Here is a 57671-nt window from a genome sequence, read left to right on the forward strand (position 1 = left end):
CCTCGTTGAAGCGGAGTTTCAGGGGTCGAGCGACATGGATGTCGCGAGAGCTGCGATGGGCCAGGGATGGCCCTTCGCAGCGGGCCCCTGAAACTCCGCTTCAACGAGGGAATTTTTCGCCTAAGCGAAAAACCGGATGTCCGGGGCAAGACCTTTGCCCACTTTGGGGCGTTTGCCAAAGTGGGTCGCCCGAGGGGGCGAAACACTATGCCTACGCGCACACCAAAGCGGCGCAGAAATACCGAACCCCAAGCAAGAGCATCGCGGAGTAGCTCCGCTCCTACGATGAAATTCCGTCGTTTGGGCGTGCCCTAACCCTAACCCTGGCTGCGCGCCCCGCCCCAGCCATCTCAGCCACCGCTGCTCTCCATCACCGCCCCCTTGAACACATCATCCAGCGGCACCTGGTAGCCGATGGCCAACCGATTGGTCTCATTGGCCATGGCCACCACCGCCATCAGCTCGCCAAGCATGGCATCGTCCATCCCCGCCTTGCGCGCCGCCGCGCCGTGAGAACCGATACAGTAATTGCAGTTGTTGGTCACGCTCACCGCGACGTAGATCAACTCCTTCACCAGCGGGTCGAGTTGCCCCGGCCCCATGACTTCCTTGAGGCTTTCCCATGTGCGCTTGAGGGTCTGCGGATGGTTGGCGAGGGCCTTCCAGAAGTTGTTGACCCAGTCGATCTTGCGGGTCGCCATGATGTCGTCGTAGACGGCACGGACCTCGGGGCTGGCTTCGGCGTACTCGATGAGCTGGAAGGACATGGGGTCTCCTAACGGAAAGGAATAAGAAAAGCAGAATTCAGAATTGGTAGGCGGGGCAAGCGATGGAGAAAGATAAGGCGCTTTCTCCCATCCCCGTCAAGGAATCAGACCCATGCAACGCCTCCCCGCCCTGCTCTTCGCCGCCGCCCTGTTGCCCGCTGCGAGCCAGGCTGCCCAGCCCGGCCTGTGGGATACCTACGCCAGCCTCAAGCAACACACTTTCGTCGACCTGACCCACTCGTTCGACAGCAACACGCCGCACTGGAAAGGCTTCGAACCCATGGGCCGCAAGACGCTCTACACCGTGGACAAGGACGGCTTCCAGGTGGAGCTGTACAGCCACGTCGGCCAGTGGGGCACCCACGTCGACCCGCCGGTGCACTTCCACAAGGGCTTGCGCAGCGTCGACCAGTTGGACGTGAAGGAGCAGTTCCTGCCGCTGGTGGTGTTCGACATCCATGAGCAGGTGACGAAGAACCCCGACTACGTGCTCACCCTGGCCGATGTGAAGGCCTGGGAGGCGAAGCACGGCAAAGTGCCGGAAGGCTCCTTCGCGGCGCTGCGCACTGACTGGTCCAAGCGCTGGCCGGACCAGGCGAAGATGCAGAACCAGGACGCCAAGGGCGTGGCGCACTATCCGGGCTGGAGCAAGGAGGCGCTGGTGTATCTCTACGAGACGCGCAAGATCACTGCATCGGGCCACGAGACCACCGACACCGATCCGGGTATCGCCACCAGCAAGGACGACTATTCGCTGGAGTCTTACATCCTGGGCACCAACCACTATCAGATCGAACTGCTCGCCAACCTCGACAAGGTGCCCGAAGCCGGCGCGCTGGCGGTGGTGAGTTTCCCGAAGATTGCCCAGGGTACGGGCTTCCCGGCGCGGGTGTTTGCCATCCTGCCCTGACTTGAACCTGTAGGAGCGAGCTTGATCGCGAACCAGCCCCTGCTGCGAAGCTGTTCGCGAGCAAGCTCGCTCCTACGAAGAGCATAAAAAAACGCGGCCCGAGGGCCGCGTTTTTTATGGCTGAAGCGCCGATCAGTGCACCAGGATCGAAGCCTTCTTCTGACGCACCTTCTCCGGGTTGATCAGGAAGCGCGCCAGCGCCGGCAGCAGCCACAGGGCGCCGAACATGTTCCAGAGGAGCATGAAGGTCAGCATCAGGCCCATGTCGGCCTGGAACTTGATCGCCGAGAAGATCCAGGTGGCGACGCCGATGGCCAGGCAGAGGCCGGTGAACAGCACCGCTTTACCGGTGGACTTCAGGGTCTCGTAGTAGGCCTCCTGCAGGGACAGGCCCTGGCGCAGGAAGGACTCCAGGCGGGTGTAGATGTAGATGCCGTAGTCCACGCCGATACCCACGCCCAGCGCGATCACCGGCAGGGTTGCCACCTTCACGCCGATGCCCAGGGTGGCCATCAACGCGTTGCCCAGCACCGAGGTGAGGATCAGCGGCAGCACGATGCACAGGGTCGCGGCGAAGGAGCGGAAGGTGATCAGGCACATCAGCGCCACGCAGATGTACACCAGGATCAGGATGGTCAGTTCCGAGTGCTTGATCACGTCGTTGGTGGCGGCCTCGATACCGGCGTTACCGGCGGCGAGCTTGAACTTCAGGTCATCCTTCTCGTTGGCCTTGGCGAAGTCCTGCACGACGGCCACGGCGCGGTCGAGGGTCTCGGCCTTGTGGTCGTTGAGGAACACCAACAGGGGCGCCAGCGAGCAGTTGCTGTTGAACAGGCCTTCGGCGCGGCTGATGGAGTTGTTCAGCACGTCCTGGTTGCGCGACAGCGACTCCCACTTCAGGTTGCCTTCGTTCATGCCCTTGATCATCTGCTTGGAGACGGTGACCAGGGAGATGGCCGACTGCACGCCCTGGGTGTTCTCCAGGCGCCAGGCCAGCTCGTCGATGGCGGACAGGGTCTTGTGAGTGGAGCAGCCTTCGGCCTCGGACGCCACCATCACCACCAGCACGTCGGAGCTGGTCGAGTAGTTGCGGATGATGAAGTCGTTGTCCAGGTTGTAGCGCGAGTCCGGACGCAGTTCCGGCGCTCCCTGGTCGAGGTCGCCGATCTTCAGGTGATGGCCCTGCCACATGCCGCCGGCGAACATCGCCAGGGCAATGACCACGGAGATCGGCGCCACCGACGGGCTGGCGAAGTTGGACAGCGCACGCCAGAAGGGATGGTCGCGCACGGCGTCTTCCTTGCTGCGCTGTACCGCCTTCTTGCTGATGCCGATGTAGGAAATGGCAACCGGCAGCAGGATCAGGTTGGTGAACACGATCACCGCCACGCCGATGGACGCGCCGATGGCCAGTTCGCGGATCACGCCGATGTCGATCACCAGCAGGGTGATGAAGCCCACGGCGTCCGCGAGGATCGCGATCATGCCCGGCAGGAACAGCTGGCGGAAGGTACGGCGGGCCGCCAGCAGCGGGGTTTCCGCGTCACTGGACTGCAGGGCGATACCGTTGATCTTCTGCACGCCGTGGGAAATACCGATGGCGAAGATCAGGAATGGCACCAGCATCGAGTACGGGTCCAGTCCGAAGCCGATCAGGTGCAGGATGCCCAGTTGCCAGATCACCGCCACCAGCGTGGTGGACAGTACGGCAATGGTGGAGCGCACGCACTTGGTGAACCACAGCAGCAGCACCAGGGTGATGACGAAGCAGATGCCGAAGAAGCCGACCACCATCAGCAGGCCATCGATCAGGTCACCGACCTTCTTGGCGAAGCCGGTGATGTGGATCTTCACGTTGGGGTTCTGCAGCTGGTACTTGTCGCGGATCTTCTCTTCCAGCTCATGGGAGAACTGGCGGTAGTCCAGCTTCATCAGCTTGCCCTGGTCCTTCGGGTCCGGGTAGACCTCCAGCAGCGGCACGTCGACGATGCTCGACTTGAAGTTGTTGGCCACCAGGCGGCCGATCTGGCCGGACTTGAGCACGTTGTTGCGCAGCAGGTCCAGGGCCTTGGCGGAACCGTCGTAGGTCTGCGGGATCACCTCGCCACCGGCGAAGCCTTCCTCGGTCACCTCGGTCCAGCGCACGCTGGGGCTCCACAGCGACTTCATGCCGGAGCGATCGACGCCGGGGATGTAGAAGACCTCGTCATGGATCTGCCGCAGCGTCTCCATGTATTCCTTGGTGAAGATGTCGCCATTCACCGCTTCCACCGAGATGCGCACGGTGTTGCCGAGGTTGGCCAGGTCGTTGCGGTGCTCCAGCATGTTCTGGATGAACGGGTGCTGCAGCGGAATCATCTTCTCGAAGCTGGTGGACGGGCGCACCTGCGTGGCCGACCAGGCGAGGAAGACTGTCACCAGCAGGCACGCGATGATCACGAACGGCCGGTGGGTGAAGATGATGCGTTCCAGGAAAGTCGCCTTGTCCTGTTGATGCTTGTTCAGAGCGTTCATTGCGGCTCCCCGGCTTATTGTTGTTCTGTCAGCTCGGCGCCGGTCGCCGAAGCCAGGTGGATACCGCCCTGGCCGACCAGGACCAGGTTGCCATTGCCGGCCGCGCTCACGCCCGCGAGGGACAGGCGGTCCGGACGGTTGACGACGCTGAAGCTCACGCCGTCGTCCTTGCTCTCCAGCACGCTGCCGCCATGGCCAACGACGACGATGGTGCCGTCATCCAGCAGGCTGCCTTCGGAGAGGCCGAACTCCAACTCGCCGCCATTGGCGGTGGGCAGGCTGACCTGCTGCCAGGTGTCGCCGAAATCGGTGGAGCGGAACAGGTGGCCGCGCAGGCCGTAGGCCAGGACGGTGCCGACCTGGGTAGTGCCGGTAGCGCCGAACAGCGAGCCTTCGTATGGGCCTTGGAGTTTCTCCCAGGTCTCGCCCCAGTCCTTGGAGCGGAACATGCTGCCCGCCTCCCCCACCACGAACAGGCCGGAATCCTTCACCGCCGTGATGGCGTTGAGGTGGAACTGGTCTTCGTTGTCCAGGCGGTCGCTGACATCTTCCCAGTGCTGGCCGCCGTCGGTGGTTTCCAGCAGCGCGCCATAGGCGCCCACAGCCATGCCGTGGTTCTCGTCCTGGAACCAGATGTCCAGCAGCGGCGCTTCGCGCTTGAGGTCCTCGAACTGGCGCACCCAGGTGGTTCCGCCATCGGTGGTGGCCAGGACCTGGGCGTCATGGCCAACGGCCCAGCCCTTCTTGTCGCTGATGAAGAACACCGAGGTCAGCAGCTGGCGGGTCGGCACGGTGGCCTGGGTCCAGCTCTTGCCTGCGTCATCGGAATAGAGGATGTGCCCGTGATCACCCACCGCGACCAGGCGCTTGCCGGCATGGGCAACGCTCAGCAGCAGGCTGCTGGAGGCCTTGGCGGAAATGATCGAGTTGGAATCACTGACGGCGTCCGTTGCGGCAACCGCATGCAGCGGAGCCAGGGACATCATCAGGAAGGAAAACGCGCCGAGCAGGGAAACCGTCTTGCGCGACATCGGGAAGGAGCTTCGCACTCCCGACACGGGCTGCTCGCTCGAAGTGCGCCGCAGGGGCTCACGCATATGCCTTTACCTCTTTTTCTTATGCAGGCGGTATGTAGTTTCGGGGTATATAGCCAGCCTTTTCCGGGGCTGACAATTAACGGCACGTTATCTTTTGTTAAGCCCTGGGCGCCTCACTCGAAAGGATGAGTGCTTTTTGCTATCTCAGCCGAAAGGTGCGCCGTCAGGGGCTCGCAGCGGGTGAAGTGGTAACACTTCTAGAGTCTGTCAGAGCGCGTCCGACAAGAGTTTCGATAACCCATGAAGCAGCTCGCCGAGACGCAGAACCTCTTTTGTAGGAGCGAGCTCGCTCGCGAACAACTCAACCGGTAGCTCCACCGTTGGGCGGGTTCGCGAGCAAGCTCGCTCCTACAGGCTTACCGGAAGCCCATAAAAAAGCCCCGCCGAGGCGGGGCTTCTTCGTTCAGGCAACCGACTCAGCGGGTGCCGCGGCGACGCAGGGCGGACGGGCTGAAGTAGGAGTCGTCCGGCACGGCCTGGCCGAAGTCGATGGTGCTCGGCTCTTCGTTGTCCAGGTTCTGTACGTGGTAGCGACGGGCCTGCAGGTCGTGGAAGGTATCCAGAGCGGTCCAGGTGGTGGGCAGCTCGTAGTAGTTCTTCAGGTAGGCCAGCGAAACACGCCACAGCTCGCCGCGACCGTCGTACTGGTCGACTTCTGCGGCGCCCCAGCTGTCTTCGTCCAGGAACAGCACGCGCTTGGAGTAGATGTGGCGCGAGCCCGGTTTCAGGGTGCCTTCGACGATCCACACGCGGTGCAGTTCGTAGCGGGTGTATTTGGGGTTCAGGTGGCTGGGGGTCAGCAGATCCTTGTACTTAACCTCAGGGCTGGAAACCTTGTAGTTGTTGTACGGGATGTACATTTCCTTCTTGCCGATCAGTTTCCAGTCGTAGCGATCGGGCGAGCCATTGAACATGTCGGTGTCGTCGGCGGTACGCAGGCCGTCAGCGGCAGCAATCGGAGTGTCGTAGGCCAGGTTCGGCGCACGGCGCACGCGGCGTTGGCCGGCGTTGTAGCCCCAGGCCTGACGCGGCTCCTTCACCTGGTCCAGGGTCTCATGGACCAGCGCGGCACCACCTGCCAGGCGAGCCGGGCTCTTGGTGAACGACAGGTAGTAGAACAGCAGGTTGTTCAGGTCCGAGAAGCTCTTGCCCTGGATGTAGTACTTGAACAGTGCTTCCTGCTGCGAGGTCACCAGCGAGTAGTCACCGTTGCGCTGCACCGCCACTTCCGAGGCGCGACGCACGACGTAGGTGCCGCGGTAGCGGGCAATGTGGTTCCACACCGCTTCCACGCCGTTCTGCGGGATCGGGAACGGGATGCCGCCGAAGGCATCGACGAAACCGTTGCCGCCCTCGGCCAGCTTGGCGCTGGTGGCGTTCTTGAAGGTGTTGTCATAGACCCACTGCGGCGCGGAACCACTGCGACGGCTCGGGTAAACCGGCATCTGGAAGGTGTCCGGGTAGGTGGCGAAAAGCGCCAGGGTGCCTGGGGTCAGGTTGGCCTTGTACTGGTCCAGGTTCGCCTTGGTGATGGTGTACAGCGGCTTGTCGGCGGCGAACGGGTCGATGTGGTGCTGGCCCGGCTTGTAGCCGGCCGGCGCCTGGGTGATGCCACCGGCCCATGCCGGGATGGTGCCGGCGGCGTTACCGGCCTTTTCCGCGCCCAGCGGGGTCAGGCTCGACTGCAGCTTGGCCGCGTCCTGCGGGGAAACCGCTGCCAGGGCGCTGCCGGCCGACAGGGCCAGGGCCACTGCGGCGCCAACCAGGGTACGCATGTTGCGCATGTTGCTTCTCCGTGAGGTGTGCGCGGCGGGTACTTCCGGACCCCGCCGCGCGGCTTTCGTAGGATCTGTTTGCGTTAGAACGAGTACTTGACGTTGAAGCCCACGTTGTCGCGGTCGCGTGCGGCGTTGTTCTGCCCGGCGCCGTAGAACTCGGTGTATTGCAGCTCGGCTTCCAGGGCGTTCAGGTAGGTCGCCTTGACGCCCAGCGTGTAGGCCTTGCGGCCTTCGATGAAGTTGCCGGTCTGGTAGGAGTTGCCTTCGAAGTCGTCCTTGTAGACGGCGTAGGGCGAGATGTTCACGCCGGCGAAGACGTCGTTCCAGGTACCCGACAGCAGCAGGGTGTAGCCGTAGGCGTTCTTGTTCACCTGATCGTCGCGGTCGTAGCCGGAGATGTAGGCGCCGTTGCTGCGGCCGGAGTAGTAGCGGGTGCTGCCGTCGTACGCGGTGTACTTCAGGTCGCTGCCGCGCAGGTGCTCGGAGGCCAGCTCCGCCACGCCCATCAGCGAGTCGAAGGACAGGGACGGGCCGAAGTTGTAGATGGTGCCCAGCGAGGTGTTGAAGGCTTCGACACGCTCGTAGTTGTGGATCTGGTCGCTCATCGAGACCTGGCCGCCACCGATGTTCACGGACTTGCCGCTGGCCAGCCCCGGAGCCTGGACCAGCAGGTCGCCGAGCAGGTCGTTGGTGGTGGCGATGCCAATCGGCAGATTCGGACGGTAGGCCAGTTCACCGAACACCGAGGCATCGCCCACGGTGGTGTTGAAGCTGAAGCCGTACATGCGGATGTTCTCGACGTACTCGCGACGGGCATTGACCTGGTTGGCCACGTCCACCGAGGTCGCGCCATTGACCAGGCTCAGTACCTGGCCGGCCAGGGCGTTGCCGCCGCCGGCCGCGCTCACCAGTTGGTCGTACGAGCTGAAGCCGCCGATGCCGGCCAACTGGTCGAGGTTCACGCCGGCGTAATCGCTGTTCAAGTCGGCGTAGATGGTCGGCTCTTTCGAGTGGTAGTTCACGAAGTAGAAGCCGAACTCGGTGGAGTTCAACTCTTCGGCCACGTAGTGGAAGGCCACGCCGAACTGACCATCGTTCTTGGCGTTGATGTCCTTGCCGACGTTGGCGACCTTGAACACGCCATTGGAGTCCAGGTAGCTGGTGCCCTGCAGGCCGCCCACATGGGCTGCGGAAAGCTGCGGGTAGAGGGTCTGGAACAGCGGATTGGAGAGCGCGCCCACGGTGGTATAGGCCGTGTTGCCGCCGTCGGCGAACAGGTCGGTCTCGGAGAAGAAGGTGCCGACCGGGTCGATGCGGGTCTCCTTCCAGTTCCACTGGTAGAAAGCGTCCATCGACAGGTTGTCGGTGAGGCCGATGTTGAAGCTCGCGGCTTCAACCGGCATCAGTACTTCCTTCAGCTCAGAGCCCGGCAGGCGGAACTTGGCGGCATCCACCGGATTGGTGGTGTTGACGCCACCACGGTAGAAGATGCCCTCGCCCCAGTTGAACACCTGGCGGCCCAGGCGCGCGGTCAGCGGGTGGTCGGCCACGTCCCAGTTGCCGTAGACGTAGGCATCGAGGATCTCGGCGCGGTTGCCGGCGGCGTCGCGGGTCTCGCTGGTGAAGCGGTCGCTGTTGGGGTAGGTCTGGCTCGGCTGCGCCGGATGGTTGTTGTCGTAGTAGTCATTGCGCTTGTCCATGATCTGGGTGTCATAGAAAGCCGAGCCACGTACGAACAGGCCGTAGTTCTTGTAGGTCGCTTCCAGATCGGAAGTGATCTTGTACACCTCGGAAACCAGGCCGGTGTCGAAGTTGCGGTTGCCGTCGTTGCCGTTGATGTCGTTGTTGGTCTTGTCCTGACCCTGTACGCGCCACAGCGAGCCGTAGGAAACGGTGCTGTCCAGCGAGCCGGTCACCTCGTTGTCGAGGAAGCTGAACTCGACGGCGGTCGCCGGGGCGGACATCAGCAAAGGCAGGATGCCTGCCAGGGCGAAGCCCGCACGAGCAGGCGCATAACGCAAGACAGGCTTGCGAACTGGGATTTCCATTAGGACTCACTCCATGGACTGATCATTCTTTGGCGGTGCCGCCACTGCGGGCGGTTCACCGTTTTCAGCCGTTATTCCACGGCCTTGTTGTCGTCGATCTGAAGGAAACTCCCCCAAGGTGCTCGACACGCCTCCCGCCCCATCGGACGGGCAAAGGCTAAGCGGGGTCCGGCGGTGCAACCCCAGTGCCAACAGCACCGATGTATCCGGTTCTGCTTACAAAAAATAAAGAATCTGCGCGCTACTTTTTGTGACTGGTCGTTCACTGATCAAATCAAGTGGCCGATTGCGCCATTTGCGATCCAGGATGGCGCAATCGGCCCCTGAAGGCGCGACGCAGACACATCGGCGTTTTTTGCCCAATATCACAAAGCGATAAGAATGATATCGATTAATTTCGATAGGTAACAAAAAGGTGTTACCAATCAAAGTTGGTAACACCTTTTCGTCAGTGCAATGCGCCCCTGGAACGGGGCGCGGCGGGTGTGTTAAGCGAGGCTCTTGCTGACCACTTCGTATACATCGCTGGACAGCTCGCCAGACGCGAGGATGCGTTCCAGCTCAGCTTTCATCTGCACCTGGCGCGCCGGCGAGTACTTGCGCCAGCGGGTCAGCGGAGTCAGCAGGCGCGAGGCGATCTGCGGGTTGAGCGCGTTGAGGGTGATGATCTGGTCGGCCAGGAAGCGGTAGCCGGCGCCGTCCGCGCGGTGGAAGTTCACCGCGTTCTGGTTGGCGAAGGCGCCGATCAGCGCGCGGATCTTGTTCGGGTTCTTCAGGGTGAAGGCCGAATGCTTCGTCAGCTCCTGCACGCGCTCCAGTCCGCCCGGCAGGGTGCAGCCGGCCTGGACGCTGAACCACTGGTCCATCACCAGCGGGTCATCCTTGAAGTAGTCGGCGAACATCGCCAGTGCGTCGGTCTTCTCTTTCTCGAAGGACGAATTGACCAGCACGGCCAGCGCGGTCAGGCGCTCGGTCATGTTGTCGCAATCCTTGTACTGCTCCTGGCAGGCGGTGAGCACTTCGGCCTTGCCGCTCTGCATGAGATAGGACAGGGAAATGTTCTGCAGGCTGCGGCGCGCGATGTGGCTCGCCTCGGCGACGTAGGCGGTGTCGCGGGACTGCTTGCGGTTGGCTTGGTAACGCTCCCACAGCTGCTCGTGCAGTGCCGCACCGATCTGCTGGCGGGCGAACTCGCGGGCGGTGTGGATGGCCTCGACGTCCGCCACTTCGCTGATCTCGGTGAGGTACGCCTCGCTGGGCAGCGAGAGCATCTCGGCGACCATGGCCTGGTCCAGACCGGTGTCCAGCAGCAAGGTGCGGAAGGCGGTGATCAGGCGATCATCCAGGACAAGCTTCTCGCCACGCTGGTGCTGGCCAATCAGCTCCTGCAGGACCTGCACGGACAGCTGCTGGCCGGCTTCCCAGCGATTGAAACCATCCTCGTCGTGCTGCATGAGGAACATCAGCTGGTCGCGGTCGTAGGGGAAGCTCAGCTTCACCGGCGCGGAGAAACCCCGCAGCAGCGACGGCAGCGGCTTCTCGGCGAGGCCGACGAAGGTGAAGGACTGTTCCGCCTCGGTGACCTGCAGCACGCGATCGCTACCGTGGCCGTGTTCTTCGCCCTTCAGGCGCAGCGAAAGGGCATTGCCCAGCTTGTCGATCAGGCCCATCTGCACCGGGATGACGAAAGGCTGCTTCTCGCTCTGCCCCGGCGTGGCCGGGCAGCTCTGGCGGAAGGTCAGGGTGTAGCTCTGCGCCGCCGCGTCGAAGCTCTCCTCCACCGCCAGGCGCGGGGTGCCGGACTGGCTGTACCAGCGCTTGAACTGGGTCAGGTCAACGCCGTTGGCGTCCTCCATGGCCTTGACGAAGTCGTCGCAGGTCACGGCCTGGCCGTCATGGCGCTCGAAGTACAGGTCGGTGCCCTTGCGGAAGCCCTCGGCGCCCAGCAGGGTGTGGATCATGCGCACCACTTCCGAACCCTTCTCGTAGACGGTCAGGGTGTAGAAGTTGGAAATCTCGATGAAGGAATCCGGGCGCACCGGGTGCGCCATGGGGCCGGCGTCCTCGGCGAACTGGTTGGTGCGAAGGAAGGCCACGTCCTCGACGCGCTTGACGGTGCGCGAGTTCATGTCGGCGGAGAACTCGCTGTCGCGGAACACGGTGAAGCCTTCCTTGAGCGACAGCTGGAACCAGTCGCGGCAGGTCACGCGGTTGCCCGACCAGTTGTGGAAGTACTCGTGGGCGACGACGCCTTCAACACGCTGGTGCGCGGCGTCGGTCGCGGTCTCGGCTTTGGCCAACACGCAGCTGGAGTTGAATATGTTGAGGCCCTTGTTCTCCATGGCGCCCATGTTGAAGTCGTTGACCGCGACGATCATGAAGATGTCCAGGTCGTACTCGCGGCCGTAGACCTTCTCGTCCCAGCGCATCGAGTTCTTCAGGCTGTCCATGGCGTGCTGGACCTTGTCGATGTTCTCCGGCTCGACATAGATGCGCAGGGTGACTTCGCGCTCGCTCATGGTGGTGAACTGGTCTTCCACGCACCAGAGGTCACCGGCGACCAGGGCGAACAGGTAGGCCGGCTTCTTGAACGGGTCCTGCCAGGTCGCCCAGTGGCGGCCGCCCTCTTCCGAGCCGCTGGCCACCGGGTTGCCGTTGGACAGCAGCACCGGGTACTGGTGCTGCTCGGCCGACAGCGTGGTGGTGAAGCTGCTCATCACGTCCGGGCGATCGAGGTAGTAGGTGATCTTGCGGAAGCCCTCGGCCTCGCACTGGGTGCAGAACATCTTGCCGGACTTGTACAGGCCCTCCAGCGCGGTGTTGCTTTCCGGGTGGATGCGCACGGTGCTGTCGACGGTGAAGGTCTTCGCCGTCGGCTGCAGGGTCAGGTGGTTCTCGTCCTGCTGGTACTGGCCGGCTTCGAGGGTCTGGTCATCCAGCGCCAGCGACAGCAGCTCCAGCTGCTGGCCGTCGAGCACCAGCGGCGGCAAGCCGTCGCCGCGCTCCGGATTGCGGCGCATCACCAGCTGGGCGTGGACCAGGGTGTGGTCCTCGTACAGCTCGAAGGTCAGGTTGGTCTCGTCGATCAGGTACTCGGGCGCCTGATAATCCTTGAGGTAGATGACTTTCGGTTGCTCGGTACGCATGGCTTTTGGCCCCTTGGAAGGCGGCAGGCAGGATGGGCCGGCCGGAGGAATACTGACTCTAGCGATTGGAAACGGCGCGGGCGAGTCGCAAGACGCATCTATCCGTAGATGCATCTCTCACTAGATGCGAGCTCTGGGCCGAAAATTCAATGCAGGTTCGATCAGGCGCTGATGGCCAGCTGGTACGCGGTGAATTTGCGCACGTTGATCACGCCGGTATCGAATATCAGGTACTGGCCCTTGATACCCTGCAGGGTACCCTCGACCACCGGCGTCTTGTCCAGATCGAAGCTGGTGATCTTGGCCAGGTAGGCCTCCACCGGGTAGCTGATCTCGATGGGTTGCACGTCGATCACCGGCTGGATCGCCTGCAGGCCGAAGCGCTGCTGCAGGGCGACGATGCCCTCGGCGCAGGCGTCGAATATCTGCTCGCGGATGGCTATCAGGTCCAGCGGCTCGGCTTCGCCCTTGAGCAGTGCGCGCCAGTTGGTGCGGTCGGTGACCTGGCTGCGCAGCAGGTCCTCGACGAAGCCGGACTGCTGGCGGGTCGCCACGCGCATGATCGGCAGCGCCTGGCGCGCGCCCTGGTCGATCCAGCGGGTCGGCACCTGGGTGGCGCGGGTGATGCCCACCTTGGCCCCCGAGGAGTTGGCCAGGTAGACCACGTGGTCGGTCATGCAGAAGCGCTCGCCCCACTCCGGCTCGCGGCAGGAGCCGTCCTCGAAGTGGCACTTCTCCGGGCTCATGATGCAGCTGTCGCATTGAGCCAGTTTGGTGAAGCACGGGTAGCAATAGCCTTGGGCAAAACTTTTCTTCGTCTTGCGCGAGCAATGACTGCAGAAGATCTCACCCAGGTATTCCAGCCGCACGGTCTTGCCAATCAGCGGGTTTACCGGAACCTGCACGTCGCCCAGGCGGAAGGCGTACTGTACGGGGCTTTCCAGGCGCGCCGACATCTTGCTCAGGGCGCCGCGTCCAAGCTCCTGCATCAGTGCAGCGAATTGGAGGAGAAGAGGATGTTCGGGATCGGCTCGGCGTGGGACTGGCACTCCTGCGGGCCCATGTAGCCGGTGCGCTGGTCCTCGGGCAGGTTGTCCATCTCCCAGGCGATCATGGCCTGCAGCGACAGCTCCTTCTGTTCCACGGACAGCTTGCGGCCGTCGGGCCATTTGCCGATTTCCACGGCCAGCTTGAGGCTCTCGTAGATTTCGGGGGTGATGTTCTGGATCATTTCGGCGAAGGACGACATGGGCCGGCTCCTGCAGGGGAAAAACGAAGCCGGCATTCTACCGGGCGAAAGCCCCGCGCGCACGAACACTGGTCAATTGGTAACGCCGCGGTATCCCTGTAGGAGCGAGCTTGCTCGCGAACCGCCCAGCTCCGCAGTGCCCGGCGAGCTCGTTCGCGAGCAAGCTCGCTCCTATGGGCTTGGCGTCAGACGCTGCGGCGCCGCGCCAGCAGCCCACCAATCAGGCCGCTCAGGCAACCCGCCACCAGTCCGCCAACGTGGGCGCCGTTGGCGATGGAGCCGAACCCGAGCAGGTCGATCACGCCCGACAGGCACACCAGCAGCCAGATCAGCATCATCGCCACCACGCCCTTGGGCAGGTGGTAGGCCGGCGTCGGCGCCATGCGCTGGAAGATCCAGCAGTGGCCGAGCAGGCCATAAAGCACGCCGGACAGCCCGCCGAACAGGCTCGGCCCGCTGAAGCCGTACTGCACCAGGTTCGACACCAGGCCGAAGCCCAGGCTCAGCCCCAGCAGCATCCAGGCGCCCTGGCGATACTCGATGCGCCGGCCCAGCTCCCAGTACCACATGGCGTTCATTGCCAGGTGCAGCCAGCCGAAGTGGATCAGCATGGGCGTGAACAGGCGCCACCACTGCCCCTGCGCCAGCGAGTCGGACAGCGGATAGAACAGCGCACGGTCCTCGCCGACCATCTGGAAATTCTGGAAGGTGAACCAGCGCAGCGTCTCCGGGGAGGTGCCCAGCAGGGTGATGGCCGCCACCACGAAGGTCACCAGCAGCACCGCCGCCGTCATGCGGCTCATCTTCAGTTGCCGGACGAATCCCGGCCCGCGGCGCTGGGGCTCGGCCTGTACGGCGAACTGCGGATCGCCCTGCGGATAACGCTCGTAGAGCGTGCGGACCTGCTCCGCCAATTGCGCGTTGGGCACCCAGAGCACTTGTTCGCCGGATTCCTCGCTGACCCGGAACGGCACGTTCAGCCGCTGCAGCAGGGTGACGAACTGCCCGAGGTCGACCGACGTGGGCAGTCGCATTGCTTCAATCGCGCTCACTCATCGCCCCCCGGACGCTTCACATCCACCCAAACGAACTTGTTGCGGTCCAGCCGCGTTTCCTCGTCCAACCGGTAGGCCGCGAGCTTGCCATACATCACCGCGCTGTAATCCAGGCAGGCGAGGTTCGGGCGGATCGGCGCGGGGGTGCCGCGCCGCCAGTAGTGGCCGACGAACAGCAGCGGTTCGTCGGCGCCGTAGGTCAGCAGGCGCGACTTCTGCTCCTCGCTCAGGCGCTCGCTGGCCACCTCGTCGGGCAGCGCATCGGGCTGGAACACGATGTCGCCGTAGGTTTCCGGCGCGCGGTCCTCCTCCCAGAACTTGGTGCGGAAGAAGGCACGGGTGAAACCGTCGCTGCCGGTCAGCGTCAGGCCGTTGGGCAGGCGCATGTCAGTGCCGCGCAGCAGGCGGTCGCAGGCCTGCTGGGCAAAGCTGCCCGGTTCGGCGGTGGCCATGAGGAAGGCTTCGTCGATGCGCCCGTCAGGGAACTGCTGGCGCAGCGCGTCGATCACGTCGTGGTCCCAGCAGGCGTGAACCATGCGGAAACGCCCGGAATCGAGAAACAGCGGCATCTCCTGGAACCAGCCGAGGAAGTCGCGCCAGTCCGCCGGGTGACCTTCGAACTGCTCCAGCGTCTCGCGGATCAGCCGGGCGTGGCGCGGCGTGTGCTCGCGCACGTACTGGCGGCCACTGCCTGGCGCGGCGGGCGTGGACCAACCGAGCGCGTTGAACTCATGGTTACCCATGATGCACAGCGCCTCGCCGGCAGCGACCATGTCGTGCACCCGGTGCAGCGCCTCGCGGATGCGCGGGCCACGGTCGATGAGGTCGCCCAGGAACAGCGCCTGACGCCGCGCATGTCGCCACACGCCGCCTTGCGAGCGGTAGCCGAGACGCTCCAGCAGGTGGTCGAGGGTGTGCGCGCAGCCGTGGATATCACCGATCAGGTCATAGCCGCGTGCGGGGTCGAGTTCCATCACTCGCTGCTCCCGAGGCGGCTGCCCCAGCCCAGCTTGGTCCTGCAGACCTCGTAGTAGTTGTGGTCGATGGGGTGGATCAGGCGCAGCTTCTGCGGCTTCTTGCTCACCGTGACGGTGTCGCCCGGCGCGCAGGTGAAGTGGTTCTGCCCATCACAGGAAATCTGCGGGTAGATCTGCATGTTCGGCGAGACGACGATCTTCAACTCGCTGTTGCCGTCCACCACGATGGGCCGGCTGGACAACATGTGCGGGTACATCGGCACCACCACGATGGCATCCAGCTTGGGATGCATGATCGGCCCGCCAGCGGACAACGCGTAGGCGGTAGAGCCGGTCGGGGTGGCGACGATCAGGCCGTCGGCCTTCTGGCTGCAGACGAACTGGCCGTCGATGTACAGCTCGAACTCGATCATCCGCGTGGACTTGCCGGGGTGCAGCACAACGTCATTCAGCGCATCGCCCTGGCCGATGGATTCGCCGTGGCGGCGCACCAGCGCGTCGAGCAGGAAGCGACTTTCGACGATGTACTGGCCGCCGAGCACTTCGGCGACCTTGGTCTCCAGCTCATCAGGGCGGATATCGGTGAGGAAGCCCAGGCTGCCGCGGTTGATCCCCAACACCGGCACCTTGTGCCGCGCCAGGGCGCGGGCGGCGCCAAGCATGCTGCCATCGCCGCCGACCACGATCACCAGGTCGCAGATCTCGCCCATGATCTTTCGCGAGCAGGTCTGCAGGCCGTGGCCCGGCAGGACCTCGGCGATGGTGTCCTCGAGTATCACGTGGAGGTGGCGCTCGGTGAGAAATTTCTTCAGCCGACGGATGGTTTCCAGAACCTGGGTACTGCCCAGGCGGCCGATGATGCCGATATTGCGAAAGGGTTCCATGGGACTCCGGACGGCGTTGCGCTACTCGAATGGCGGAATTATGGGCGAAAGGCGGAAGCAGCGGCAAACCGCAGCGTGGCCGGAGCGGGTGTGTAGCGGCTAGGCTTGGGGCATGACCGACTTCACCGCCCTGCTCGACGAGCTGCTGATCGACCTGCGCCAGCCTCAGGTGCGCGACCTCGCCTGGACGCTGCTCTCCCCGCCCCTGCTGCAACCCGGCAGCCCCGCGCTGCGCCACCCGCTGAGCGCCAGTCGCTGGTACTCGCAGCCTCGACTCCTGGCCGACTGGCTGCGCGAACAGGAGCGCTCGCCAGGCGAACTGCTGGCGCAGCTCGAATCCGCGCCGCACCAGCGTCTGGGCCGTTATTACGAGCGTCTCTGGCAATACGCCCTGGAGCAGGCGCCGGACCTGCACCTGCTGGCCGCCAACCTACCTGTGCGCGACAACGGCCAGACCCTCGGCGAGCTGGACCTGCTACTGGAGGATGACGACGGCCTGCATCACCTGGAACTGGCCATCAAGCTCTACCTCGGCCCCAGCGACGACGGCCCCGACTCCTGGCTCGGGCCGGGAGCCGAAGACCATCTGCTGCGCAAGATCGAGCACTTCTACCAGCACCAGTTGCCGCTCTCCTCCACCGTCGAGGGGCTTGCCGTGGTGCGCGAGCACAGCGACGCAGAACCGTCACCCGGCCTCTGGCTCGGCGGCTACCTGTTCTACTCCTGGCCGACGCCCTGCCCGCCGCCCGCGGGGGCCAGCGACAACCACCGGCGCGGTCGCTGGCTGCACCGGCGCGCCTGGCCCGCCTACCAGGCGCAGCAGCCGGGTGGCTGGCAGGCGCTGTCGCGCAAGGGCTGGCTATCCCCGGCCGCCGAAGATGAAAGTTGGAGCGCGCAGCGCTTCGCCACCTGGTTGGCCGAACTGCCGGAAGACGGCTTCCCGCAGATGTTGGTGCGCATGGAGTTCCACGAAGGGCGCTGGCGGGAGCAGGAACGCCTGTTCCTAGTGGGTGATCGCTGGCCACGGGTGCACAGCGGCTATTCGCGCTGAGCAGCCAGCGCCTTCAATTGCTCATCAAGCGCCCGGCGCCCCTGCAGACCGCCGCTGTGGATGGCAACGATGCGGGCACCGCGCGCAATGCGCCCCCCCACGATCTCACCGTGCAGCGCCAGCAGCAGCTTCCCGGTGTACAGCGGCTCCAGCGGCACGCCGCACTCGGCTTCGGTCGTGAGGATAAAGCGCGCCAGTGCCGGGTCGATCCGCGCGAAGCCGCCACGGCTGGCATCCAGCAAACGGTATCCGCTATCGCTTGCGCCACTGTCCCGTAATAGCCCGGGCACCTGCGCCTCGACACCGTGCCCAGGCGGCACCGCCAGGGCGCCGACCACCGGGTGCGCGCCACCCTCGCCGAGCACCAGGCCGGCCAGGGTCGTACCGGTGCCACAGGCCACCCAGAGCTGCTGATAGTCCTCCCAGCCAAGCGCCCCGAGTTGCCCGCGAATCTGCGCAATCAATGGTGAGCAGCCCTGCGCACCGGCAAGGCCCCCACCGCCTTCGCCTACCGGCAGCAACTGGGGATAGCGCTCGCGCCAGGGTGTCCAGAAATCCGCTTCATGACGTCGGCGATAACCACCGTAGCCGAGCCAGTGGAGCTGCATACCGAGCTGGCGCAGGTCTGCCACCGTGGGATTGTCCTGCTCGTCTCCGCGCAGCAATCCGACCGTCTCGAAGCCGAACCGAGCACCGGCTGCCGCTACCGCGTGCAGGTGATTGGAATGGGCGCCGCCCAGGGTCATCACGCCGTTCAGGCCCAGGTCGGCGGCTTGCTGGAGATAAGGGGCGAGCTTGAACCACTTATTGCCGGAGACCCGCGCGTCCACGAGGTCCAGGCGCAGCAACGCCAGCTCGACGCCAGCGCAGTCGAGCCAATCGAGGTGGACACGTTGCAGGGGTGCTAAGGGGCGCCAGTCGGGGAACCGCACGGCGTCCCGATCAGCCGGTGGTGACGCTGCGCAGTCGACCGGCCGTCTTGTGCCGGGAGCAGCAGTTGCTGTCGCCTTCGACGAAGCGGCCGGGTGTTTCCACGCGGTCGATGGGCATGGCGCAGCGCTCGCCGTTGGACAGCCGTCCTTCGCAGGCGGGTTGCTGGTAGTGGGCGAGCCAGCTGCGGTACTGGTCCTCGGCGACGAAGCACTTGGCCGCGGCGTAGGCCATGGGGTTTTCCTGGTAACGGGCGACATCCTGCAGCGACAGGGTCAGATGACCGGCGCCGGGATGGTACACCACGAAGATCACCCCCATGCTGGCCAAGCGCTCCAGCATCGAACCATCGGCCGCCTTGGCCGCCAGCGCATCCAGTTCCAGGCGCAAACCCTCGGCGCCCTGCTGCAACTGCCCGGCGAGCTCGCGCAACTGGGCGGTTTCCTCGCGCAGTTGCTCGGCTTCCGTGCGCAATTGCCGATTCTCCTGCTGCAACTGCTGGTCCAGTTCGTTGCGGTAGCCCAGCTCGACGTCACGGACGGAAATCTGTTCCTTGTAGCGAGCCTCCAGGCTGGCCAGGCGGGTGCGGGACTCTTCCTCGATCTGCTGGCGCAGTTGCTCCAACTCGTCGCGGCCGCTTTCTTCGATATGGCGCAACTGTGCGGTCAGCTCCTCGCGTCCGCGCTGGAAACCATTAGCCTGGCCATCCAGTTCACGGCGCAGGCCGGCATTGATCTCTTCCTCACGCTTCAGGCCTTCGCGCAACGCGGCGAGCTCAGCCTGCAGCACCTTGACCTGCTCCTGCGCGCCGAGCTTCAGGCGACTGAGCTCCTGTTCATGCTGCTGGCTGATCTGCGACAAGCGGGCTTCATGCTGGCCGAGCAGTTCGGCAGTCTTCTGCTGGTGCTCCTCGAGCATCGCTCGGGCCAGCTTTTCGGCCTCCTCGCGGGATTCCTCGGCGGGGGCATACCACCGGTGTTCGTCGGCCATCTGCAGGCGCGCGAGCTCCACGGCGGCAGGTTCTTCTTCCACCAGTACGCCGAGGTTATTGCGCTTGATAGCTTCGCGCAGCTGCACCAGATGGTTCTGCGCAGCATCGAGGGTGGGATCCCACAGGTGCATCTGGTGCCAGGACACCGGGCACTGGCTGCGACAGGCCAGGCGGATAGGCCCGGCACCCATGTCGGGACCGCGACCGGCGCGATCGGCCAGGTTGCGCAGCGGCAGGTTCCAGCCTCTGTCGGCTTCGCCCTTCTCGTCGAAGTCCAGATAGAAGAACACCACCGCCTTGACCAGCAGGCGCGGGTTGATCAGCACATAGGCGAGCTGCATCTGCTGATCGGCGTATTCCGGCATCTGCACGACGTTGTCGAGCAGCGCCTCGAATTCGGGGTAGAGCATTTCCCTGCAGACGCCACGGTCGTTGAAGAAGACCACGGCTTCCACCATTTGAGGCTTCTTCTGCATGCTCATCGATTGACCTCTGGGCTGGTGCGGGAGGAAGTCTAAAAAAGGGTCTGTCAGAAATGCAGCACCCAGACAGCGGGAAAATCCCGACATCCGAGCAAGTCTAGGGGAATTAATGTCGCAGGCAATGTGACTCGGTTGGCACCCGCCCCGGCGGTCTCGCCGGGCGGTTAACTGGCTGGATAATTCTGTGACGCGGTTGGATTTCTGAAGGGATATCCGGGCCCGGAAGGGAACTTTCCCGGGCCCGGCTTTGCGACTCAGCTCTCAGTCAGCTGAGTTTTCAAGCGCATCAGATCTCAGCGGCCAGGCGCGAGCCCTGATTGATGGCGCGCTTGGCGTCCAGCTCGGCAGCCACGTCGGCGCCGCCGATCAGGTGCACGCTCTGGCCGGCAGCTACCAGGCCGTCGTGCAGTTCGCGCAGCGGGTCCTGGCCGGCGCAGACGACCACGGTGTCCACCGGCAGCACCTGCGGCTCGCCACCCGCGATGCTGATGTGCAGACCATCGTTGTCGACCTTGAGGTACTCGACGCTGTTGAGCATCTGTACCTGCTTGTTCTTCAGGCCTGTGCGGTGGATCCAGCCAGTGGTCTTGCCCAGGCCGTCGCCGACCTTGGACTTCTTGCGCTGCAGCAGGAACACCTGGCGCGCCGCGGCGTGAGGGTGCGCCTGGATGCCGGCGATGCCGCCACGGGCTTCCAGATTTTCGTCGATGCCCCACTCCTGCCAGAAGGCATGGCGGTCCAGGCTGGTGGATTCGCCGGCATGGGTGATGTACTCGGAGACGTCAAAGCCGATGCCCCCGGCGCCGATCACCGCCGCGCTCTTGCCGACCGGCTTGCGCTCGAGAATCGCGTCCAGATAGCTGATCACCTTGGCGTTCTCGATGCCTGGAATGGCCGGGGTGCGCGGGACGATGCCAGTGGCCAGGATGATCTCGTCGAAGCCGCCCTTGACCAGGTCGTCGACGCTGACTCGGGTATTGAGCTGCAGGTTCACGCCGGTGGTTTCCACCTTGCGCTTGAAGTAGCGCAGGGTCTCGTAGAACTCTTCCTTGCCCGGCACGCGCTTGGCGACGTTGAACTGGCCGCCGATCTCGCCGGCGGCGTCGAACAGGGTCACCTCGTGGCCACGCTCGGCCGCTACGGTGGCGGCGGACAGGCCGGCGGGGCCGGCGCCGACCACGGCGATCTTCTTCACGCGGGTGGTCGGTATGTAGTTCAGCTCGGTCTCGTGGCAGGCGCGCGGGTTCACCAGGCAACTGGTCAGCTTGCCGCCGAAGGTGTGGTCCAGGCAGGCCTGGTTGCAGCCGATGCAGGTGTTGATCTCATCCGCGCGGCCTTCGGCCGCCTTGTTGACGAAGTCCGGGTCAGCCAGGAACGGACGGGCCATGGAGACCATGTCGGCGTCGCCTTCGGCCAGCACCTGCTCGGCGATTTCCGGGGTGTTGATGCGGTTTGTGGTGCACAGCGGAATGCTGACTTCGCCGCGCAGCTTGGCAGTGACCTTGGTAAAGGCCGCGCGCGGCACTTTAGTGGCGATGGTCGGGATGCGCGCTTCGTGCCAGCCGATGCCGGTATTGATGATGGTCGCGCCAGCCTTCTCGATGGCCTTGGCCAGCAGGACGATCTCGTCCCAGGTGCTGCCGCCTTCCACCAGATCGAGCATCGACAGGCGATAGATAATGATGAAGTTCGGGCCTACGGCCTCACGCACACGGCGGACGATTTCCACCGGCAGGCGCATGCGGTTCTCGTAGCTGCCGCCCCAGCGGTCGGTACGATGGTTGGTGTGGGCGACCAGGAACTGGTTGATGAAGTAGCCTTCTGACCCCATGATCTCGACGCCGTCATAGCCGGCCACCTGGGCCAGGCTCGAGCAATTGACGAAATCGGCGATCTGCTTCTCGATGCCCTCTTCATCCAGCTCGCGCGGCTTGAACGGGTTGATCGGCGCCTGGATGGCGCTGGGCGCGACGGACTTGGGGCTGTAGGCGTAGCGGCCGGCGTGGAGGATCTGCATGCAGATCTTGCCGCCCGCCTCGTGCACCGCCTGGGTGACGATCTTGTGCTTCTCGGCTTCTTCGGCGGTGCTCAGCTTGGCCGCGCCGGAATACACGCCGCCTTCCTCGTTCGGACCAATGCCGCCGGTGACCATCAGGCCGACGCCGCCACGGGCGCGCTCGGCGAAGTAGGCCGCCATACGCTCGAAGCCCTGGGGTTTCTCTTCCAGGCCGGTGTGCATGGAACCCATCAGGGTGCGGTTGCGCAGGGTGGTAAAGCCCAAGTCCAGCGGTGCGAGCAGGTGCGGGTAAGTGGCGGTCATGGTTCCTCCGGCATTCACGATGATGCGCGCCCTCAGCCTGCGATCGCGGAACGGCGAGGCATGGGGCGCGGTCGGTATGAGGCAGACTCTAAGGAGCGCACCCTCGTCGCTCAATGATCGAAAATGACAAGTTACTGACCAAAGATGACACCCCAGCTTGGCAAGGCCCGGCCCAACCCCTACCCTGTGGTGCATCCCATGAGTACCTCTTCTATATGCGCAAGCTGATCTTCCTCGTCCTGGTCATCCTCTTTGCCGGTTATGCCGGCTGGGCGGAGCGTCGCCCGGTGGGCCACTACCTGTCCGACCTGCGCAGCCAGGTCTCGCTCAACCAGGGCCAGCCGTCCGAGCGCGGCAACCTGCTGGGCGTACAGCCGGAGCTGTTCACCCAGGACTACCAGAGCGTCGAGCGCCTGCGCCTGAAGTTCCACGCCTACCTGGCCAAGGCCCGCGACGAAGGCCTGATCAACCCGCGCACCGTAGTGGTCTTCCCCGAGCACATCGGCACCTGGCTGGTGGCCGCCGGCGAGAAGCCCGAGGTCTACCAGACCGAGCACATCGCCGAAGCCATGGAATGGATGGCCGCCAGCAACCCGCTGAAACTCGCGCGCGGCTGGCTCGGCGCCAAGGGTGAGGACCGCATGGCCGACGCCCTGTTCCGCATGAAGGCGGTGGACATGGCCCACGACTACCAGACGCTGTTCGGCTCGCTGGCGAAGGAGTTCGGCGTGACTATCGTCGCCGGCTCCATCGTGCTGCCCAACCCGCGCATCGTCGAAGGACAGATCCGCACCGGCAATGGCCGTCTCTATAACGTCAGCCAGGTCTTCGGCAGCGACGGCCTGCCGCTGGGTAAGCCGCAGCGCAAGCTGTTCCCTATCGACGATGAGCAAGGCTTCACCCGCGGCGGCGACGCCGACGACCTGCAGGTCCTGCAGACCCCGGCCGGGCGCCTGGGCGTGCTGGTCTGCGCCGACAGCTGGTACCCGGCGAGCTACAGCGCACTGGCCACGAACAAGCCCGACATCATTGCAGTGCCCGCCTTCCTCACCGGCAACGGCAGCTGGAGCAAGCCTTGGAAGGGCTACAACGGTGGCGCGACGCCGAACGACGTGACCCTCAAGCCCGGCGAACTCTCCGAAGGCGAAGCCTGGGAACGCCTGGCGCTGGCCGGCCGTCTCGGCGAGAGCGGCGCGCACGCCGGCATCACCGTGTTCTTCCGTGGCCATCTCTGGGACCTGGGCAGCGACGGTCGCAGCCTGGTCGTGAATGGCGACAGCCATACCCTGGCGCCCGACGGCCCCGGCGCGCGCCTGATCAACCTCTGGCTATGAATCGCCCGACCATGCGTCTCGGCGACCTTTCGGTGGGTTTTGTCCACAGCCTCGCCGACGCGCTGGCGGAAAGCGGCGTCGCCCCGCAACCCCTGTTTCAGCAATACGGACTGGACGCGGCACGCCTGGGTGAGCCCGGCGCGCGCCTGTCGATCCCTCGCTACATGCGCCTGGGCCACGCAGCCATCCAGCAGAGCGGCGACCCCGCCCTCGGCCTGCGCATGGGTCAGCTGAGCCGACCGAGCCAGAGCGGCCTGGCCGGCGTCACCGCCGCCCAGGCACCCAACCTGCGCGCCGCCGCCCGCGCACTGATCCGCTTCGAGCCGCTCTACGCGCAGAACTACCGCGGCCAGAGCAGCTTCATCGAAGACGCCAGCGGGGCCTGGCTGCGCTTCTACTCCATCAGCCCGTACAACGCCTACAACCGCTTCGTGGTGGATTCGGTGCTGGCCGGCTGGGTGAACATGCTCGGCAGCATCGGCGCGCAGCCGCTGAGCCCGGAGAGGGTTGAGATCGAGTACCCGGCGCCTGCCTGGGCGTCACGTTTCGAGGAAATGCTTGGCTGCCCGGTGGAGTTCGGCGCCGAGCACAACCAACTGCGCCTGGACCAGGCTACGCTGGCGCGAGCCAACCCGGACCACTGCCCGAGCACTTGGCGGCAATTGCTGGATATCTGCGAGAAGGAGCTGGAGCAACTGACCCGCACACGCAGCCTGCGCGAGCGCGTCGCCCAGTTGCTCGGCCCGATGCTCAACGGTCGCGAACCGGACCTGGAGGAAGTAGCGGCGCGACTCAAGCTGCCGACCTGGACACTACGCCGCAAGCTGGCCGAGGAAGGCACGCAGTTCCGCAGCATCCTCAACGACACCCGCCGCGACCTGGCGATGATCTACATCCGCGACACCGACCTGGCCTTCGGCGAGATCGCCTACCTGCTCGGCTTTGCTTCGGCGGAAGCCTTCCAGCGTGCCTTCAAACGCTGGAGCGGGCAGACCCCCGGGGAATTCCGCCGCGCCCAGCGCCACAGCGCCTGATCACATCTCCGTGGCGTCGTCGGCCGGCTCCGGCAGGTCCTGTTCCACGGCGTGCTGCTCCAGCAGTTCTTCCTGATAGTCGTCCATTGGCTTTTCTCCTGACCGTTCGATCCGGTTTTAGCAAAGACCACAGGAAAAAAGCTAGACGCCAAAGGTGAACGACCTGTGACAACGTCTTACAGAACAACAGTAGGATTTTCGGACGGAAACGAAAAAGCCCTCAGGTATTGCTACCTGAGGGCTTTCGAATATGGCGCAGCGGACGGGACTCGAACCCGCGACCCCCGGCGTGACAGGCCGGTATTCTAACCGACTGAACTACCGCTGCGTGTCGGTTGGACTTTCGTCCGGTATAGCAGCCTCCTGGCGCCTGGAGTGAATCACTCGACAAGCCGGCTCGGGGTAAGAACCAAGGAGGGGGAAATGGCGCAGCGGACGGGACTCGAACCCGCGACCCCCGGCGTGACAGGCCGGTATTCTAACCGACTGAACTACCGCTGCGCGTAACTTGCGAGAGTGGTGGGTGATGACGGGATCGAACCGCCGACCCTCTGCTTGTAAGGCAGATGCTCTCCCAGCTGAGCTAATCACCCTTCGTCTCGAAGTGGGGCGCATTCTACAGCCGGCAGAACCTAAGTCAATGCCCTGATTGAAATTTTTTTCATTTCCGGCGAAAAAAGTTCGGCGCGCGTTTCGACAGCGGTGCACTGCCGCGTTCGCGAGCTCCGAATTCATCCGGAAAACAAAAAGGGCGACCCTCGGGCCGCCCTCCTCTTCCACACCCGACACTCAGTCGAGGTAGATCATCTTGCGCGTCATGCCACCGTCGATCACCAGCTCCTGGCCAGTGACGAAACCAGCGCTGTCACCGATGAGCCAGGCAACTGCCGAGGCGATGTCCTCGACCGTGCCGACACGGCCGACCAAATGCTGGTCATGGTCCAGCTCGGTCAGCGGCTCGGCCTCGCGCTCGCGGAGGTCGCGGGCGTCAATCCAGCCGGGGGAAATCGCGTTGACGCGAATGTCCGGGCCAAGGCTGCTGGCCAGGGCGTGGGTCAGCGACAGCAGCCCGCCCTTGCTCGCCGCGTAAGCCTCGGAATTCGGCTCAGACTGGTGAGCGCGAGTGGAAGCGATGTTGACGATGGCGCCGTTGTGCGCGCGCAGGTACGGCGCGCAGTGCTTGGCCAGCAGCATCGGGCCGGTGAGGTTCACCGCCAGGGTGCGGTTCCACTCGTTCAGGCCCAGGCTTTCCAGCGCCGTGTTATGCGGCCGGGCGATGGCGGCATTGCTCACCAACGCATCCAGGCGGCCGAACTGACCGATCAGCTCGGCCACAGCCGCGGCGACCTGCCCTTCACTGGCCACGTCCAGCGCGATGAAGCTGGCGCGCTCACCGAGCGCCGCTGCCACTTTCGGGCCGCGCTCACGGTCGATGTCCGCCAGCACCACCTGCCAGCCCTCGGCGACCAGCCAGGCAGCGACGCCCAGGCCGATGCCGTGTGCTGCACCGGTGACCAGCACCACCTGGCCGTTGCCCAGGGCGTCCATTACGCTCACAGCGCCGCCAGGCCTCGCGCCAGGTCGGCCTTGATGTCATCGACATCTTCCAGGCCCACGGCGACGCGGATCAAGTTGTCACGGATGCCGGCGTTCTCGCGCTCCAGCGGCGACAGGCGACCGTGGGAGGTGGTGGCCGGGTGGGCGATGGTGGTCTTGGTGTCACCCAGGTTGGTGGTGATGGAGATCATCCGGGTGGCGTCGATGCAGCGCCAGGCTGCCGCCTTGTCACCCTTCACCTCGAAGCTCACCACCGCGCCGAAGCCCTTCTGCTGACGCTTGGCCAGCTCGTGCTGCGAGTGACTGGGCAGGCCAGCGTAGTAAACGCGCTCCACGCCCGGCTGCTGCTCGAGCCACTCGGCGACCAACTGGGCCGAGGCGCTGTGGGCCTGCATGCGTACGCGCAGGGTTTCCAGGCCCTTGATGAAGATCCAGGCGTTGAACGGGCTGAGCGTCGGGCCTGCGGTACGAAGGAAGCCGACGACGGGCTCCATCTGCGCACGGCGACCGGCAACCACGCCGCCCATGGTGCGACCCTGGCCGTCGATGTACTTGGTAGCCGAGTGGATCACCACGTCTGCGCCCAGCTTCAGCGGTTGCTGCAGCGCCGGGGTGCAGAAGCAGTTGTCCACCGCCAGCAGCGCGCCCTTGGCATGGGCGATCTCGGCCAGCGCGGCGATATCCACCAACTCGGCCAGCGGGTTGGACGGCGATTCGACGAAGAACAGCTTGGTGTTCGGCTTGCAGGCCGCTTCCCAGGCTTTCAGGTCGCTCAGCGGCGGGTAGTCCACCTCGATACCGAAACGCTTGAAGTACTTCTCGAACAGGCTGATGGTCGAGCCGAACACACTGCGCGAGACCAGTACATGGTCGCCAGCACTGCACAGGCTCATCACCAGCGAGAGGATGGCCGACATGCCGGTGGACGTGGCCACCGCCTGCTCGGCGCCTTCCAGCGCGGCGATGCGCTCCTCGAAGGTGCGTACCGTGGGGTTGGTGTAGCGCGAGTAGACGTTGCCCGGCACTTCACCGGCAAAACGCGCGGCCGCATCGGCGGCGCTGCGGAACACATAGCTGGAGGTAGTGAACAGGCCTTCGCCATGTTCAGCCTCCGGGGTGCGGCGTTGCCCGGCGCGCACTGCGAGGGTGTCGAAACCGACGCCCTCCAGGTCGCTGTCCAGCCGGCCGGCTTCCCATTCCTGAGCCATGCCTGCTCTCCTTAGTCGTTATAGAGATCGATGATGGCGCTGACCGCGGCACCCTTGGTCTTGGTCACGTCATTGCGCGCCTGGTCGATCTTGTTCAGATAGGCTTCGTCGACGTCGCCGGTGACGTACTCACCGTTGAACACGGCGCAGTCGAAGTGATCGATCTTGATCTTGCCGCCCTCGGTAGATTCGATCAGGTCCTGCAGGTCCTGATAGATCAGCCAGTCGGCACCGATCAGCTCGCCGACTTCCTCGGTGCTGCGATTGTGCGCGATCAGCTCGTGGGCGCTCGGCATGTCGATGCCGTAGACGTTGGGGTAGCGCACCGCCGGGGCGGCGGAGCAGAAGTAGACGTTCTTCGCACCGGCCTCGCGGGCCATCTGGATGATCTGCTTGCAGGTAGTGCCGCGAACGATGGAGTCGTCCACCAGCATCACGTTCTTGCCGCGGAATTCCAGCTCGATGGCGTTGAGCTTCTGGCGTACCGATTTCTTCCGCGCGGCCTGGCCGGGCATGATGAAGGTACGGCCGATGTAGCGATTCTTCACGAAGCCTTCGCGGAACTTCACGCCCAGGCGGTTGGCCAGTTCCAGCGCGGCGGTGCGGCTGGTGTCCGGGATCGGGATGACCACGTCGATGTCGTGGTCCGGACGCTCGCGAAGGATCTTGTCGGCCAGCTTCTCGCCCATGCGCAGGCGCGCCTTGTAGACCGAGATGCCGTCGATGATGGAATCCGGACGGGCCAGGTAGACGTGCTCGAAGATGCACGGCGCGTACTGCGGGTTGGCCGCACACTGGCGGGTGTAGAGCTTGCCGTCTTCGGTGATGTACACCGCTTCGCCCGGAGCCAGGTCGCGGATCAGGGTGAAGCCGAGGACGTCCAGTGCCACGCTTTCCGAGGCAATCATGTACTCCACACCATTCTCGGTGTGACGCTGGCCGAAGACGATCGGGCGGATAGCATGGGGATCGCGGAAGCCGACGATGCCGTAGCCGGTGATCATCGCCACCACGGCGTAGCCGCCGACACAACGGGCATGCACGCCGGCAACGGCGGCGAACACGTCTTCCTCGGTGGGCTGCAGCTTGTTGCGCACCGCCAGCTCATGGGCGAACACGTTGAGCAGCACTTCCGAGTCGGAGTTGGTGTTCACATGGCGCAAGTCAGATTCGTAGATTTCCTTGGCCAACTGCTCGACGTTGGTCAGGTTGCCGTTGTGCGCCAGGGTGATGCCGTAGGGCGAGTTGACGTAGAACGGCTGCGCCTCGGCGGAGCTGGAGCTGCCCGCGGTCGGGTAGCGCACGTGTCCGATGCCGATCTTGCCGACCAGGCGCTGCATGTGGCGCTGCTGGAAGACGTCACGGACCAGGCCGTTGTCCTTGCGCAGGTAAAGACGGTCGTCCTGACAGGTGACAATCCCCGCAGCGTCCTGGCCACGATGCTGGAGAACGGTAAGCGCGTCATAGAGCGCCTGATTCACGTTCGACTTGCCCACGATACCGACGATGCCACACATGCGACGCAACCCCTAGTTGGTGTTCAGGCTAAAACAATTCCGTATTCGGCAGTATCCACCGGACCTGCCGTAGCGGCGACGGCTACCCGTCGCCTCCGCCCGCCCGTCACTGGGCCGGCAGCAAACCACCCACTCCGGACGGCGGAGTGATGGTCACGCCGGACATCCACTGCCCGGCAAAAGTCAGGATGAAGTTCTTCGACCAGTCGGCGACCATCAGGAAATGCGGCATCAGCACCGATTGCTGCCACCACGGGTCCTGTTGCACCGGCGCCAGGCTTAGCAGGCCGACCAGCAAAACCACCAGCAGCACGCCACGGGCGCCGCCGAATACCATGCCGAGCACACGGTCGGTGCCGGACATGCCGGTTACCCGCACCAGCTCGCTGATGAGGAAATTGACGAGTGCGCCCAGCAGCAGCGTGACGACGAAAAGAAGAGCGCAGGCGGCGATGACACGCCCCGAGGGCAGCTGGATGTAGGGTGCGAGATGCTCGGCCAGGGCGCCGCCGAACATCCAGGCGACCGCACCGGCTACGATCCAGGTGACCAGCGACAGGGCTTCCTTGACGAAACCACGGCTCAAGCTGATCAGGCTGGAAATGACGATGATGCCGATCATCGTCCAATCGACCCAGGTAAATGCCACGTTGCGGCCCAGAAACGGAAAGGCCCCGCATTTTAGCAGAGGCCTTCGATTTAGAAGAGCCCCAGTTTTACATGGGGCTGATTGAGAGAAGCTAACGAACGAACTCAGCCACGCTCAGGCTGGAAACGCACCACGAAACCGTTGAGTTTCTGCTGTTTACCAAGCTGGTCACGCAGACGATCCGCCTCGGCGCGCTCGACCACCGGACCAACAAAGACGCGGTTCATTCCGTCGAAGCTACGCACGTAGGCGTTATAGCCCTGGCTGCGCAAGGACTTCTGCAGCTCGTCGGCGCGGGCGCGATTGGACAGGCTGGCCAGTTGCACCGACCAGCTCACGGGGAGGTTATTGCTGTCCAGGCGCTGGGCCGGCTGTTGCGCCGGAGCGGCAGGAGCAATAGTGGTCTGGACCTGAGCAGGCTGCTGTGCAGGCTTGGGAGCAGCCGGCTGCGGTGCAGGAGCCTTGGGCTGCGTCGGCTGGGCCTGCTGGGTTGGCAGGCTGGCAATGGGAACGGAAGGCGCCTGCGCCGAAGCCGCTTCGGCCGGGGGCACGGCATTCTCCGCATCCTCAGCCTGAGGTTCGGGAACTTCGGTGGGTTGCACCTCTACGGTGGGCATTGCCGGTGGCTTGGGCATCACCGGCGCTTCGACCACCACCTGGCGTACATCATCCTCGCGGGAGAACAGCATCGGCAGGAAGATCACGGCCAGCGCCAGCAGCACCAGCGCTCCGACTACCCGCTGCTTGAGCCCCTTATCGAGCAACGCCATGCACAACTCCCCTTAGGTCCACTTATTGAGCAGCCTTGGCGAGCCACTCCAGGGCATCCGCCACGCTGTAGAACGAACCGAACACCAGTATCTCGTCATCGGTGCCCGCTGCATCACACTGCGCCACCAGTGCCGCGGCGATATCGCCATGGCAGCTGACCTGCGCTCCACGCGCCTGCAGCGCGGCCTCCAGCTCTGCGGCAGGACGACTGCGACCGGTGGGCAGCGGCGCGACGGCCCAATCCTGCACCAAGCCGAGCAAGGGTTCCAGTACGCCGTCGAGATCCTTGTCCGCGAGCAGGCCGAACACCGCGTGGCGCGCCCCCCTGGGCGGCGCTGCACGCAGGCGGCTGGCAAGGTATTGCGCTGCGTGCGGATTATGCCCGACGTCGAGCAGCAAGTGGCGCTCTTCGCCATGCCATTGCACGGTGCGGCGATCCAGGCGCCCGGTCACGCGGGTGCGCTGCAGTGCGGCGACCAGTTGCTCGGACTGCCACGGCAGGTCCAGCAAGGCATACACCTGCAAGGCCAGCGCCGCATTCTCCATTGGTAGGTCGAGCAGCGGCAGGTTGTGCAGGCTCAGCGCCTCGCCGGTGGCGGAACGGCCGCGCCAGTGCCAGTCGCCCTCGCCAATCGCCAGGTCGAAATCGCGCCCGCGCAGGACCAGCGGCGAGCCGAGCTTGCGCGCCTGCTCCATGATCGGCGCCGGAGGCTCCAGATCACCGCAGACCGCAGGCTTGCCGGCGCGGAAGATGCCGGCCTTCTCGAAGGCCACGCTTTCGCGAGTGTCGCCCAGCCAGTCGGCGTGATCGATACCGATGCTGGTCACCGCGGCGACGTCGGAATCGATCAGATTGACCGCATCCAGGCGACCGCCCAGGCCAACTTCCAGCACCACCGCATCAAGGCCTGCGCGCTCGAACAGCCAGAGGGCTGCAAGGGTGCCCATCTCGAAGTAGGTCAGGGAGATTTCGCCGCGAGCCGCCTCGACGGCGGCGAAGGCTTCGCAGAGAGCCTCATCGCTGGCTTCGACGCCATCGATGAGCACCCGCTCGTTGTAGCGCAGCAGGTGCGGAGAGCTGTAGACGCCGACGCGCTGGCCCTGCTCGCCGAGCAGGGCGGCGAGAAAGGCGCAGGTGGAACCCTTGCCATTGGTGCCGGTGACGGTCACCACGCGGGGCGCGGGGCGCCCCAGGCCAAGTCGGCCAGCCACTTCACGGGAGCGATCCAGCCCCATGTCGATTGCCGTGGGGTGGAGTTGTTCGAGATAGCTGAGCCAGTCGGCAAGGGTACGTTGGGTCATCCTGCGAGTGCGGTACTTGGAGTGTGGGTGAATTTGGCCAGCAGGCTGGCGAGCCGCTGACGCATTTCCGAACGGTGGACGATCATGTCGATGGCGCCGTGCTCCAGCAGAAACTCGCTGCGCTGGAAGCCTTCCGGCAGCTTCTCGCGCACGGTCTGCTCGATCACTCGCGGACCGGCAAAGCCGATCAGGGCGCGCGGCTCGCCGACAATCACGTCGCCGAGCATCGCCAGGCTGGCGGATACGCCGCCGTAGACCGGGTCGGTCAGCACGGAGATGAACGGGATGCCCTCTTCGCGCAGGCGGGCCAGCGCGGCGGAGGTCTTGGCCATCTGCATCAGGGAGATCAGCGCCTCCTGCATGCGCGCGCCACCCGAGGCGGAGAAGCAGATCATCGGGCAACGGTTTTCCAGGGCGTAGTTGGCGGCGCGCACGAAGCGCTCGCCGACGATGGACCCCATGGAGCCACCCATGAAGGAAAACTCGAAGGCGCTGACCACGACCGGCAGGCCCATCAGCTTGCCGCTCATGGAGATCAGGGCGTCTTTCTCGCCGGTGTCTTTCTGCGCGGCGGTCAGGCGGTCCTTGTATTTCTTGCTGTCGCGGAACTTCAGACGGTCCACCGGCTCCAGCTCGGCGCCCAGCTCTTCGCGGCCTTCCTCATCGAGGAAGATATCGATGCGTGCGCGGGCGCCGATACGCATGTGGTGATCGCACTTGGGGCAGACGTCGAGGGTCTTTTCCAGCTCCGGACGGTACAGCACCGCCTCGCAGGACGGGCACTTGTGCCACAGGCCTTCCGGTACCGAGCTCTTCTTCGCCTCGGAACGCATGATGGAAGGGATCAGCTTGTCTACCAGCCAGTTGCTCATGCTCTCGTCTCCAGTGCAGGGGCGCGGCGCGGTGGGTTGCGCGTGCCTCTGAGCAAATTCATCGTCGCGGTTCCGACCTCAAGGCCGGAACCCCTCGCAAACAAAGGCGCCGCCTGGGGCGTCGCCACGGATACAGCACTCGATGCGGGTCGCCGGCGGGCAAGCTTGCCCATTGCGACGACTCCCAGCGCCACCCACGGGTAGCGATTGGGTAGTGGACGGCGGCAGGCCGCTCGTCGTCACATGAAGATTCCGCGTCACGCCACCGACCGGCACTGCGCGATGAAGTCGCCGATCTTCTGCGCGTCCTTGATGCCCTTGCTCGCCTCCACCCCGCCGCTCACATCCACGGCATAGGGGCGCACCTGGGCTATGGCGTCGGCCACGTTGCCGACCGTCAGGCCGCCGGCCAGGATCAGCGGACGCTGCACATCCCTGGGTACCAGCGACCAGTCGAAGGCCCGCCCGGTTCCGCCGGGAATGCCTTCCACATAGGTATCGAGGAGGAAGCCGCTGGCCTGAGGATACTTCGCGATCTGCGCCGCCACATCGTCGCCCGGCTTCACGCGCAGGGCCTTGATGTAGCGCTTGTGCCAGCCGGAGCAGACCTCGGGGGTCTCGTCACCGTGAAACTGCAGGACGTCCAGCGGCACCGCATCGAGGATTTCCCCCAGCTCGCAGCGACTGGCATCGACGAACAGGCCGACGGTACTGACGAAGGGCGGCAGCGCGGCAACGATCGCCCGCGCCTGCTGGATGCTCACCGCGCGCGGGCTCTTGGCGTAGAACACCAGGCCGATGGCGTCGGCGCCCGCCTCGGCGGCGGCCAGGGCATCCTCGACTCGGGTAATACCGCAGATTTTGATGCGAACGGCGGACAAGATGCAGCAACCTTCAGGCAAGTGATCGATCGATGGTAGCAAATGACCCTGGCATCGTCAGCCAAAGGTATCCGGCAAACTTGAAAGGAAATGTGGCCCCAGATACCGCTCGGGCAACACGAACTCCTCCGGGTATTCGACGCTGACCAGGTACAGCCCGTAGGGATGAGCGGTGATGCCGCTGGCACGCCGATCGCGGGCCGCCAGCGCCTCGGCCGCCCACTCCACCGGGCGCTCGCCGGCACCGATGGTCATCAGCATCCCGGCGAAATTGCGCACCATGTGATGCAGGAAGGCGTTGGCGCGAACATCCAGCACGATGAAGCGCCCGTGCTCGATCACCTCGAGATGGTGCACCGTCTTGATCGCCGACTTGGCCTGGCATTGCACCGCGCGGAACGAGGTGAAGTCGTGGGTGCCGACCAGTGCGCGGGCCGCCTCGCGCATGCGCGAGACATCCAGCGGACGGTGGTTCCAGGTGACTTCCTCGGCCATGTGCGCCGGGCGGATCTGGTCGTTGTAGATCACGTAGCGATAGCGCCGCGCCATGGCGGTGAAGCGCGCATGGAAATGCGCCGGCATCACCTTGGCCCAGGTCACGCTGATGTCGTTGGGCAGGTTGGCATTGGTGCCCATGACCCAGGCGATGAGCGAGCGCTCGGCGGTGGTGTCGAAATGCACCACCTGCCCGCTCGCGTGCACCAGCGCGTCGGTACGACCCGCGCACATCAGCGAAACCGGATGGTCAGCCACCCGGGACAGAGCTTTTTCCAGCGCACCCTGCACGGTCGGCACACCATTTTCCTGGCGCTGCCAGCCGCGATAGCGCGAGCCTTTGAATTCGACGCCCAGGGCAATCCTGGAAACGCCAACGGCGGCCGATTCGGCCGCCGCTGAGGGTACTGCTTCAATCATCTATCTGGAGCCTTCCGGCTCAGGCGATACGCCCGAGCAGTTCGCGAGCTTCCTGCTGCTGGTTGTCGTTACCCTCGGTGAGGACTTCATCGAGGATGTCGCGGGCGCCTTCGGTATCGCCCATGTCGATGTAGGCACGCGCCAGGTCGAGCTTGGTGGCCGCTTCGTCGGCACCGGAGAGGAAGTCGAAATCGTCTTCATCGTCGGCACCTTCGCCCGGCAGACCCAAATCGCTGGCAGCGAAGCTTTCTTCTGCCAGCAACTCGACCGGAGCCTGCGGCTCGTCGTTCTGCGCGGAGAGACGGTCCAACTCGGCGCTGACTTCATCCAGCTGGGCGGAGAAGCTGTCGTCAGCCTTGGCCGGTGCAGGCTCGTCATCCGCCAGGGACAGGTCGAAATCGTCCGGCAGGTCGTCGGCTTGCGGCGCCTTGCTCTCGATATCCAGAGTGAACTCCTCGGGGCTCACACCGGACAGCGAAGCAGTGTCGTCATCCAGGCCGAGCAGGAAGTCGTCTTCCGCCGAAGTCAGGGTGGAGTGGGTGTCTTTCTCCAGATCCTTGTCCAGGTCCAGGGAGAAGTCGCTAAGGTCGTCGACCAGCGACGGGGCCTCGACCTTGGCAACCGGCTCTTCCGGCAGGTCCAGATCAAAGGCGAAATCATCCTCGGCCTTGGCGCTCGGCGCTGCGGCCGGCGAACCACCCAGACTCAGGTCATCGTCCAGGTCGAAGCTGCCGAAGGACAGCTCGTCGTCCTGTTGCACGACGGGAGCGGCGGGCTTGTCGTCCCCCAGATCAAGGTCGTCCAGCGCCAGGTCGAAGGCGTCATCCAGGCCATTTTGCGGCTGGGCGACGGGCTCGACGGCCGGCGGGGTCGGCTCCACCTCGAAGTCGTCCAGGCTGAACCCATCAAGGTCGTCGGCAGAAGCTGCGGCAGCAGCCAGGCCACCACCCACGGCAGCCAGAGTGACCATCCCCGGGTAGCGGGACTTCAGTTGCTCGACCTGCGGCTCGGCACCACCAATTTCGCGCAGCTCGTTTTCCTGACGGGCGAAACCTTCGCGATCACCGATCTCGGCATAGACCTCCATCAGCTTCAGGCGCAGGTCGGTGCGCTGCGGCTCGTCGTAGATGGCGCCCTGCAGCAATTCGGCGGCCTGGTTGAAACGACCATAGGCGATGTAGATATCCGCCTCGCCCAGCGCATCGCTGGTCTGCGCAGCCACACGCTCGGGAGCAGTCTGAGCCGGGGCAGCAACCTCGGCGGCTTGCGGCACGTCCAGGGTGTCCAGTTCGCTGCCGGCAAGGGTCAGGTCGTCATCGAGATGCGGCTCGTCATCACCGGCGTAGGCAGCGAGGCTTTCCTGCTCCTTGGCGGCGCGACGGCGGGAAATGATCATCAGCAGGACCAGCAATGCCAGCAACGCGCTACCAGCAATCGCACCCAGCCAGATCGGGTTGGCGAGAATCTCGTCGACGATGCTGGTTTCAGCCTGCTCGACCGGTGCGACAACGGGAGCCGGTTTTGGCTTCTGCGCTTCCGGCGCGGGGGCCGCTGCGACAGGAGCTGGTGCGGGAGCCGGGGCCGGCTGCGGTTGCGCCTCGGCGGCAGGAGCCGGAGGGGTGCCTGCAGCGCCCCCCGGAGTCGGTGCGGCCGGTTGCTCTGCGACCGCCGGAGCCGGTGCAGTGGCGGGCTGGGCAGCCGAATCGGCGCCCGGCACAGGAGCCGGAACAGCAGCGGCGCCGTTAGCAGCACCAGCCTTGTCGTTGCCCAGTTCGCTCTGCAGCTTGGCCAGTTGGGCATCCTTCAGCGCGATAAGCTTCTGCAGCTTATCCATCTGGCTCTGCAGGTCGGTCATGCGGCTGGTCAGCTCGTCGTTCTCGCGACGGGTACTGTCCAGGCTTTCCTTGGTGACGGCCAGCTTGTCAGCGACGGCCTGGCCGTCCTTGCTGCCCTTGTCGCCCCCCTTTGCCTTGCCGTTCTCGCCGGAAAGCAGGCGCAGGCTGTCCTTGGCCTCGGCCTGGGCCGGGGCGTTGCCGGCGTTGGCGCGCGGTGTGGCATCCAGCTGACGGGCGCCGCCAGTGGGCAGGCTGCGACCTTCACGCCAGGCGGTGTACTGCTGGTTGACCTCGGTAACGGCTGCCGGCTGGGTGCGAGCCTTGATCTGCTCGGCATCGGGCAGGCGCAGCACTTGGCCGCTCTTCAGCCGGTTGATATTGCCGCCGAGGAAGGCATCGGGGTTGAGGTCCTGGATCGCCAGCATGGTCTGCTGGACGGAAACGCTGCCATCCGGGCGCGCACGGGCGGCGATTTCCCAGAGGGTGTCATTCTTGCCGGTGCGGTACTCGTTGCCTTCCAGGCGCCGAGCCGGGGCGGCAGGAGTGGCGCTTGGCGCGGGGGTTGCGCGCGGCGCGGCAGTGGCGGACGGGCGCACCACCGGAGCGGGAACGGCCATCGGCGCACGCGGCACGGCGGCAGCGGTCTGCGGCGAATACAGCGGCGGGTCCAGCAGCACGGTGTACTCGCGCAGCAGCCGGCCATTGGGCCAGAGCACTTCCACGAGGAAGTTCAGGTAGGGTTCCTGCACTGGCCGGTCGGAGGTCACGCGAATGACGCTCTTGCCGTTCGGCTTGACGATGGGCGTGAATTTCAGCCCGGTCAGGAAGTACTGGCGGTCGACGCCGGCCTTGTTGAAGTCTTCTGGCGAAGCCAGCTTCGGGATTACCTCGGCCGCGGACAGGTCACGAACTTCGACCAGCTCGATTTCGGCATCCAGCGGCTGGTTCAGCGCCGAACGCAGGTGGATATCCCCCAACCCCAGCGCATGCGCCATGCCCGAGGTCAGTGCCGAAGCAGCTGCGATTGCCTGCACCAGTTTGCGAAGCCGGACCATATATTAATCCCTTGTTTTAATAGCTTTTTTCTGGATTAGAACAACGTCTAACGGGCGCCGCTGCCCACTACACCTTCCGTTTTTACGGCGGTGTTCTCCCCTGTCAGCGACGTTCCCGGCCAGTATTGCCAAGCTAGAATACTTCTTCAAATATTCGGTAAGTATCTTTTACAGATAGTGTTTTATCAACAATTCGCCCAAGTTCACAGCATTTAGGGCTGCGCCTTTTCTCACATTATCTGACGCAATCCACAAATTCAGTTCGCATGAATCTGCCAGACCGGTCCGTAGGCGACCGACGTAAACACTATCCTGTCCCTGTGCATCACCGATGACAGTCGGGTAATCGTCTTGCACCAGCTCGATACCTTCGGCCGCGTCCAGGGCACCGCTGACAGCCGCCAGGGAAACCGGCGCTGCCGCCTTGATGGAAAGCATCAGGGTATCGCCAAAGAATACCGGCGCCAGGCTGCAGGTCACGCTCAGACCATTCTTCAGCTCGGGGAACAGCACGGCGAGCTCTTCCCCGATGCGGCGCTCCACCACGGAATAGCCCTGCTCGTCGACGCCGCCCAACTGCGCCAGCATGTTGAAGGCGAACTGGCGATCCACCAGCCGCGGCTCCAGCGGACGGGCATTGAGCAGCTCGGCGGTCTGCCGCGCCAACTCCTGCACACCCTCGCGCCCTAGCGCGGAAGCGGACAGGCAGGCGCTCACAGTGACCTGGCGAAGCTCCAGCACGCCGCGCAGCACGGCAAGCACTTCGGCAACCTCGGCGGCCGGCGCTGCCGGGGCAGCAATCAAGGCGGGAAGCTGCAGGGTTTCGACGGCCTCGCCATTCACGCTGGCCTGGGCCAGCAGCGCGGCGGCATTGCTCAGCGACGCCCCACTGAGATCGATCACGCTGCAACCGGCCGCACGGGCGCGGGCGGCGCAGTCGGCAGCAGCTTCGGCGCCCACGGAGAGGAAGGCCAGGCGCACCTTGGCGAAGTCGAAATCATCGAGCTTGCCGACCCGGATGTTGCGCCCGCGGAAAGCGATCGACTTGCCGGCGGATTCGCCGCTGGCCAGCAGGTATAGGTTGGCGACAGGGAAGTCGCGCTCTTCCAGCAGTTCGACCAAAGCCTCGCCAACGAGTCCAGTGGCGCCTACTACGGCGATGTCGAGTGTTTCAGGCATCCGGGGTCTCACAATCGGTGGGTAAAGTAGCGCAGCACTTTACTGCCCCCACCAGCGGCGAAGCAATCGAGGGCCCCGCCGCCTATCGCCGCAGCTCAGGGGCGCGGCGCACCCTCCGCCGCCTGGGCGGTCAGCGGCGCGCCGGCCTGGGCAACCGCACCGGCTGCAGCCTGGGGATTGCCGGCTTGCGGAGCCGCCTGGGTCCTGGCGCGGTCCTGCTCGGCCAGACGCGCGATGAGACCGGCGATCTGCGAATCCTTCAGCTCGATCAGCTTGTTCAGTTTCTGGGTCTGGCTTTCCAGGTCGGATATCCGGCTGCGCAATTCATCGCCCTCGCGACGCGCGCTGTCCAGGCCCTCCTGAGCCACCGCCAGTTGCTCGGCCTCGACCTTGCCCTTGTCCTTGCCCGGCTGACCGGAGATCAGGCGCAGGTTGTCGCGCTCTTCGGCCTTTGCCGGCGCGCTGCCCGCTTCGGCCTTGTGGGTCGCGTCCAACTGGCGACCCTGCTGGGCCAGTTGCGGATTGCGCTTGGCTTTCCACTCGGAATTCTGGGTTTCTACGTGAGCCACGGCCTGGGCGTGGCTCTGCTCGCGAATCTGCTGTTCGCTGGGCAGGCGCAGGACCTGGCCGGCTTTCAGGCGATTGACGTTGCCGTCGACGAAGGCATCGGGGTTCATGCGCTGGATCGCCACCATGGTCTGCATGACCGAGACGCTGCTGGAAGGCCGATTGCGCGACGCGATGTCCCACAGCGCGTCGTTGCGCTGGATGCGATAGCTGTCAGCCGGCGAATTGGCAACCGATGGCGCTACCGACGGCGCCAGCGGTTGCACTTGCGGCGCGCGGACCGCAGCCACCGGCGCGATGGCCGGCGGCGTGACCGGGCTGGCCAAGTAGGTCGGCGGGTCCAGCAGCAAGGTGAATTCGCGCACCAGGCGACCCTGCGGCCAGACCACCTGGAGGACGAAGTTCACGTAGGGCTCGCGAATCGGCTTGGACGAGCTGACGTGAATGACGCCACGGCCGTTCTTGCCGACGTCGGGCGTGAATTTCAGCCCGCTGGCGACCACATTGCGGTCCACACCCAGACGCTCGAAGTCATCTGCCGAGGCAAGACTCACCACGACTTCTTCAGAACTCAGGTCAGCCACGCCGCGCAGGTCGATATTGGCCGAGAGGGTCTGCCCCAGCGCTGCCCGCGAGGAGATGTCGCCCAGCTCCAGGGCGCCTGCCATGCCCGGCATGAACGCCGCGGCGACTGCCGTCGCCAACCACAATTTGTGTAACCGAGCCATTGTCTCCCCCGCTGCTTGCTTGCCGTCGGCCGGCGCGAAAAGGCGCGCCGAAACCTGTCCCCATGGACGGGCTGCGAGGATAGCGACTGGTTCCCGGTGGCATTTGCGGGTGCGTCACAGAAACTGGCGCCAAAGAGCCGGCAGTCAAACGGACTGGCGTTTTTGTGCGGCGGTTCACCTACACGCTGGGAACTTCTCGTGCGCCACAAAGCACGACGCCGGCTCAGGCCGGCGTCGTGGGATTCACACTCAGGAGCGAATCAACGCTCGAGCAGGATACGCAGCATGCGGCGCAGCGGTTCGGCGGCGCCCCACAGCAGCTGGTCGCCCACGGTGAAGGCGCCCAGGAACTGAGTGCCCATGTTGAGCTTGCGCAGACGGCCGACCGGAACGCTCAGGGTGCCGGTGACGGCCGCCGGAGTCAGTTCGCGCATGCTGATCTCGCGCTGGTTGGGGATCAGCTTGACCCAGGGATTGTGCTGGCTGATCAGGCCTTCGATGTCCGCGATGGGTACATCCTTGTTCAGCTTGATGGTCAGCGCCTGGCTGTGGCAGCGCATGGCGCCAATGCGTACGCAGATGCCATCCACCGGGATCGGGTTCTTGAAGCGGCCGAGGATCTTGTTGGTCTCTGCCTGGCCTTTCCACTCTTCGCGGCTCTGGCCGTTGGGCAGTTCCTTGTCGATCCACGGGATCAGGCTGCCAGCCAGCGGCGCACCGAAGTTTTCGGTGGGCATGGCGTCGCTGCGAATGGCTTCGGCGACCTTGCGGTCGATGTCGAGGATGGCGCTGGACGGGTTGGCCAGGTCATCGGCGACGGAAGCGTTGATGGCGCCCATCTGCTTGATCAGCTCGCGCATGTTCTGCGCGCCGGCGCCCGAGGCCGCCTGATAGGTCATGGCGCTCATCCACTCGACCAGGCCGGCTTCGAACAGGCCGCCCAAGGCCATCAGCATCAGGCTGACGGTGCAGTTGCCGCCGATGTAGTTCTTGGTGCCGGCGTCCAGCGAGTTGTCGATGACCTTGCGGTTCACCGGGTCGAGGACGATCACTGCGTCATCCTGCATGCGCAGGCTGGAGGCAGCGTCGATCCAGTAGCCCTGCCAGCCCGCTTCGCGCAGCTTGGGGAAGACTTCGCTGGTGTAGTCGCCGCCCTGGCAGGTCAGGATGACGTCGAGGGTTTTCAGTTCCTCGATGCTGTAGGCGTCCTTCAGGGGGGCAATGTCCTTGCCAATGGACGGACCTTCGCCACCCACGTTGGAGGTGGTGAAGAACACCGGCTCGATCAGGTCGAAGTCCCGCTCTTCCAGCATCCGCTGCATGAGCACCGAACCCACCATGCCACGCCAACCGATCAGACCTACACGCTTCATCGCTACTACACCTTCAAATATTTAGAGGGCCGTCGTTCCCGCTTTCCTACAGGGGCGCGGGAACGAGCGAGCCGGACAGATTACAGATTCCGCAGTGCTGCGACTACCGCGTCGCCCATTTCGCGGGTACCGACCTTGGTGCAGCCTTCGGACCAGATGTCACCGGTACGCAGGCCCTGGTCGAGTACCAGGCTCACGGCCTTCTCGATGGCGTCAGCGGCGGCGCCTTCGTTGAAGGTGTAACGCAGCATCATCGAGACCGAGAGGATGGTCGCCAGCGGGTTGGCGATGCCCTTGCCGGCGATATCCGGCGCGGAACCGTGGCAAGGCTCGTACATGCCCTTATTGTTCGAATCCAACGAGGCAGAAGGCAGCATGCCGATGGAGCCGGTGAGCATGGAAGCCTCATCCGACAGGATGTCGCCGAACATGTTGTCGGTGACCATCACGTCGAACTGCTTCGGCGCGCGGACCAGCTGCATGGCGGCGTTGTCGACGTACATGTGCGACAGCTCGATGTCCGGGTAGTCCTTGGCGACTTCCTCGACCACTTCGCGCCACAGCTGGCTGGAGGCCAGGACGTTGGCCTTGTCCACCGAGCACAGCTTCTTGTTGCGCACGCGGGCCATGTCGAAGCCGACGCGAGCGATGCGACGGATTTCGCTTTCGCTGTACGGCAGGGTGTCGTACGCCTGGCGCTCGCCGTTCTCAAGCACGCGCTGCTCGCGCGGTTGGCCGAAATAGATGCCGCCGGTCAGCTCGCGGACGATGAGGATGTCCAGGCCGGCGACCACTTCGGGCTTCAGGCTGGAGGCATCGGCCAGTTGCGGGTAGAGGATGGCCGGGCGCAGGTTGCCGAACAGACCCAGTTGGGAGCGGATCTTCAGCAGGCCGCGCTCGGGGCGGATGTCACGCTCGATCTTGTCCCACTTCGGGCCGCCCACGGCGCCCAGCAGTACAGCGTCGGAGTTGCGCGCGCGCTCCAGGGTCTCGTCAGCCAGCGGTACGCCGTGCTTGTCGATAGCGGCGCCGCCGATCACGTCTTCGGTCAGCTCGAAGCCCAGGGCGAACTTGTCGTTGGCCAGCTCCAGTACCTTGACCGCCTCGGCCATGATTTCCGGGCCGATACCGTCGCCGGGGAGAACCAGAATCTGTTTGCTCATCTCTCTGCTCACTTTAGAAAGTCGCTTGGCAAAAAACGTAACGCCCCGGGCGGCGCAGGCCACCCGGAGCGATCAAAAAACTGAAATCAGCGCTCGGCCCAGAGCACCAGCACGTCGGTGCTGAAGGAACCCTCGGCATCGATCTCGAAATACTCACGCACCTCGTCGCCCATCGAAAGCTGCAGGGCACGAATGGCCTGGCGCATCACCTCGGGAGTACGCATGCGCTCGACCCAGGAAGTGAACTCCAGGCGCAGGCGCTGACGTTTCTGCGCAGTCACCGCCAGGCCGGCTTCGCCGACCAGACGTGCCCACTCCGACGGGGAGTAGTCACGCACGTGGCTGGTGTCGCGCAGGACCTCGACAGTCTGCAGATAGGTGTCCAGCAGAGGCAAGCCCGGCGCCGCGACATCGATGAAGCAGGCCACGCCGCCCGGCTTGAGCACGCGGCGCACTTCGCGCAGCGCCTGGCCGACATCCCGCCAGTGGTGCGCGGAATAACGGCTGAAGACGAAGTCGAACTCGCCATCCCCGAACGGCAAACGCTCGGCAACGCCCTGCCGCGTACGAATATTGTCGAGGCCACGCTCGGCGGCAGACGAAGCCACTACGTCCAGCATCTGCTGGGAGAGGTCGTAAGCGATCACTTCCCCGCAAAACTCGGCGATCTGGAAGCTCACATGCCCGGCACCACAACCAAGGTCGAGCACGCGCGAACCGGCGTCAGCCGCCACGGCCTCGCGCAGCAGCGCGAACTCCTCACCCTGCGCGTGTACGGCACTGGTCAGGTAAGCGTTGGCCTGAGCGCCGAACTGGCGCTGGACCACTTGCTCGTGACGACTCTCGGTCATGCTGCTCTCCTTGACGCGATGGTGCGACGCCGCTCAGGCGTCGCGGAACAACCAGGGCTGGTTCTGCTTGTAGCCGGTTTCGAAACGGCGGATGGCCTCGGCGTCCTGCAGGGTCAGGCCGATGTCGTCCAGGCCGTTGAGCAGGCAGTGCTTGCGGAACGCGTCCACTTCGAAGCTGTACTGCTTGCCGTCCGGGCGCGTCACGGTCTGCGCGGCGAGGTCGACGGTCAGCTGGTAGCCCTCGGTGGCTTCGCACTGCTGGAACAGCTCGTCGACTTCTTCGTCCTTCAGGATGATCGGCAGCAGGCCGTTCTTGAAGCTGTTGTTGAAGAAGATGTCGGCGAAGCTCGGCGCGATCACGGTGCGGAAGCCGTACTCGTCCAGCGCCCACGGCGCGTGCTCGCGGGAGGAGCCGCAACCGAAGTTCTCGCGGGCCAGCAGCACGCTGGCGCCCTGGAAGCGCGGGAAGTTGAGGACGAAGTCCTTGTTCACCGGACGCTTGGAGTTGTCCTGGTTCGGCTGGCCCACGTCGAGGTAGCGCCACTCGTCGAACAGGTTCGGGCCGAAGCCGGTGCGCTTGATCGACTTGAGGAATTGCTTGGGAATGATCTGATCGGTGTCGACGTTGGCGCGGTCGAGCGGCGCGACGAGACCGGTGTGCTGGGTAAAGGCTTTCATGTTCGGTCTCCTCAGGCCTGCATCAATTCACGAACGTCGATGAAACGACCGGTCACGGCAGCCGCGGCGGCCATCGCCGGACTCACCAGGTGGGTACGACCACCGGCGCCCTGGCGGCCTTCGAAGTTGCGGTTGGAGGTGGAGGCGCAGTGCTCGCCGCTCTCCAGGCGGTCCGGGTTCATCGCCAGGCACATGGAGCAGCCCGGTTCACGCCATTCGAAGCCGGCTTCGATGAAGATCTTGTCCAGGCCTTCCTGTTCAGCCTGGGCCTTCACCAGGCCCGAACCCGGCACGACCAGCGCCTGCTTCACGGTGGCAGCGACCTTGCGGCCCTTGGCCACGGCGGCGGCGGCGCGCAGGTCTTCGATGCGCGAGTTGGTGCAGGAGCCGATGAATACGCGGTCCAGCTGAATATCGGTGATCGCCTGGTTGGCGTTCAGCCCCATGTACTTCAGAGCGCGGACGATGGAGTCGCGCTTGACCGCATCGGCTTCGGCCGCCGGGTCCGGCACGTTCTGGTCTACCGCGAGGACCATCTCCGGGGAAGTGCCCCAGCTGACCTGCGGCTTGATGTCCTCGGCACGCAGCTCGACGATGGTGTCGAAGTGCGCATCGGCGTCGGAAATCAGGTCGCTCCAGGCTTCCACGGCCTTGTCCCAGTCGCTGCCTTGCGGCGAGAACGGGCGGCCCTTCACGTATTCGACGGTCTTCTCGTCGCACGCCACCATGCCGACGCGAGCGCCCGCCTCGATGGACATGTTACAGATGGTCATGCGGCCTTCCATGGACAGGTCGCGGATGGCGCTGCCGGCGAATTCAAGGGCATGACCGTTGCCGCCCGCAGTACCGATCTTGCCGATCACCGCGAGGACGATGTCCTTAGCGGTCACGCCGAAGGGCAATTTGCCTTCCACGCGAACCTGCATGTTCTTCATCTTCTTGGCGACCAGGCACTGGGTCGCGAGCACGTGCTCTACCTCGGAAGTGCCAATGCCGTGGGCCAGCGCGCCGAAGGCGCCGTGGGTCGAGGTGTGCGAGTCGCCGCAGACCACGGTCATGCCCGGCAGGGTCGCGCCCTGCTCCGGGCCGACCACATGGACGATGCCCTGGCGGACGTCGTTCATCTTGAATTCGAGGATACCGAAGTCATCGCAGTTCTCGTCCAGGGTCTGGACCTGGATGCGCGACACTTCGTCGGCGATGGCCGCGAGGCCGCCCTTGCGCTCGACCTGGGTGGTCGGCACGTTGTGGTCCGGGGTAGCGATGTTCGCGTCGATGCGCCACGGCTTGCGGCCGGCCAGGCGCAGGCCTTCGAAGGCCTGCGGCGAGGTCACTTCGTGGAGGATATGGCGGTCGATGTAGATGAGCGACGAACCATCGTCACGGCGCTTCACCTCGTGCATTTCCCAGAGTTTGTCGTAGAGCGTCTTGCCGGCCATCAGAGAGTCCTCATCAGCGTCTTTCTATGCCCCTTGGGCTTGTGGGGATGATGCTATGGCCAGACGTCAAATAACTCAAATTCATATTTTTTATCCAAAGGATTCCCACAAGGAATACGGTGCGTTATAAAAGTCGGGCGCCGCTTCCAGAGCGCGGGGAGTCGACATGGATCTGACCAGCCTGAACACCTTCCTGGCCATCGCCGAATCCGGCAGTTTTTCCGAGGCCGGCGAGCGCCTGCACCTGACCCAGCCGGCCATCAGCAAGCGCATAGCCGCCCTGGAGAACCAGCTGGGAGTACGTCTGTTCGACCGCGTTGGACGCGAGGTGACCCTTACCGAATCCGGCCGCGCCCTGTTGCCGCGCGCCTACCAGATCCTCAATGTGCTGGACGATACCCGCCGCGCCCTGACCAACCTGAATGGCGAAGTGAGCGGCCGGCTGGTCCTGGCCACCAGCCACCACATCGGCCTGCACCGCCTGCCGCCGCTGCTGCGCGCCTTCACCAAGGCGCACCCGCAGGTGGCGCTGGACATCCAGTTCTGCGACTCGGAAGTGGCCTACGAAGAAATTCTCCATGGCCGCGCCGAACTGGCCGTGATCACCCTCGCTCCGGAAACCGCCGAACCTGTGCGCGCCGTGCCGGTGTGGGACGACCCGCTGGACTTCGTCGCCGCCCCCGAGCACCCGCTGTCGGTGCAGGGCCCGGTGTTCCTCGCCGATGTGGCGCGGCACCCGGCAGTATTCCCTGGCGGCAACACCTTCACCCATCACATCGTGCGGCGCATGTTCGAGGCCGAGGGCCTGACGCCGAACATCGGCATGAGCACTAACTACATGGAGACCATCAAGATGATGGTCTCCATCGGCCTGGCCTGGAGCGTGCTGCCGCGCACCATGCTCGATGACAGCGTCGTCCGCCTGCCACTGCAGGACATCCAGCTCAGCCGCCAGCTGGGCTACATCCTGCATACCGAGCGCACGCTGTCCAACGCCGCACGGGCCTTCATGCGCCTACTCGACGCCCAGGCGGCCGGGCTTGCGCCTGTCGCGGCCTAACCTCTATTGTTCTGACAGAACTAGAAGAAGGGGCCCGAATGCCCGTCCGCACACCCGTTCGCGTTAGCCGGCCCCCCTTGGCCGGCGCTGCCAGACACAGGGGGAGCGCCGCATGAGCCGCGATCCGCACACGCCCCCGCACGCCTCCCACGGACAGGACAAGTTCGCCAAAGCCTTTCATACCGCGCCCGATGCCATGGTCATCACCGACCGGGACAGCGGAAAACTCCTCGAACTCAATGCCAGTTTCGTCGACCACTTCGGCTGGAGCCGCGAAGAAGCCCTCGGCCGCACCTCCCTGCAACTCGGCCTCTGGCGCAGCCTGGACGAACGCCAGCGGATGCTCGACAAGATCACCGCCGAGCGCCAGGTCGACGGCTTCGACGTCACCCTTATCACCCGTACCGGCGAAGTCCGCAGCGCCCGCGTCTACGGCTGCCAGATCGAACAGGACGGCCGCCCCTGCCTGGTCCTGACCGTTCGTGACATCACCCGCATGCGCGCCCAGGAACGCGCCCTGCGCGACAGCCAGGAGCGCCTGGACCTGGCGCTGGACTCCGCGCAGCTGGGCATCTGGGACTGGCACATCCCCAGCGGCCTCCTCTACGGCTCGGCCCGCGCCGCCGTTCTGCACGAATTGCCTGACCGGGATTTCCACGGGCCCTTCGGCGAATTCTTCGCCTGCGTCGACAAGACCGACCGCCAGCGCATGCGCCAGGCCTACGCCCGGCTCGCTCGCGGGCCGGAGAACGACTACCAGTTCACCTACCGCGCCCAGCTCGACTCCGGCGAAGTGCGCTACCTGGAAAGCCGCGCGCGGCTGTACCGCGATGCCGATGGCAAACCGCTGCGCATGGCCGGCACCCTGCTCGACATCACCGACCGCGTCCTGCGCGAACGCAGCCTGCAAGCCTCGGAAGAGAAGTTCGCCAGCCTGTTCCAGGGTAGCCCGGACCCGATCTGCGTATCGCGGGTGCGCGACGGCGAGTTCGTCGAAGTAAACCCGAGCTTCTGCAGCACCTTCGGCTGGCTCGCCGAGGAGATCATCGGTCGCTCGTCCCACCAGGTGACTTTCTGGGCCGACCACCACCAGCGCTCGCGGCTGTTCGAGCAACTCATGCGCGACCACTCGCTGCAGAACGTCGAGGTGCAGTTCCTCACCCGTGAAGGCCAGACCATCACCTGCATGGTGGCCAGCCGGCTGATCTGGGTCGACCGCCAGCTGTGCATCCTTTCCAGCTTCCGCGACGTCACCCGCCGGCTGCAGGCCGAAGCCGCGCTCAAGGCCAGCCAGGAGAAGTTCGCCAAGGCGTTCCACTCCAGCCCCGACGCCATCACCATCACCGAACGCGAGACCGGCCGTTATATAGAGGTCAACGAAGGTTTCTTCCGCCTCACCGGCTACCCTCCGGACGAGGTCCTGGGACAGACCTCGCTGGGCATGAATATCTGGGCAGACCCGGACGAGCGCCTGAACATGATCGCCGCGCTGAACCGCGACGGCTTCGTCCACCACCTGGAAATGCGCGGCCGCCACCGCGACGGCACGATCAAGACGGTGGACGTGTCGGTGGAGCCGATCGAACTGGGAGGCGTGGACTGCCTGCTGCTCACTGCCCGCGACACCAGCGAGCTGCGCGAGGCCGAGGCGCGCATCCAGCACCTGGCCTACCACGACGCCCTGACCGACCTGCCCAACCGCGCGCTGCTGATGGACCGCCTGAAACAGCAGATTTCCCTACTGCAGCGCCATAGCCTGCGCGGCGCGCTGATGTTCCTGGATCTGGACCATTTCAAGCACATCAACGATTCCCTCGGGCACTCGGTCGGCGACTCCATCCTGCAGATGGTCACCGCGCGCCTGGAGGCCAGCGTGCGCCAGGAAGACACCGTAGCGCGCCTGGGCGGCGACGAGTTCGTGGTGCTGCTGACGGGCATCGAGGGTAGCCGTCTGGAAACCGCCCAGCAGGTACGTCAGCTGGCGGAAAAACTCCGTGACCTGCTGGCCGAGCCGATGCTGCTGGACGGCCACCGCTTGCAGATCACGCCGAGCATCGGCATCGCGCTGATCCCCGATGACGGCGCGACCCCGGACGACCTGCTCAAGCGCGCTGACATCGCCATGTACCGCGCCAAGGACGCCGGCCGCAATACCGTGCAGCTGTTCCACGAGTCCATGCAGCAGGCAGCCATCGAGCGCCTGCGCCTGGAGAACGGCCTGCGCATGGCGCTGGCCCGCCGTGAATTCAACCTGCACTACCAGCCGCAGGTGGACGCCCGCGATTCGCGCATCGTCGGCGCCGAGGCACTGCTGCGCTGGCGCCACCCGACTCGCGGGCCGCAATCGCCGGCCAGCTTCATCCGTGTACTGGAGGACAGCGGGCTGATCGTCGAGGTCGGCCAGTGGGTACTAGAGGAAGCCTGCCGCACCGGCGCGCGACTGCTCTCCGAGGGCCACATCAATGTCGAGAACTTCAGTCTCAGCGTGAACATCAGCCCCCGGCAGTTCCGCCAGAGCGACTTCGTCGAGCGCCTGCTTACCCTGCTGCACAAGACCAAACTGCCGCCCAGCCTGCTGAAACTCGAGATCACCGAGGGCATCGTGATCCAGCAACTGGACGACACCATTGCACGCATGGAGCGCCTGCGTGAAGCCGGCGTGCAGTTCGCCATGGACGACTTCGGCACCGGCTATTCCTCGCTGACCTACCTCAAGCGCCTGCCGGTGGATAGTCTGAAGATCGACCAGAGCTTCGTGCGCGACGCACCCAGCAACAGCAACGACGCGGAAATCGTCCGCGCCATCATTGCCATGGGGCATAGCCTCGGGCTGGAACTGGTGGCCGAAGGGGTGGAAACCCCGGAACAGTTGGCGCTGCTGACCGACCAGGGTTGTCACCTGTACCAGGGCTACCTGTTCGGCCGCCCGGTGCCGCTGGAGGATTTCATCGCCCTGCTGCCCGGCAACGATACCCGGCAGGCGACCTGAGGCCTGCTATTGCGCGGGCCGCAACTCCGACATCACCACCATCACCTGCGCCTCGTCGGCTTCGCCGTCGTTCAGATAGAGGTGGCCGACGCTGCTGTCGAAATAGGCTGTCTCGCGAGGCCCGATGCTGACCGACTCGCCCGTCTCGAACTGGATGCGCACCCGGCCGGTCACCACCATGGCGAACTCCTGGCCCGGGTGTCGGACGTAATCATCGAACTCGCCAATCTCGCGGGCGAAGATGCGTGCGTAGAGCGGCGTCATGCTGCGTTGCGGGAAATCGCCGGCGATGGGGTAGTACTCGTAGCCGCCGGTGTCGTAGCCCGCCGCGTCGTCGATTCCGGTCTTGACGAAAGTCTTCAGCCCTATCAGCCCGCCGACGGACGGCAATGGGCGGAACAGCTGGGCAATATCCACCTGCAGCGCCCGGGCGGCTGCGGCCAGTTTGTCGTAGCTCACCGCCACCTGCGCCAGCTCCATCTTCGACAGGGTGGAAACCGCCACGCCAGACAAGTCGGAGAGCTGTTTCAGGGTCAGTTTCTGCTGTTTGCGAACCGCCCGCAGGCGCGCACCGACTTCGTCTCGATCCAGTTGCTGGGGCTTGGGTAGTGCCTGGGCGGTTTCGCTCATGGGATATCTCGTGAGGGGGCCGACGAAAGTTTACCGGGCCTTGCCTTTGGCGCAAAAATTCTCATATCTTAGATTTCTCACATAAGAGAAAACCTGCAGAAGGCCCATGCAGTGAGCCATTTCGATTTCGTCATCATCGGTGCCGGCATTGCCGGCGCCTCCCTCGCCTACCGCCTGAGCGAGACGCACAAAGTGCTGGTGCTGGAGCGCGAAGAGCAGCCCGGCTATCACTCCACCGGGCGCTCCGCCGCCATGTTCATGGCGGCCTACGGCACGCCGCAGATCCAGGCGCTGACCCGCGCCAGCCGGGCCTTCTACGAGAACCCGCCGGCCGGTTTCAGCGAGCACCCGATCCTCACTCCGCGCGGCTGCCTGTACGTGGGCGGCCCAGAGCACGTCGAGCTGCTCAAGCAGGCCGAAAGCACGCCCGGCGTCGAGCGCATCAGCACCGAACAGGCGCTGGAATTCCTCCCTGTCCTGCGCGCCGACGCCATTATCGGCGCGCTCTACGAGCCGGACGCCCGCGACCTCGACGTACACGCCCTGCATCAGGGTTACCTGCGCGCGCTGCGCCAGCGCGGCGGCGAGCTGCGGAACAACCGTGAGCTGCTGTCGGCGGAATACGCTGAAGAAGCGTGGACGCTCGAACTCAGCCAGGGCGAAACCCTCCAGGCCGCACAACTGGTCAACGCCGCTGGCGCCTGGGCCGATCACGTCGCCGAGCGCTGCGGCATCCGCCCGGTCGGCCTGCAGCCTTGCCGCCGCACCGCCTTCACCTTCCCAGCGCCCGAAGGCATGGACATCAGCCGCTGGCCGACGGTGATCGGCATCGACGAAAGCTTCTACTTCAAGCCGGACGCCGGCCAGTTGCTCGGTTCCCCCGCCAATGCCGACCCAGTGGAAGCGCAGGACGTGCAGCCTGAGGAACTCGATATCGCCCTTGGCGTGTACCACATCGAAGAGCACACCACCCTGGCGATCCGCCGGCCGAGCCATAGCTGGGCCGGGCTGCGCTCGTTCGTCGCCGATGGTGACCTGGTGATCGGCCAGGACGCGCAGAACCCGGCGTTCTTCTGGCTGGCCGCCCAGGGCGGCTACGGCATCCAGTCCGCCGATGGTGTGTCGCGCCTGGCCCAGTCACTGCTGCTCGGCCAGCCATTGCCCGAATCCCTGCGCCAGGAAGGCGTCGATCCCCAGCGCCTGAGCCCGGCGCGCCTGCGTTGAATTCTCCGGAGAGAAATCCATGAGCGATATCCAGCGTTACCCCAGCACCCTGCCCTTCCCCTTCTCCCGCGCCGTGAAGGCCGGCGGCTTCCTGTTCCTGTCCGGACAGATTCCGATGACCGCCGATGGCCAGGTCGTGAAGGGCGACATCCAGACCCAGACCGAAGCGGTGATGACCCGCATCGCCGAGAGCCTGGAAGCCTGCGGTGCCAACTACTCCCAGGTGGTGAAGGCCACGGTGTGGCTGTCCGACATGGCGCACTTCGCCGGCTTCAACGAGGTGTACAAGCGCTACTTCGACCAGGGCCTGCCGGTGCGCTCCTGCGTCGCTTCGGCGCTGGCGCTGGGCGTGGACGTCGAGGTGGAAGTCCAGGCCTACGTCGGCCAGGCGTGACCCTTTTCGACCCCGCCGCGGGCGGGCCGCTCTCATAACAACAACAGAGTCTCGATCATGAAAACCAGTCTCAAGCTCGGCGGTGCCTACATCGGCCTGGTGGTGGGCGTCGGCTTCGCCTCGGGCCAGGAAATCCTCCAGTTCTTCGGCGGCTTCGGCCTCATGGGCCTGGCCGGCGCGCTGGTGGCGCTGGCGCTGTTCGCCTTCCTGCTGATGAACCTCTACCAGATCGGCAGCCGTCTGCAGACCCAGTCGCACAAGGAAGCCATGGAGTACATCTGTGGCAAGCCGCTGGGCCGCGTCGTCGACCTGATGCTGACCTTCTTCCTGTTCGGCACCATGGTGGTCATGTTCGCCGGCGCCAACTCGTCGTTCGAGCAACAACTGGGGATCGGACACTCCATCGGCGGCATCGTCCTCGGCGTGCTGACGGTCATCACCGTGTGCCTGGGCCTGAAGCGGTTGATCACCCTGATGAGCCTGATCACCCCGGTGCTGATGATCATCGTGGCGATCATCGCCGTCTACGCGCTGACGCACGTTCAAAAGCCGCTGGTGGAGCTGGAACAGATCGCCCTGGCAGTGCCGCACCCGGCGCCCAACTGGCTGCTCGGCGCGCTGCTCTATGTCTCGTACAACGTCGCCGCCACCGCGGCGGCCGTGGTGGTGATGGGCGGTAGCGTGGCCAACCTGCGCACCGCCGCGATGGGTGGGGTGTTCGGCGGCAGCGCCATACCGACCCTGCTGCTGAGCAACAACATCGCGCCCTGGTTCGGCGACGTGATGCTGGCGCTGCTGCTGGTGAAGCTTTACTGCACCACCAGCGGCTTCGCCTACACCCTGGCCGCACGCTGCGCCGCCTACGGCGTGCCGTTCCGCGTGGCGACCGTGGTCGCGGTGGTGCTCGCCTTCATCGCCAGCCAGGTCGGCTTCGTCAAGCTGGTGGGCCTGGTCTATCCGGCCATGGGTTACCTGGGCTTCGTGTTGATGGCAGCCATCGTCTTCGCCTGGTGGCGCAATCGCTCGGCGCCGCTGCCGGATCAGCAGAAGGCCTGATCGAGGCACGAACGAAAACGCCCGTCTCTTGCGAGACGGGCGTTTTGCTTTGCAGCTACCGGTCGGCCGGCGCCGCGCGATTGCTTAGCCTTCGATGGCCGGTTGCTGGCCGTTGATGGCGATCCGCTTGGGCTTGGCTTCTTCCGGAACGATGCGCACCAGCTCGACGCTGAGCAGGCCGTTCTTCAGCGATGCGCCCTGGACCTCGATGTGGTCGGCGAGGCGGAACGACAGCTTGAAGGCGCGCTGGGCGATGCCCTGGTGCAGGTAGGTGACGCTCTCGGAAGCCTTTTCGCGCTTGCCGCCGTTGACGGTCAGCACGCCGCGCTCCACTTGCAGTTCCAGGTCTTCTTCCTGCAGGCCGGCGGCGGCGATGACGATGCGGTAGCTGTCGTCACCGTGCTTCTCGACGTTGTAGGGCGGGTAGGAACTGCCGCTTTCACTGCGCAGGGCGGACTCGAACAGATCGTTGAAACGATCGAAGCCAACGGACTGGCGGAACAGCGGGGCGAGGGAAAGGACGTTGCTCATGGCGAATCTCCTGAATATTTCAGCAAGGTATGATCTGGAGCCTGAGGTCAGAACTCCGCTGCGGGACCCGTCTTCGGCCTCCCGCAGGGACATAGATAGGGACGGCCAAATCCGTTTCAAGCCCGTTTTCGAAAAAAGGATTTCATCGTGAAAAAGGTCATGCTGATCACCGGCGCCAGCCGCGGCATTGGCGCCGCTACCGCGCGGCTCGCCGCCGAGCGCGGCTTCGCCGTGGCGATCAACTATCACCGTAAGCGCGAGGCGGCCGAGGCGCTCGTCGCGCAAATCACTGCACTCGGCGGCAAGGCGCGCGCGTTTGCCGCCGACGTGGCGAATGAAGACGACGTCCTGCGGCTGTTCCGCGAAGTGGACGAAGCTTTCGGCCGCCTCGATGTGCTGGTGAACAACGCCGGCATCCTGGAACGCCAGATGCGCCTGGAGGACATGGACGTGGCGCGCCTGCAGCGGGTATTCGCGGTGAACGTCACCGGCACCTTCCTCTGCTGCCGCGAAGCGGTGAAACGCATGGCGCGCAAGCAAGGTGGCGAAGGCGGAAGCATCGTCAATGTCTCGTCCATGGCCTCGCGCCTGGGCTCGCCCAATGAGTACATCGACTACGCCGCCGCCAAGGGCGCAGTGGACAGCCTGACCATCGGCCTGGCCAAGGAAGTGGCAGCCGAAGGCATCCGCGTGAACGCCGTGCGACCTGGGCTGATCCGGACCGAAATCCACGCCAGCGGCGGCGAGCCAGGGCGCGTGGAGCGTCTGCAGTCGGCGATTCCCCTGGGTCGGGGCGGTGAGGCGGAAGAGGTGGCGCGGGCGATCCTGTTCCTCACCTCGGACGAGTCCAGCTACAGCACCGGCGGTTTCGTCGATGTCAGCGGTGGGCGCTGATCCGGCGTTGTCCCGGACCACGCTTTTGTAGGAGCGAGCTTGCTCGCGAACCGCCCCACCGACGGCGTATCGGGGGCAACTGCATTCGCGAGCAAGCTCGCTCCTACGAAGAGCAGATCAGGCGGCGACTTCGATCTGGACCTGCAGCATCCGATCCAGCACTTCGCAGTCGTGCTCGCGGCGCACCTGGGCGAACAGCTCCACAGCTTCGGGATAACTGCGGGTGAGCATCCCCAGCCACTGCTTCAGGCGCCCCGGTGCGTACCGCGGCGCCAGCTTGCGCCGGGCCTGGCGCCAGAAGTCGTCGAGCAGCACGCGCACTTCCGACCAGGGCATCGGCACCACTTCGCGGCCATCGCGCCACGCGGCGATCTGCCGGGCGAGATCGGGGCGGGAAACCAGCCCGCGGCCGAGCATGATGTCCGCCACGCCGCTGATGGAGCGGCAACGGTGGTAATCTTCGAGGGTCCAGACTTCGCCGTTGGCGAACACCGGCACCTTCACCGCCTCCGCCACTTTCGCCACCCACTCCCAATGCGCTGGCGGCTTGTAGCCGTCGGCCTTGGTCCGCGCATGCACCACCACATGGGCGGAGCCAGCATCAGCCAGAGCGCGGGCGCAGTCGATGGCGCCGTCCGGGCTGTCATAACCCAGGCGCATCTTCGAGGTCACCGGAATGTGAGCCGGCACCGCGCGGCGCACCGCCTCGATGATGCTGAACATCAGCTCGGGTTCCTTGAGCAAAACCGCTCCGCCACGGGACCGGTTCACCGTCTTGGCCGGGCAGCCGAAGTTAAGGTCGATCACCGGGGCGCCCAGCTCGCAGGCCTGCACGGCGTTTTCTGCCAGCAGTTGCGGGTCGGAGCCGAGCAGCTGTAAGCGCATCGGCACGCCGGCGCGGGTGCGGCTGCCATGCGCCAGTTCCGGAGCGAGCGCCAGGAACGACGACGGCGGCAGCAGCCGGTCATTGATGCGGATGAATTCGGTGACGCACCAGTCGATGCCGCCGACGCGGGTCAGCACATCGCGGAGGATGTCATCTACCAGCCCCTCCATCGGGGCCAGGGCGATCTGCACGGGGGAATCTCGGGCTATGGCGAAGGCCGCGGATTGTAGGGAATGCGCCGCGCCGGGAAAAGCGCGGCGCGACGGATCACGCGCCGGCAGCCACAGTTTCCGGGGCGAGCAGCGCGCGGCCGTAGCCTTCGATGAACTCCACCGGCATGCGCTTGGGCCTGCCGCTGGACAGCTCGATGCAGACGAAGGTGGTCTGTGCGCGCAGCAGGGTCAGCGCATCCGCCGGACGCACCAGCTGGAAGTGACGGGTCATCTTCAGTCGCTGGTCGGACTGGACGATCCAGGTCGCCAGTTGCAGTTGCTCGCCTTCATAAGCAGCGGCAAGGTAGTCCACTTCATGGCGCACCACGGCCATGGCACGATCCAGCCGGCGGTACTCGGCCAGATCCAACCCCAGGCTCTGGGAGTGGCGCCAGGCGCAGCGTTCCAGCCAACTGACGTAGACGGCGTTGTTGGCGTGGCCGAGGCCGTCGATGTCCTCGGACTTGACCTCGATGTCGATGACGAACGGATCAGGCAACTGCCAACTCATGAAGCGTGCTCCAGGCTTGCGGCCAGCGCGATCGCTTCGGCGGCCAGTTGGGTGATCTGGTCCCAGGCGCGGGCGCGGACCAGGCTGGGCGGCGCGATCCAGGTTCCGCCGACGCAGGCGACGTTGGGCAGGCGCAGCACGTTGAGCAGGTTTTCCTGGGTGATGCCGCCGGTCGGGCAGAAGCGGATACCGGAGAAAGGCGCCTTCAGGCTCTTGAGCATCTTGATCGCCGCGTTGCCGTCAGCCGGGAAGAGTTTCAACGAGCGGTAACCGTATTCCAGCGCCACCAGCACCTCGGAAGGCGTCATCACTCCGGGCAGGAACGGCAGTTTCGCGTCGTCGGCGGCGGCGACCAGGCGCGGCGTGCAGCCGGGACTGACAGCGAACTGCGCGCCGGCGTCGCGGGCCTCCTGGAACTGCTCGGTGTGGATCAGCGTACCGGCGCCGATGACCATGTCCGGCAGCTCGCGGCGGATTTCGGCCACCGCATCGAGCGCCTGCGGCGTGCGCAGGGTCACTTCGAGCACCCGCACGCCACCGTCGTAAAGGGCGTGAGCCAGGTCACCCGCCAACGCCACGTCATCGATCACCAATACCGGCATGACCGGGCGCGCCTGCTGCAGCACCCAATCCAGCGACAGATTCATGCATCCCCCCAATCGGCCACCCGCGTGCGCAAGACCTCGCGCCCAGGCCGGGGCAACCGGAAATGCCCGAAAGTCTACGCCAGCGCGCCGGGCCTGACGACCCGCAAACGGGCCATCATGCAATGAAAACGGCGGCCTGTAGCCGCCGTCATCAGGTTGGTGAATGGTTCAGGAAGCCAGCGCCAGGGGCAACGGCATCTCGACCTCTTCCAGCAGCTCCAGAATGGCTTCGGTAACCGTCGCATCCGCCAGTACGCGGTGATGCCCGCCATCCTTCAGGCGCAGCAGCCGACTGCGCGGCCAGGCCTCGTGGATGGCTGAGGCCTCGTCTACGCGCACGTACTTGTCGTCCTCGGCATGCACCACCAGGCCGGGGAAGTCCAGCTCATAACGCGCGACGTCCAACTGTTTGGCCGCGATGCCGGTGCGCCCTTCCATCAGGCGGATGAAGCGCGAGCGCGCCAGAGGCGGCAGCCCGACCATTCGAGAGAAGCCGCGCAGAACGCCCAGCACGTTACTCGGCGCACCGATAGTCACCAGCGTTTCGGTGCGCAACCCCATCTGGGTCGCCAGCAGCGCGCTGGCGCCGCCCATGGAATGGCCGATCACGGCACGCAGCGGTGGCAACTCGCTGGCCGCTTCCAGAAGTGCTCGGGCGAACAGCACGATGTCCGCTTCCTGGCCGGGAGAGCGACCATGCCCCGGCCCGTCGAGGGCAATCACGCCATAGCCGGCGCCCACCAGCTTCTCGATCAGCGTGGCGAACTGGGTGGGACGTCCTTCCCAGCCATGCATTAGCAGCACAGCCGGCCCTTCACCCCAGCGCAGCGCGGACAGGCCGAAGCGCAGGGTGACGCGCTCGGAACTGGCCAGCAGCGGCAGCTCCCAGTCACGCGGGGCATATTCGTTGGGCGTCACGAACAGCTGACGCATGCGCTGCGCTGCCCATTTCGGCGCGACGCGGCCCAGGGTGGCGTTGACTCCTCGAACCCAGCTCAGACTGTTCATTTGCCGTATCTCCTCAGATCACCGCTTTTTTCGCGGCACGCAGGACGCGATCGGACAGGTCGCCATTACCCAAAGCACGAGCCAGCGCCAATCCACCAATCATCAGGGCCATGTCGCTGAGCACGCTGTCGATTTCCTCGGGACGGCCGGCCAGCGCTGCGACCATCAGCTCAACATGCTCTTCCAGGGTCTGACGGAACTCTTCCGGCAGATTGGCCACTTCGTTCAGCGAACTGGGAATCGGGCAGCCCTCATCCTCGGTATCGCGATGCTTGCGCGACAGGTAGAACTGCGCCGTCAGCGCCCGGCGCTCGGCAAAGCTCAATCGCGGGTCGAAACGCTTGAGCCCTTCGCGGCGCTTGGCGAGCAATTGCCGGAAGGCTTCCAGCATCAGCGCGTCCTTGCTCTCGAAGTGCGAGTAGAAGCCACCTACTGTAAGCCCCGCCGCCGACATCACCTCTCCCACGCTGGGGCTGACCGGACCGTGCTGGAGCAATGCACTGGTAGCGGCGGACAGGATGC

Annotated in this window: 48 protein-coding genes and 3 tRNA genes (1 of these 51 running past the window's edge); 10 read left to right on the top strand and 41 right to left on the bottom strand. The window is 64.9% G+C overall.

Going from position 1 to position 57671, the window contains the following annotated elements:
* Positions 1-350 precede the first annotated feature (350 nt).
* Positions 351-767, bottom strand: a complete 417-nt coding sequence (locus ACIPK7_RS00005) for a carboxymuconolactone decarboxylase family protein (RefSeq protein WP_192430201.1) — start codon at positions 765-767, stop codon at positions 351-353.
* A gap of 112 nt (positions 768-879) precedes the next feature.
* Here ACIPK7_RS00005 and ACIPK7_RS00010 point away from each other — a divergent pair, with 112 nt between their 5' ends.
* Positions 880-1677, top strand: coding sequence for a cyclase family protein (locus ACIPK7_RS00010; RefSeq protein ID WP_192430202.1), 798 nt, complete (start codon positions 880-882; stop codon positions 1675-1677).
* A gap of 132 nt (positions 1678-1809) precedes the next feature.
* Here the strand turns inward: ACIPK7_RS00010 and ACIPK7_RS00015 are convergent, their stop codons facing one another.
* The 10 genes from ACIPK7_RS00015 to ACIPK7_RS00060 form a co-directional block, all read right to left on the bottom strand.
* The gene (locus ACIPK7_RS00015; RefSeq protein ID WP_192430203.1) at positions 1810-4191 is read right to left on the bottom strand and encodes an RND family transporter; all 2382 of its coding nucleotides are present in this window, start codon (positions 4189-4191) and stop codon (positions 1810-1812) included.
* Positions 4192-4205: 14 nt separating this feature from the next.
* A complete protein-coding gene (locus ACIPK7_RS00020) occupies positions 4206-5288 on the bottom strand; it encodes a YCF48-related protein (RefSeq protein WP_192430204.1) in 1083 nt (360 codons plus the stop codon).
* A 416-nt stretch (positions 5289-5704) separates the two neighbouring features.
* Positions 5705-7072, bottom strand: a complete 1368-nt coding sequence (locus ACIPK7_RS00025) for a DUF1329 domain-containing protein (RefSeq protein ID WP_401084225.1) — start codon at positions 7070-7072, stop codon at positions 5705-5707.
* Between the two features lie 74 nt (positions 7073-7146).
* Positions 7147-9114, bottom strand: a complete 1968-nt coding sequence (locus ACIPK7_RS00030) for a DUF1302 domain-containing protein (protein ID WP_192430206.1) — start codon at positions 9112-9114, stop codon at positions 7147-7149.
* Between the two features lie 488 nt (positions 9115-9602).
* The gene (pepN, locus tag ACIPK7_RS00035; protein ID WP_401084228.1) at positions 9603-12260 is read right to left on the bottom strand and encodes an aminopeptidase N; all 2658 of its coding nucleotides are present in this window, start codon (positions 12258-12260) and stop codon (positions 9603-9605) included.
* Between the two features lie 161 nt (positions 12261-12421).
* Positions 12422-13249, bottom strand: coding sequence for a DUF2797 domain-containing protein (locus tag ACIPK7_RS00040; protein WP_401084231.1), 828 nt, complete (start codon positions 13247-13249; stop codon positions 12422-12424).
* Positions 13249-13509 carry a YeaC family protein gene (locus ACIPK7_RS00045; protein WP_401084234.1) on the bottom strand — a complete coding sequence of 87 codons (261 nt, stop codon included), beginning with the start codon at positions 13507-13509 and terminating at the stop codon, positions 13249-13251. The genes ACIPK7_RS00040 and ACIPK7_RS00045 overlap by 1 nt, the downstream gene beginning before the upstream one ends.
* A 185-nt stretch (positions 13510-13694) precedes the next feature.
* The gene (locus ACIPK7_RS00050; RefSeq protein WP_401084237.1) at positions 13695-14561 is read right to left on the bottom strand and encodes a rhomboid family intramembrane serine protease; all 867 of its coding nucleotides are present in this window, start codon (positions 14559-14561) and stop codon (positions 13695-13697) included.
* Positions 14558-15538 (bottom strand): metallophosphoesterase, encoded by a 981-nt coding sequence (locus ACIPK7_RS00055; RefSeq protein WP_401084240.1) that lies wholly within the window; start codon positions 15536-15538, stop codon positions 14558-14560. Before ACIPK7_RS00055 ends, ACIPK7_RS00050 begins: the two co-directional genes overlap by 4 nt.
* Positions 15538-16425, bottom strand: coding sequence for an NAD(+) kinase (locus tag ACIPK7_RS00060; protein WP_253448906.1), 888 nt, complete (start codon positions 16423-16425; stop codon positions 15538-15540). Before ACIPK7_RS00060 ends, ACIPK7_RS00055 begins: the two co-directional genes overlap by 1 nt.
* 112 nt (positions 16426-16537) lie before the next feature.
* Here ACIPK7_RS00060 and ACIPK7_RS00065 point away from each other — a divergent pair, with 112 nt between their 5' ends.
* Positions 16538-17476, top strand: a complete 939-nt coding sequence (locus tag ACIPK7_RS00065; RefSeq protein ID WP_401084243.1) for a DUF1853 family protein — start codon at positions 16538-16540, stop codon at positions 17474-17476.
* Here ACIPK7_RS00065 and ACIPK7_RS00070 read toward each other — a convergent pair.
* The 3 genes from ACIPK7_RS00070 to ACIPK7_RS00080 form a co-directional block, all read right to left on the bottom strand.
* Positions 17464-18408: a 1-aminocyclopropane-1-carboxylate deaminase/D-cysteine desulfhydrase gene (locus tag ACIPK7_RS00070; protein ID WP_401084246.1), complete on the bottom strand. Its 945-nt coding sequence runs from the start codon at positions 18406-18408 to the stop codon at positions 17464-17466. The two genes, ACIPK7_RS00065 and ACIPK7_RS00070, sit on opposite strands and share 13 nt — an antisense overlap.
* A 10-nt stretch (positions 18409-18418) precedes the next feature.
* A complete protein-coding gene (locus ACIPK7_RS00075) occupies positions 18419-19879 on the bottom strand; it encodes a chromosome partitioning protein ParA (RefSeq protein ID WP_401084249.1) in 1461 nt (486 codons plus the stop codon).
* 286 nt (positions 19880-20165) lie between these two features.
* Complete coding sequence (locus ACIPK7_RS00080; RefSeq protein ID WP_401084252.1) at positions 20166-22199, bottom strand: FAD-dependent oxidoreductase; 2034 nt, start codon at positions 22197-22199, stop codon at positions 20166-20168.
* A 215-nt stretch (positions 22200-22414) separates the two neighbouring features.
* Here ACIPK7_RS00080 and ACIPK7_RS00085 point away from each other — a divergent pair, with 215 nt between their 5' ends.
* Positions 22415-23533: a carbon-nitrogen hydrolase family protein gene (locus ACIPK7_RS00085; RefSeq protein WP_401084254.1), complete on the top strand. Its 1119-nt coding sequence runs from the start codon at positions 22415-22417 to the stop codon at positions 23531-23533.
* Positions 23530-24567 carry an AraC family transcriptional regulator gene (locus tag ACIPK7_RS00090; RefSeq protein ID WP_401084257.1) on the top strand — a complete coding sequence of 346 codons (1038 nt, stop codon included), beginning with the start codon at positions 23530-23532 and terminating at the stop codon, positions 24565-24567. Before ACIPK7_RS00085 ends, ACIPK7_RS00090 begins: the two co-directional genes overlap by 4 nt.
* Before the next feature lie 251 nt (positions 24568-24818).
* Here ACIPK7_RS00090 and ACIPK7_RS00095 read toward each other — a convergent pair.
* From ACIPK7_RS00095 to leuC, 20 genes are all read right to left on the bottom strand, one after another.
* A tRNA-Asp gene (locus tag ACIPK7_RS00095) sits at positions 24819-24895 on the bottom strand.
* 96 nt (positions 24896-24991) lie between these two features.
* Positions 24992-25068: transfer RNA gene (locus ACIPK7_RS00100), tRNA-Asp, on the bottom strand.
* 16 nt (positions 25069-25084) lie between these two features.
* Positions 25085-25160 (bottom strand) — tRNA-Val (locus ACIPK7_RS00105).
* A 196-nt stretch (positions 25161-25356) separates the two neighbouring features.
* On the bottom strand, positions 25357-26115 hold the full coding sequence (locus ACIPK7_RS00110; protein WP_401085541.1) for an SDR family oxidoreductase: 759 nt from the start codon (positions 26113-26115) through the stop codon (positions 25357-25359).
* A 5-nt stretch (positions 26116-26120) separates the two neighbouring features.
* Positions 26121-27332, bottom strand: a complete 1212-nt coding sequence (locus tag ACIPK7_RS00115; protein WP_401084260.1) for an O-succinylhomoserine sulfhydrylase — start codon at positions 27330-27332, stop codon at positions 26121-26123.
* Between the two features lie 11 nt (positions 27333-27343).
* Complete coding sequence (gene purF, locus ACIPK7_RS00120; RefSeq protein ID WP_138215004.1) at positions 27344-28849, bottom strand: amidophosphoribosyltransferase; 1506 nt, start codon at positions 28847-28849, stop codon at positions 27344-27346.
* Between the two features lie 106 nt (positions 28850-28955).
* A complete protein-coding gene (locus tag ACIPK7_RS00125) occupies positions 28956-29498 on the bottom strand; it encodes a CvpA family protein (RefSeq protein WP_192430218.1) in 543 nt (180 codons plus the stop codon).
* Between the two features lie 104 nt (positions 29499-29602).
* Positions 29603-30268: an SPOR domain-containing protein gene (locus ACIPK7_RS00130; protein ID WP_192430219.1), complete on the bottom strand. Its 666-nt coding sequence runs from the start codon at positions 30266-30268 to the stop codon at positions 29603-29605.
* Positions 30269-30290: 22 nt separating this feature from the next.
* A complete protein-coding gene (gene folC / locus ACIPK7_RS00135; RefSeq protein WP_401084263.1) occupies positions 30291-31571 on the bottom strand; it encodes a bifunctional tetrahydrofolate synthase/dihydrofolate synthase in 1281 nt (426 codons plus the stop codon).
* The gene (gene accD / locus ACIPK7_RS00140) at positions 31568-32443 is read right to left on the bottom strand and encodes an acetyl-CoA carboxylase, carboxyltransferase subunit beta (RefSeq protein WP_081519370.1); all 876 of its coding nucleotides are present in this window, start codon (positions 32441-32443) and stop codon (positions 31568-31570) included. The genes folC and accD overlap by 4 nt, the downstream gene beginning before the upstream one ends.
* 257 nt (positions 32444-32700) lie before the next feature.
* Positions 32701-33324 (bottom strand): phosphoribosylanthranilate isomerase, encoded by a 624-nt coding sequence (locus tag ACIPK7_RS00145; RefSeq protein ID WP_401084266.1) that lies wholly within the window; start codon positions 33322-33324, stop codon positions 32701-32703.
* A gap of 57 nt (positions 33325-33381) precedes the next feature.
* Positions 33382-34239: a tRNA pseudouridine(38-40) synthase TruA gene (gene truA / locus ACIPK7_RS00150; protein WP_192430223.1), complete on the bottom strand. Its 858-nt coding sequence runs from the start codon at positions 34237-34239 to the stop codon at positions 33382-33384.
* 19 nt (positions 34240-34258) lie between these two features.
* Positions 34259-37129, bottom strand: a complete 2871-nt coding sequence (locus tag ACIPK7_RS00155) for a FimV/HubP family polar landmark protein (RefSeq protein ID WP_401084269.1) — start codon at positions 37127-37129, stop codon at positions 34259-34261.
* Between the two features lie 168 nt (positions 37130-37297).
* Complete coding sequence (locus ACIPK7_RS00160) at positions 37298-38308, bottom strand: aspartate-semialdehyde dehydrogenase (protein ID WP_192430225.1); 1011 nt, start codon at positions 38306-38308, stop codon at positions 37298-37300.
* A gap of 95 nt (positions 38309-38403) precedes the next feature.
* Positions 38404-39552, bottom strand: coding sequence for a FimV family protein (locus tag ACIPK7_RS00165; protein WP_401084272.1), 1149 nt, complete (start codon positions 39550-39552; stop codon positions 38404-38406).
* A 311-nt stretch (positions 39553-39863) separates the two neighbouring features.
* The gene (gene asd, locus ACIPK7_RS00170; RefSeq protein WP_138215011.1) at positions 39864-40976 is read right to left on the bottom strand and encodes an aspartate-semialdehyde dehydrogenase; all 1113 of its coding nucleotides are present in this window, start codon (positions 40974-40976) and stop codon (positions 39864-39866) included.
* Positions 40977-41056: 80 nt separating this feature from the next.
* A complete protein-coding gene (gene leuB / locus ACIPK7_RS00175; protein WP_024766915.1) occupies positions 41057-42139 on the bottom strand; it encodes a 3-isopropylmalate dehydrogenase in 1083 nt (360 codons plus the stop codon).
* Positions 42140-42225: 86 nt separating this feature from the next.
* On the bottom strand, positions 42226-42990 hold the full coding sequence (locus ACIPK7_RS00180) for a class I SAM-dependent methyltransferase (protein WP_401084275.1): 765 nt from the start codon (positions 42988-42990) through the stop codon (positions 42226-42228).
* A 33-nt stretch (positions 42991-43023) separates the two neighbouring features.
* Positions 43024-43668 (bottom strand): 3-isopropylmalate dehydratase small subunit, encoded by a 645-nt coding sequence (gene leuD, locus ACIPK7_RS00185; protein WP_401084278.1) that lies wholly within the window; start codon positions 43666-43668, stop codon positions 43024-43026.
* Positions 43669-43679: 11 nt separating this feature from the next.
* Complete coding sequence (leuC, locus tag ACIPK7_RS00190) at positions 43680-45107, bottom strand: 3-isopropylmalate dehydratase large subunit (RefSeq protein ID WP_401084281.1); 1428 nt, start codon at positions 45105-45107, stop codon at positions 43680-43682.
* A gap of 166 nt (positions 45108-45273) precedes the next feature.
* Here leuC and ACIPK7_RS00195 point away from each other — a divergent pair, with 166 nt between their 5' ends.
* Both ACIPK7_RS00195 and ACIPK7_RS00200 read left to right on the top strand, forming a co-directional pair.
* Positions 45274-46167, top strand: a complete 894-nt coding sequence (locus tag ACIPK7_RS00195; RefSeq protein ID WP_024766911.1) for a LysR family transcriptional regulator — start codon at positions 45274-45276, stop codon at positions 46165-46167.
* A gap of 112 nt (positions 46168-46279) precedes the next feature.
* On the top strand, positions 46280-49156 hold the full coding sequence (locus ACIPK7_RS00200; protein ID WP_401084284.1) for an EAL domain-containing protein: 2877 nt from the start codon (positions 46280-46282) through the stop codon (positions 49154-49156).
* A gap of 6 nt (positions 49157-49162) precedes the next feature.
* On the opposite strand, the gene ACIPK7_RS00205 is transcribed toward ACIPK7_RS00200, so the two are convergent.
* Positions 49163-49786 (bottom strand): helix-turn-helix domain-containing protein, encoded by a 624-nt coding sequence (locus ACIPK7_RS00205; protein ID WP_401084287.1) that lies wholly within the window; start codon positions 49784-49786, stop codon positions 49163-49165.
* 111 nt (positions 49787-49897) lie between these two features.
* Between ACIPK7_RS00205 and ACIPK7_RS00210 the strand changes: the two genes are divergently transcribed.
* From ACIPK7_RS00210 to ACIPK7_RS00220, 3 genes are read left to right on the top strand one after another with little or no spacing between them, the layout of a single operon-like run.
* Positions 49898-51010: an NAD(P)/FAD-dependent oxidoreductase gene (locus tag ACIPK7_RS00210; RefSeq protein ID WP_401084290.1), complete on the top strand. Its 1113-nt coding sequence runs from the start codon at positions 49898-49900 to the stop codon at positions 51008-51010.
* Positions 51011-51029: 19 nt separating this feature from the next.
* Positions 51030-51404, top strand: a complete 375-nt coding sequence (locus tag ACIPK7_RS00215) for a RidA family protein (RefSeq protein ID WP_192430233.1) — start codon at positions 51030-51032, stop codon at positions 51402-51404.
* A gap of 57 nt (positions 51405-51461) precedes the next feature.
* Positions 51462-52460 (top strand): hypothetical protein, encoded by a 999-nt coding sequence (locus ACIPK7_RS00220; protein WP_401084293.1) that lies wholly within the window; start codon positions 51462-51464, stop codon positions 52458-52460.
* 84 nt (positions 52461-52544) lie between these two features.
* Here the strand turns inward: ACIPK7_RS00220 and ACIPK7_RS00225 are convergent, their stop codons facing one another.
* Positions 52545-52991: an Hsp20 family protein gene (locus ACIPK7_RS00225; RefSeq protein WP_192430235.1), complete on the bottom strand. Its 447-nt coding sequence runs from the start codon at positions 52989-52991 to the stop codon at positions 52545-52547.
* Between the two features lie 147 nt (positions 52992-53138).
* Between ACIPK7_RS00225 and ACIPK7_RS00230 the strand changes: the two genes are divergently transcribed.
* Positions 53139-53885 carry an SDR family oxidoreductase gene (locus tag ACIPK7_RS00230; protein ID WP_401084296.1) on the top strand — a complete coding sequence of 249 codons (747 nt, stop codon included), beginning with the start codon at positions 53139-53141 and terminating at the stop codon, positions 53883-53885.
* Positions 53886-54002: 117 nt separating this feature from the next.
* Here ACIPK7_RS00230 and ACIPK7_RS00235 read toward each other — a convergent pair whose 3' ends face one another.
* The 5 genes from ACIPK7_RS00235 to ACIPK7_RS00255 all read right to left on the bottom strand — a co-directional run.
* Entirely contained in the window at positions 54003-54962 is a 960-nt protein-coding gene (locus ACIPK7_RS00235) for a tRNA-dihydrouridine synthase (protein WP_192430237.1), read from the bottom strand.
* A gap of 76 nt (positions 54963-55038) precedes the next feature.
* Complete coding sequence (locus ACIPK7_RS00240; RefSeq protein ID WP_192430238.1) at positions 55039-55494, bottom strand: thioesterase family protein; 456 nt, start codon at positions 55492-55494, stop codon at positions 55039-55041.
* Positions 55491-56141, bottom strand: a complete 651-nt coding sequence (locus tag ACIPK7_RS00245; protein WP_192430239.1) for a bifunctional 4-hydroxy-2-oxoglutarate aldolase/2-dehydro-3-deoxy-phosphogluconate aldolase — start codon at positions 56139-56141, stop codon at positions 55491-55493. Before ACIPK7_RS00245 ends, ACIPK7_RS00240 begins: the two co-directional genes overlap by 4 nt.
* A gap of 168 nt (positions 56142-56309) precedes the next feature.
* Positions 56310-57149, bottom strand: coding sequence for an alpha/beta fold hydrolase (locus ACIPK7_RS00250; RefSeq protein WP_192430240.1), 840 nt, complete (start codon positions 57147-57149; stop codon positions 56310-56312).
* A 13-nt stretch (positions 57150-57162) separates the two neighbouring features.
* Positions 57163-57671 carry the 3' portion of a TetR/AcrR family transcriptional regulator gene (locus ACIPK7_RS00255; protein ID WP_192430241.1) on the bottom strand. The gene runs 31 nt beyond the window's last position, so 509 of the gene's 540 nt are visible here — the last part of the coding sequence; the start codon falls outside the window, past its right edge; its stop codon occupies positions 57163-57165.

Origin of the sequence: Pseudomonas sp. NPDC086581, from assembly GCF_044746165.1 — a bacterium.
Taxonomy (GTDB): Bacteria; Pseudomonadota; Gammaproteobacteria; order Pseudomonadales; family Pseudomonadaceae; genus Pseudomonas.

Bases quoted from the DNA above. Each gene is read 5' to 3' on its own strand.
- ACIPK7_RS00165 (WP_401084272.1), bottom strand. From the start codon at position 39,552: ATGCCGGGCATGGCAGGCGCCCTGGAGCTGGGCGACATCTCCTCGCGG.
- ACIPK7_RS00015 (WP_192430203.1), bottom strand. From the start codon at position 4,191: ATGAACGCTCTGAACAAGCATCAACAGGACAAGGCGACTTTCCTGGAA.
- ACIPK7_RS00205 (WP_401084287.1), bottom strand. From the start codon at position 49,786: ATGAGCGAAACCGCCCAGGCACTACCCAAGCCCCAGCAACTGGATCGA.
- ACIPK7_RS00200 (WP_401084284.1), top strand. From the start codon at position 46,280: ATGAGCCGCGATCCGCACACGCCCCCGCACGCCTCCCACGGACAGGAC.
- ACIPK7_RS00065 (WP_401084243.1), top strand. From the start codon at position 16,538: ATGACCGACTTCACCGCCCTGCTCGACGAGCTGCTGATCGACCTGCGC.
- accD (WP_081519370.1), bottom strand. From the start codon at position 32,443: ATGAGCAACTGGCTGGTAGACAAGCTGATCCCTTCCATCATGCGTTCC.
- ACIPK7_RS00225 (WP_192430235.1), bottom strand. From the start codon at position 52,991: ATGAGCAACGTCCTTTCCCTCGCCCCGCTGTTCCGCCAGTCCGTTGGC.
- ACIPK7_RS00040 (WP_401084231.1), bottom strand. From the start codon at position 13,249: ATGCAGGAGCTTGGACGCGGCGCCCTGAGCAAGATGTCGGCGCGCCTG.
- ACIPK7_RS00005 (WP_192430201.1), bottom strand. From the start codon at position 767: ATGTCCTTCCAGCTCATCGAGTACGCCGAAGCCAGCCCCGAGGTCCGT.
- ACIPK7_RS00110 (WP_401085541.1), bottom strand. From the start codon at position 26,115: ATGGACGCCCTGGGCAACGGCCAGGTGGTGCTGGTCACCGGTGCAGCA.
- ACIPK7_RS00080 (WP_401084252.1), bottom strand. From the start codon at position 22,199: ATGACCGCCACTTACCCGCACCTGCTCGCACCGCTGGACTTGGGCTTT.
- leuB (WP_024766915.1), bottom strand. From the start codon at position 42,139: ATGAGCAAACAGATTCTGGTTCTCCCCGGCGACGGTATCGGCCCGGAA.
- ACIPK7_RS00020 (WP_192430204.1), bottom strand. From the start codon at position 5,288: ATGCGTGAGCCCCTGCGGCGCACTTCGAGCGAGCAGCCCGTGTCGGGA.
- ACIPK7_RS00115 (WP_401084260.1), bottom strand. From the start codon at position 27,332: ATGGCTCAGGAATGGGAAGCCGGCCGGCTGGACAGCGACCTGGAGGGC.
- purF (WP_138215004.1), bottom strand. From the start codon at position 28,849: ATGTGTGGCATCGTCGGTATCGTGGGCAAGTCGAACGTGAATCAGGCG.
- ACIPK7_RS00245 (WP_192430239.1), bottom strand. From the start codon at position 56,141: ATGAATCTGTCGCTGGATTGGGTGCTGCAGCAGGCGCGCCCGGTCATG.
- pepN (WP_401084228.1), bottom strand. From the start codon at position 12,260: ATGCGTACCGAGCAACCGAAAGTCATCTACCTCAAGGATTATCAGGCG.
- ACIPK7_RS00055 (WP_401084240.1), bottom strand. From the start codon at position 15,538: ATGGAACTCGACCCCGCACGCGGCTATGACCTGATCGGTGATATCCAC.
- folC (WP_401084263.1), bottom strand. From the start codon at position 31,571: ATGACCCAACGTACCCTTGCCGACTGGCTCAGCTATCTCGAACAACTC.
- ACIPK7_RS00085 (WP_401084254.1), top strand. From the start codon at position 22,415: ATGCGCAAGCTGATCTTCCTCGTCCTGGTCATCCTCTTTGCCGGTTAT.
- asd (WP_138215011.1), bottom strand. From the start codon at position 40,976: ATGAAGCGTGTAGGTCTGATCGGTTGGCGTGGCATGGTGGGTTCGGTG.
- ACIPK7_RS00240 (WP_192430238.1), bottom strand. From the start codon at position 55,494: ATGAGTTGGCAGTTGCCTGATCCGTTCGTCATCGACATCGAGGTCAAG.
- leuD (WP_401084278.1), bottom strand. From the start codon at position 43,668: ATGAAAGCCTTTACCCAGCACACCGGTCTCGTCGCGCCGCTCGACCGC.
- ACIPK7_RS00075 (WP_401084249.1), bottom strand. From the start codon at position 19,879: ATGAGCATGCAGAAGAAGCCTCAAATGGTGGAAGCCGTGGTCTTCTTC.
- ACIPK7_RS00060 (WP_253448906.1), bottom strand. From the start codon at position 16,425: ATGGAACCCTTTCGCAATATCGGCATCATCGGCCGCCTGGGCAGTACC.
- ACIPK7_RS00155 (WP_401084269.1), bottom strand. From the start codon at position 37,129: ATGGTCCGGCTTCGCAAACTGGTGCAGGCAATCGCAGCTGCTTCGGCA.
- truA (WP_192430223.1), bottom strand. From the start codon at position 34,239: ATGATTGAAGCAGTACCCTCAGCGGCGGCCGAATCGGCCGCCGTTGGC.
- ACIPK7_RS00215 (WP_192430233.1), top strand. From the start codon at position 51,030: ATGAGCGATATCCAGCGTTACCCCAGCACCCTGCCCTTCCCCTTCTCC.
- ACIPK7_RS00090 (WP_401084257.1), top strand. From the start codon at position 23,530: ATGAATCGCCCGACCATGCGTCTCGGCGACCTTTCGGTGGGTTTTGTC.
- ACIPK7_RS00220 (WP_401084293.1), top strand. From the start codon at position 51,462: ATGAAAACCAGTCTCAAGCTCGGCGGTGCCTACATCGGCCTGGTGGTG.
- ACIPK7_RS00180 (WP_401084275.1), bottom strand. From the start codon at position 42,990: ATGACCGAGAGTCGTCACGAGCAAGTGGTCCAGCGCCAGTTCGGCGCT.
- ACIPK7_RS00195 (WP_024766911.1), top strand. From the start codon at position 45,274: ATGGATCTGACCAGCCTGAACACCTTCCTGGCCATCGCCGAATCCGGC.
- ACIPK7_RS00130 (WP_192430219.1), bottom strand. From the start codon at position 30,268: ATGGCGTTGCTCGATAAGGGGCTCAAGCAGCGGGTAGTCGGAGCGCTG.
- ACIPK7_RS00030 (WP_192430206.1), bottom strand. From the start codon at position 9,114: ATGGAAATCCCAGTTCGCAAGCCTGTCTTGCGTTATGCGCCTGCTCGT.
- ACIPK7_RS00025 (WP_401084225.1), bottom strand. From the start codon at position 7,072: ATGCGCAACATGCGTACCCTGGTTGGCGCCGCAGTGGCCCTGGCCCTG.
- ACIPK7_RS00045 (WP_401084234.1), bottom strand. From the start codon at position 13,509: ATGTCGTCCTTCGCCGAAATGATCCAGAACATCACCCCCGAAATCTAC.
- ACIPK7_RS00010 (WP_192430202.1), top strand. From the start codon at position 880: ATGCAACGCCTCCCCGCCCTGCTCTTCGCCGCCGCCCTGTTGCCCGCT.
- leuC (WP_401084281.1), bottom strand. From the start codon at position 45,107: ATGGCCGGCAAGACGCTCTACGACAAACTCTGGGAAATGCACGAGGTG.
- ACIPK7_RS00250 (WP_192430240.1), bottom strand. From the start codon at position 57,149: ATGAACAGTCTGAGCTGGGTTCGAGGAGTCAACGCCACCCTGGGCCGC.
- ACIPK7_RS00160 (WP_192430225.1), bottom strand. From the start codon at position 38,308: ATGCCTGAAACACTCGACATCGCCGTAGTAGGCGCCACTGGACTCGTT.